Raw genomic sequence first — 57671 nt, forward strand, 5'->3', positions numbered from 1 at the left:
GGTGGCTGCACGGATATTCCTGCGTCCGGTGATTATGACGGTGACGGCACTACTGATCTTGCCTTGTTCCGTCGTGACTGCACCAACGGATCGACGTGGAGTATCTACAATCATCGTACAGATACCCACCTAAAGGCGGGGTTCAAGTACGGCGGTTGCACGGACATCCCCGCGCCCGGTGACTACAACGGCGACGATGCCACTGACCTCATCCTGTTTCGTCGTGACTGCACCAACGGCTCCACCTGGAGCATTTACAGCAGCCGCACTAACACCGAACTGCGCTCCGGCCTTCGCTATGGTGGCTGCGCCGATATCCCCGCCGCCAGTAGCCCCGCCACCACCGACACACATCTACAAGGCCCGGTATATGACCGGGAGCGTGCCGCTGACGGGACGTGGGCCGGGTGAATGCGGATACCGCGATCTCCGGGATAGCGGCGGCATCACTCCCCGACGGGGGTGTGCACCTGTTCGCGATCGTTCCGGGGGTAGTGGGCTGTAGCATCGTGAGGCGTGGCAGAGCGACGCGGGGTGATGGCAGCGGCACGCTTTCGGCGGTGGCCGCGGCCGGCTTGCCTGACGGGACGCTGCACGTCTTCACGGTGGTGCCCGGCAGCAGTGGCTGGCATCGCAGCCGAGACGCCTCGGAAACCTGGCAGAACGACTCCACCCAGGTAGACCCGAACCGCCGTATCTTTAGCACCTACACCGTCGGCCTACCCGACAACAGTATCCATCTCGGAACCAACGCCACCATTTCCTGACCAGGATCTCGGGTGGGCTCACCGTCGGTGGGCCCACCTAGTGAGCCAGTTGCCCGCGACCGGCGCAGGCGGGCAGCCGATCACGGCCTGCGGCGAAGCGACGGACACGCCGATCGTCCCGGGTCCGGGATAGCAGTCGGCGGAAGGACACTCGATACCGCGGTACGAACCTCCCGTGTACCCGACGGTGACGGCGGCCGGTAGTCCGGACGCCGTCACCGCGCCGGGTCACGCCGGGCGGACGTTATCCGCCTGCGGGCCCTTCTGGCCCTGGGTTACATCGAAGTCGACCTTCTGGCCCTCGCTCAGCTCCCGGTAACCGCTCATCGAGATCGACGAGTAGTGGACGAAGACGTCCGGCCCCCCGCCATCCTGCTCGATGAAGCCGAAGCCCTTTTCTGCGTTGAACCACTTGACGGTGCCGGTTGCCATGCATCTCTCCCTGTTCCAAGCGGGCGAACCCCGGCCGGCGGCCGATGATCGCCCGGTACCTTCCCGACAGTAGCGGGCCGCGGGCCAATCCGCTGGACGAAGTGCCGTAGGCAACGAAATGACCGGTCCGGGGCGGACCTGCCAAACACCGCACGATGCCGATCAGACTGGGGCATGCTGCCCCGGTGGGCGTAGCCGCGACCGCACTGGTCGACCTCGAACGGGAGATCGCTGCGCCCGGCCAGGGCCTGGACCGGCTGCGGCTGCTACCGGTGCCGTTCGTGCCCGAACTACGCCTGCACCTCGCCGAGGACCCGATCGTCTGGTGGGCGCGGATGGAGGCCCGAGCCGGGCACACGCTGCCCCCGCCGTACTGGGCGTCGGTGTGGCCCGGCGGTCAGGCCCTCGCCCGGCACCTGCTCGATCACCCCGACCTGGTGACCGGTCGCCGGGTACTCGATCTGGCCGCCGGCTCGGGCGTGGTCGCGGTCGCCGCCGCGCTGGCCGGCGCAGCGCACGTCGTGGCCGCCGACACCGACCCCTACTCGGTCGCCGCCGTCACCGTCAACGCGCGGGCCAACAGTGTGCGGATCGCGGCCACCGACCGGGACCTGCTGGACGACACCCCCACCGAGCTGGACCTGCTGGTAGCCGGCGATGTCCTGTACGACCGGGCGACGGCGGCACGGATGCTGCCGTTCCTCCGCCGTGCCGCGTCCACCGAGGTCGACGTGCTGGTGGGCGAGCCGGGCCGCGGGCACGTGCCGGCCCACGGGATGACGGTCGTCGCCGAGCATCTGGTGCCAACCACCGAGCCGACCGCCGACTCCCCGGTGCGGCGGGTGCAGGTGCTGCGGCCCGCCTGACCGACGCCGACGACGACCCTGAGCGGGGAATCAGGGACGGCTGGGGGGACACTCCGGATGCCCGGGGAGCGACGTCGGCCTAACGTATCGGGCATGGATTGGCTAGCTCAGTTCGGAGAGCTTCCCACCCTCCTGCTGTTGGGGGCGCTCGGGTTGGTGATGGTCTTCGATGCCGTGCCTCTACTGGGGGTGCTGGTTCCCGGGGACGTGGCGATCCTCGCGGCGGTGGGGGCGCAGGGCCCCACCGCCGGCCTCGCCGTGCTCGGCACAGTGGTCGCCGGCTGCCTAACCGGCTGGTCACTGAGCTTCCTAGTCGGCCGTCGCTTCGCCGACCGGCTGCGACGGGGGCGCGTGGGCGACTGGATCGGCGAACAGCGGTGGGCGGCGGCGGAGCGCCTGCTGCGCCGTAGCGGCGGCCAAATGGTGCTGGTGGCGCCCTTCCTGCCGGTCCTCAACGCGTTGCTGCCGCTGGTCGCGGGTGGGTTGCGGATGTCGTACCGGCGGTTTGTGGGCTGTGCGGCGCTCGGCGCGGCGGCGTGGGGCGGGCTCTATCTGGTGCTGGGCACAGCAGCCCGGTCGATCACCGGACTACTGCCCGGCGCGCCCAGCCCGATGGTGGTGACGATGGTGGTCGGTGTGCTGCTCGCCACCGGGGTGTTGGCGGTGACTCGGCGTCGGTTGCTGCCGGAACTGACCGACGACGGGCAACCGACCCCAGCCGGGACTCTCCACCAAACTCCAGCGTCGGAGCAGGGTTCCGGTCCCGACCGTGGCTGACGTGTCAGCGGCGCCGTGCGGTGGGATACCGGTCACGTCGTCAGTCGAGTAGGTTCCCCACATCGACGTCGGCAACTTTGGGGAGACCGGATGCCCGCGAAGCGTCGTTCATGGTGGGGCTGGGGCTACGTCGAGGACGCGGTTACCGGCGCTGAGGCCGCGCGGCTGGCTGACCGGGTGCGGGCCCTGCTACCCGACGTTGACCTGACCCCGCACGAACCGCCGCCGGTGGCCGAGCTGGACCTGCCGCCGGCGCGGGTCACCCCACCCGCGACGCTGGCGCACCTCTGCTCAGCTGAGCCGGCCGATCGGGCGGCGCACGCGCACGGAAAGGCGTTCCGGGACGTGGTCCGGAACCTGCACGGCGAGGTACGGCACCCGCCGGACGTGATCGCCCGCCCCACCTCCGAACAGGACGTGGTTGACCTGCTGGACTGGTGCTCGCGCTCCGGCCTGGCGGTCGTCCCGTACGGTGGCGGCTCCTCGGTGGTCGGTGGGGTGGAACCCCGGGTGGGTGACGGCTACCCCGGCACGGTCAGCCTCGACCTCGGCCGGCTCGACCGGGTGCTGGAGGTCGACCGGACCAGCCGGGCGGCGCGGGTCCAGGCCGGCGTCTTCGGGCCGGCGCTGGAGGAACACCTTCGCCCGCAGCACCTCACCCTGCGACACTTCCCGCAGTCGTTCGAGTTCTCCACGCTCGGCGGGTGGTTGGCCACGCGCGCGGGCGGGCACTACGCGACGGTCCTGACCCACATCGACGACCTGGTGGAGGCGCTGCGGGTGGTCACCCCCGCCGGTATCAGCCAGTCCCGCCGGTTGCCGGCCTCCGGCGCGGGGCCGTCACCGGACCGGCTCTTCCTCGGCTCGGAGGGCACGCTCGGCGTCATCACCGAGGCGTGGCTTCGGGTGCAGGAGCGGCCACGGTGGCGGGCCGACGCGGCGGTGCACTTCGACGACCACGACACGGCCGTCGCGGCGACCCGGGCGATCGCCCAGTCCGGGCTGCACCCGAGCAACTGCCGGCTGCTCGACCCGGCGGAGGCGCTGCTGAACGCCGGCGCGGCCACCGGCGGCGGGGTGCTCGTGCTGGGCTTCGAGTCTGCGGACCACCCGGTCGGGCCCGCGCTGGACCGCGCCGTCGAACTGTGCCGTGACCACGGCGGGACGCTGCCCGAGCCGCCCCGGGAGCGCGACGAGTCCACGTCCCGGGGCGACGGCGCCACGGACACCTGGCGGTCGTCGTTCCTGCGGATGCCGTACCAGCGGGATGCGCTTGCGGCCCGGTCGATGATTGTGGAGACCTTCGAGACCGCCTGCACCTGGGACCGCTATCCGGCGTTGCGCGCCGCCGTGCTCGACGCGGTTGGCGTGGCGCTGCGGGAGGTCGGCGCGACCGGCGTGGTCACCTGCCGGTTCACCCACGTCTACCCGGACGGGCCGGCTCCCTACTTCGGCGTCTACGCCGCCGGCCGGTGGGGCAGCAGCGTCGCCCAGTGGGATCAGATCAAGCATGCCGTCTCCGAGGCGCTGCTCGCCTCCGGCGGCACCATCACCCACCACCACGCCGTCGGCCGCGACCACCGGCCCTGGTACGACCAGCAGCGCCCCGAGCCGGCGGCGCTGGCACTGCGCGCCGCGAAAGCCGCGCTCGATCCATCGTGGGTGCTCAACCCCGGCGTCCTCTTGGACCGGGTGTATTAGGAACGTGGCCAGCGGTCCCGCAGCTGGAAATCCTGAACCCCTGTATCACCTACCGTTATGGGGTAAAGGGCGCTAACAGGATAGTGGCGGACACCGCGAAGCAGCCCTTAATCGGTCCTGAGCTCAGGGCGGATCGGGTGTGGCATGCTGACGCCGCAGGTGATGTCGGACTGGGTTGGAGCAGAGGTTTCGGTTCGCTATCGCCGCTACCAGGCGAATATGCCGGCGTGAACGAAGGTGGAACCTTGGAGAAATTCGACATGTCGCTTTTGTGGCATGCGGTTATGTGAAATTCCGCAGTGCCAGGACACCTGTTGACCCGAACCGGCTGCTACATGAGCGCCGAGGCAAGGGCTTATGCCGGCAGCCTTCCCGCCGGCTCATGTCACGATTCTTCCGTAAGGGAATGTTTTGTTGGTTCATAGTTTGCGTCGTTGGGGTGCGGCCCTGGTCGGGACTGTGCTCGCGGCTGGCCTCCTGGGTGGCGGCGCCGCTCGGGCTGTTGCCGGCTCCGATCCGGTTCCGGATGGGGCGTACGGCTTCAGCGCGAAGGTCATGTTCGGTGATGAGCAGGCGTGTACGGGCGCCCTGGTCGACCAGGACTGGGTGCTCACGGCGAAGAACTGTTTCGGTGACGGCAGCACGCCGGTGGTTCGGGGGACGCCTGGGAAACCCACTCGTGCTCTGATCGGCCGTACCGATCTGACGGGGACGGCCGGCCAGGAGCGTGCGGTCGTGGCGGTGGTACCGCATCCGGATCGGAACCTGGCGTTGGCGCGTCTGTCCGCACCGGTCACCGACATCACCCCGGTGGGGCTCGCCGACACGGCTCCCGCAGCCAGCGAGACGTTGACGGTCGCGGGATACGGCCGCACGGCAACCGAGTGGGTGCCAGACCGCCTACACGCCGCCGTCTTCACCGTCCAGGATGTCGCCACGACCACCGTCGGTCTGATGGGGGCGTCGGCTGGGGCGACCATCTGTAAGGGCGACGCCGGGGGTCCGGTGTTCCGGGATGTCGAGGGCGCACCCACGCTGGTGGCCGTCAGCAACACCTCGTGGCAGAAGGGCTGCCTGGGGGAGACAGAGACCAGGGACGGGGCGACCGCCACCAGAGTCGACGACCTCGCGGCGTGGATCGGTGAGCAGACCGCCGACGTACAGATCTTCGGTGTGCTGTCCGACGGCCGGCTGACCTACAGCGTGATCGACTCAGCTACCGGGGATCTGCGGGCGGACCGTCAGTCGGCCGCCAGCCTCGGGTTCAGCCCGAAGGCGATGGCCACACTGAACGAGGACACCATCCTGATCACCGACACCGACGGCAAGATGTACCGGGTGGACGTCACCGGAAAAGATCCGCTGACCTTCACCACCACCTGGGTCATGAACGGTTGGACTCCCTACGACCGGCTGACCTATGACGGGTACGGGTCGCTGTACGGCATCCTCGACAACGACGAGCTTCGCCGTCGGACACTGACCACCGAGAAGCCGAGCAGCGCGGAACACATCAGCCGGGGCACCGTGATCGACACCGGTTTCAGCCTGACGTCCATCACGTCGCCCGGCGCCGGACGGATCCTGGGCAACGCCGACGGCCGCCTGTTGTCGTACACCATCCACGGCAACGGTTCCGAGGCATGGTCGAGGGACGACCTCGCCAACACCGGTTGGTCGGGTCCGACGCATCTGCTCTCACCCGGCGGTGGCTACTACTACGCGCGGAGCTCGACCGGCCGGTTGGACCGCTACCGTGACGTGAATCCGTTCGACGGTAGCGGTAGTGACATCGAGTCCTTCCCGAACGATCCTGTGAGCACCAGCGGCTGGGACCAGGTGCTGCTGTCGGCGCGGCCGTGGACCGGACTGGTGTCGGTGTACGGGGTCAACGCGGAGGGTCGCCTTTCCTACACCGCGCTGGACCCGATCACCGGGGCGAAAGTGGTCAGCACCGTGTCGGCGCAGACCCTCGGGTTCACGCCGAAGGCGCTGGCAACCCTGAACTCGGACACGCTGTTGGTCACTTCCACCACCGGCAGCCTGTACCGGGTCGACATCACCGGCACCCAGCCGCTCACCTTCACCCGCACCGCCGAGCGTCTCGGTGGCGGCTGGAGCCACGACCTGCTGGTCTACGACGGGTACGGTTCCCTGTTCGGCCGGGCCGGTGGCACGTGGCTGCGGTACACGGTGACCAAGGCCAAACCAGCGGACCCGGCCACCGACCTGATCGACCGCACGGTGATCGTCAGCAGCGGCTTCGGCGTGCCCACCCTCACTGCCACCGGTGAGGGGCGCCTGCTGGCGACCTACACCGACGGCAAACTCATCGCCTACACCGCGGTCGGCGCCGACGACTGGAGCCGGGCAGACCTCGCCACCAGTGGCTGGGCCGATGCCACCTCGCTGTTCTCACCTGGCGGTGGCCTCTACTACCGACGCGACGGCAACGGCGTGGTGACCGGCTACCTGGACATGTCCCCGTTCAACGACAGCGGCACCGACATCTCTCCGTACACACCGACCGGCACCACCAGCAGCGGCTGGGACCCCATCCTCTCCGCCCAACCCCACAACTCCTGGCCCGATAACACCCGCCTCTGGTAACCCGGCACGCGGAGCACGCAACAGAAAGCTGTTTAATACACCACCCGCATTGAGACGGCCCGTCAGACACCCCAGCGTTATCGACTCAACTGAGTTGACCGACACAGGGGTTTTCGGAGCCGCCAAATACCGCTGGCCGGCATCGGAATCGATGCCGGCCAGCGTATGCCATGTTTAGTGAGGTGCGAGGAATACCGGATGCTCACACTAATTGAATGGACAGGTCGATCGAAAGCTGGGCTCTTGGTCAAGGCGATAAGTGTGTATGTATATCGATCAAGATGGAAGGATTGTCGGTTGCGGAATGGGTCAGCAGTAGCGGCGACCCGGCCGTGATCTGGATGCCATGCCTATGGCTCGCACGTATGCCATCAACGACGGTCGGCGAAAAGATTGACGAGCGCTAGTCATCATGACACTCCGCGAAATGACAGGTTGCGATGGTTGAACGAATGTTGCTCGTTACGTTCGACGAACCCGTACTACTAGTGCCAGGAGTGTAGGTGCAGGGACCGCTCGGCGGTGCCGTCGTCGCCGACTGCCTGGGTTGCACGTTGTTCTTCCAGTTCTCCTCGCTTCGGTATTGAGTATTTGCGGTCTGCGGACTGCTGTCATCCGAACTCCGCATTCTGTTCCCCTATGCCGGGGGGTGCGCTGGACCGCTAATAGCCTATTCGCCGCTTTTAACCGGTGGGCTTCAATGAACTGACTGACGCGGTCGGACGGCGCAGTGATCTTCATGAACAGCTTCGGGCTGCCCGCCCCAGTGCCTCATGTGTCCGTCGATGCACTTGGTAGGTATGAGCTCGAAGTCGGTAAAGGTTACTCCCAGGCCTTACTTCCAACTGCTGGCGGGGTAGGCCCGGTTATCGAACCGGGTCATGCCCGCAGTTGGAGGGCGAGCGTGCCCACGAGCAGCACTACGGCCATCGCGATGGGTTTCCCACCGACGATTCGCAGGCGCACGCTCATCCCTCCCCTGATTAGCCGATGTTGATCGTTTGGGCTCTGCTGTCGCTGTAGACCACGAACTCTCGGGCTAGGCCGTATTCGTGTGCCTCGGCGGCAGGCTCGAACGAGATATTGTCGGCCGGGTCCTATGCCCTCGTCTTTATCGAAGTTCCAGTCCTTGTGCAGCTCGACGTCGTATTGACCGCCGAGGTGTACTCGGTCGCCGAGATGACTCACCATTACAGTGCTGCGGATTCACACCTGGACACCCCGCACACCCGCAGACAAGAGGAATGATCGACCGGGGCTGTCCCATGATCAGCCGGAGTCGGTACCACCGTCCGACAAGTTAGAGATCAGGTCAGTAGTCTCACGTTTGGATCTCTAGCAGGACGGCGGGTCCTTCGTTGGCGCCGGGTCCAACCCCCACCCAGTCGTTAATGGGTACCTGAACAGCTTTTTCTGTCCCGGCCACGCTAACCGTAGCGCTGAGCGGGAAGTCGTTATAGTTGCGAATGCCGTATGCGTCGGCAAGCTCGAGAGAAACGTAGCCCTTTGTGCCTCGGATCTCAAAACAGAAGGGCGTGTCCTGGGTGAAGCTCCACACCTCGACAGAACGTGCCGGCTGATCGCATTCGATGAATAGGATATGGCCATCGCCCTTGATTAGCCGAATCCCGTCGATCTTATCACCTCCCGGATAAGTGAAATCTTCCACGATCGAGGGTGGTGCGTCGGGCTCGGCCGTTGCCGAAACGGGAAGCATTCCTAAGGTGCCGCCACTGGCCAAAACCATGGCGGCGGCGCCGACGAACACCCGTCTAGTGACCTTCATCGAGATATGGCTCCAGTTCTGGATAGCCGGTCCACCGGCCCTGATGACGTCGTCTGACCTGCACGTGCATGTGGAGATCACGTGTCTGCGATGATGGGGCACGCGCCACCCTGGATGCAACCCCGCTTGGCATGAGGTGAGTGTGGCCTTCTGTCGTTGCCGACCAACAGGTGTCCGAAGGGAATTCGATTGCTGTACCACAGAGACTCCGCACCTGGCGTGATGCTGCGTGAAGTGATGGCTGCGGTGCTCGTGTCCGTGGTCATGCTGGCCACGTTGACCGTTCCATCCCCGGCATACGCCGAGGGTTCCCCCGACGACTTGCGCGTCGCCCGGAGCGAGGTCCTCATGAGCATGCTTATGGATGGTCCGCTCACCGCTGCGGCTGCGCGGAAGGCATTGCTTGGCACGAACGATGATATCTTGCGGTTCCTCGACTCCGAAGAGCCCGCTCTCCGCAAGACGGACCTGCGTCTGCGCGTGCTACAGATGATGTCTGTCGGAGGTCCTGCCGTCCAAGCTGCTGCTTCCGCAGCCCTGGACGGTTCTGACGAGGACCGCGATCACTTCGTGTTCGGCACCTGGGACCGCGCCTTTGTACAGGATGAGCGGGCGCGAGCGCTGCAGGCGAAGACGGCTGGTGGACTAGCCGTGCAGGCGGCGGCGACCCGTGCCCTGGATGGCGGGGAAGCCGCCATCATCGAGTTCTTGGCTGTCGGCCTAGACAGTGCACGCGTGCACGACGAGCGTGCCCAGGCGTTGGCGATCATGATGAGTGGTGGCCCCGCGACCCGCGAGATGGCAAAGATTGCGCTTGACGGGGGACCTGAGACAATCCACGAGTTTGTGACGTCCGGCGTTGAGGTGGCTGAGGCACGCGACGAGACGCTTGCCTCAGTCACCGACCTTGCCGCGCAGGCCACGGCCGCAGGCAAGGAGGCCGCTGCAGAAACCGATGCGGCCAAGGTCGCGTCAGCCCAGGCCGTCGCGGCGGCCGAGCGGGCCAAGGCGGCGGCGCAGACTGCCGCCGCCGAAACCGCCGCTGCAAAGGATTCGGCGCAGGACGCTGCCGCCGCGGCGGGCCGTGCTGCCGATGCAGCGAAGGAGGCCGCCAAGGCTGCCCGGATTGCGGTGAACGCGGCTGGTGACGCGCACGCGGCCGCCAGAGCCGCGTCTACCTCCGCTGCCCGGGCGGCCAGCGCCGCAGTGCTGGCCGGCAATGCTGCGACCCGAGCCTATAAGGCAGCATCGGCGGCCGCGCTTGACGAGGACAAGGCGGCTGATGCCCGAAAGGCGGCGGTTGCTGCGCGGCAGAGTGCGCAAGCGGCGAAGGTGGCGGCGCAGGCGGCAGACGATGCGAGGAAGGCCGGAGCTGCCTCAGGCGACGCCGCTATCGCTGTGGCTTCCGCGAGCAATCACGCCGATGCAGCGGCGACTGCTGCAGATGAGGCTGGCGGCTACGCACATGCGGCCGGATCAGAGGCCGACCGGGCTAAGCGGAATGCCGCCGAGGCCCGGCGGGCGGCGGCGGTCGCCGGTCGAGCAGCGCAGGCGGCGACAGCGCTTGCAGCGAAGGCGGCTGCTGCCGCTGGTGAGGCCGCTGATGCCGCTCGGGACGCGGCTGCACACGCCGAGGCGGCGGCTGTAGCCGCAAACAAGGCAGCTGACGCGGCAGGTGAGGCAGCTGACAAGGCGGAGCAGGCGACTGCGCATGCGGACGCCGCCATCGTTGCTGCAGCCGCCGCCTCTACCGCGGCGACACAGGCCCAAGCGGTGGCCGAGATTGCGGAGGCTGCGGAGGCAGAGCGGCTCCAAATTGTCACACAGAATGGCATTGAGGCGGCGGAAGCAGCCTTGGAAGCGGACCAAGAGGTCGAGGCTCGCCTAGCGTGGGACGCAGAGGAGCAGACCCGTCGCGATGCAGAGACAGAGACCCTGCTGGAATCGGCGAGTGCGTCAGACGCACCAGTCGACGTCATGCTCAGCAAAGGGCGGGAGGCTGCCCTGCGACTGCTGGCGAGCGGGGGACCCTGGACCAGGACTGCGGCTGAAGAAGCTCTGACTGGTTCCGAAGTCGAGATGCGGTACTTCCTGCAGGAAGGGCTCACTAAGGCCACCGACCAGGACGATCGATCTCGGGTAGCGCACATTGCTGAGAGCGGGGAACCAGCAGCGTTGCGAGACGCTGCCGAGGCTGCTCTCGACGGCCCCATCGGAGGCGTGCGGGAGTTCCTGAGGACACGTGCCTACCCAGGGAAGGACAACGATGATCGGGCAAAGATCCTCGCGTTGATGTCGGATGGCGGACCGGCCCTCGACCAAGCGGCCTCGACGGCCCTGGACGGCACTCACGAGGATCGCAACGAGTTTCTAACTCGTGGTCAGTACTCCGCCGCCGCACACGACGAGCGTGCCGAGATCCTCGGGATCCTGTCGACTGACCCCGCGCCGGGTCCGGAGGTCACGTCAGCGGCGAAGATCGCCCTCGCCGGTCCGCAGTCCTGGATGCGCGGGTTTCTCCGCGCAGGACATGCCCAGGCCCAGGATCGGGACTACCTGGCGGCAACCCACAAGGCGCGAGTCGATGCCGCTGTCGCTCAGGCCGGTCAGGCAGCGGCGACCGCCGAACAGGCAGCGTACGAGGCGGCGCGGGCGGCCGCGCTGGCGCGGGACGCCGCCGACGAGGCGGCCAACTACGCCCAGCAGGCCGCCAACTCGGCCTTGGAGGCGGGTGCCTACGCGAACGCGGCGAAAAGTGCGGCCGACGCGGCGAAGGAGTCCGCGCAGAAGGCGACGGCCTCGGCAGCAACGGCCCGCGAGGCAGCTGCGTCTGCCAGGGCAGATGCTCGCAAAGCTGACCGGGCCGCTGCCGACGCGCGGTACTCCGCCTACCGGGCAAAGACCAAGGCGGACGACGCACGAGCGTCCGCGAACGCGGCCCGGCGTTCGGCCGAGGCGGCAGGCAAGAGTGCCGACGAGTCCCAGGCCGACTACGACGCCGCATATGACGCCGCGCTTGCCCTGATCGAGCAGGAGGAGCAGGCGCGACGCGACAACCCGCCGACCTCTGACGGCAAGAACTGCGACCGTCCACCGGGCTATGGCGCTGACCCATCCTGCTACCCGAGTCTGCCCGACATGGAGCGGGGCCCGGAACACGGCGACATCCTCTGCTGGAGTTGGGCAGAGAACCAGAAGCAATGCGGTTATACGATCGTCACTCCGCAGGAGCGGCGGCAGTTTGAGCAGGACCGCGAGGCGCAGCAGACACTGAACGGCTGCGCAATGTTGGTCCCCGGCTGCTGGAACGCATTGCTGACCCTCCAGGCCCTCGATCCAGCCGTCAGGAATGATCCGGGGGCGACGCTGGACCTCGTGACTGAGCGGTTGCTCGGCAACAAGCTGACGCGAGCCGCGCGCCAAACCTGGTTGACGGCAACGCTGGCCTGCAACAAAAACAGCTTTTCAGCCGACACCCGCGTGGTGATGGCCGATGGTAGTACCAAGGCGATCAGCACTGTGCAGCTGCACGACCGGGTCAAGGCCACCGACCCCGTCACCGGTGACACCCGGGGACGCGAGGTGGTTGCGCTGCATCTTAACCAGGACACTGCCCTGACCGACGTGCAGGTTCGGGACACGAGGGGCGCCGTCGTCACGGTGCATACCACCCAGGAGCACCCATTCTGGGACGTGACACGACGTAGATGGATCGACGCGGCCGATTTGGACACAAATCACCGCCTCTACTCGGATGCGAGAAGTGGGCCAACCGTCGCCGGAGTGAAGTCGTTCACCGGCAGCCGGGCGATGTACAACCTCAGCGTGGCCGGGGCGCACACGTACTACATCGTCGTCGGTAGAGCTCACGTCCTCGTCCACAACGCCCCACCGTCAGCTCAGAGCTGTGATCTAGCCGGTGTCGAGCAGCGGCACAATGGTCAGGCGCATACCCTTTCGAAACACGTCAATGTGACTGATGAACAAGCGAGGAAACTGGCCGCAAAGACAGGGGTGGCCAATAGTGTTTGGACCAACATCGGCGTCGCGACTCGATCGATCGATGAGTTAATCGCCAAGAAAGCGAAAGTGATCGAGAACTGGAAAAGGAAGTACAACGGGAAGGACCTTACTCTCGGTCCTGAGCGTGTCGCTCCTAATGGCACCTCGCTCGGACGTGTCGTCTACCCGGACGGGTCGATCAAGCCGGCAGGTAATAGGATTATCCTGCTTCTCAGGCGTGACAAAAGTGAGCCCGGAGGGTACTACGTGTATACCGCCTATCCTGTGGAATAATGTCCCGCATGTCTCGTCCCTCAGCCTTCGACTTCGGCCTTACCAGTCTTGCCAGCCAGTTCCACCAGGACTGGCGGTGCGCTGGCGCAGCTGAATGCCTGATCGATCAAAGTCTCTTTCCAGGTCAGGATCCGTGGGAGGTCGAAGCGCTCCGGCGGGACGCCTCGACGATGCTGGCCGGACTGACTGCCAGTGAGATCGAGACTCTCTGGGCCGCGGGCATTGATGGTGGATTCAAGTTCGGCCCGGACGGCGACGCGCCGTCCGGGCCGGAGTGGCTCGACATAATCAACGAGCGGTGTCATCAGTGGCAGGAGAGGCACGGGGAGCGGCCTCAGCCTGAGGCGGACTGGGAATCCGGCGTCGCGTTAGCCGATGTCGTCGCAAAGGAGATCACCAGCCTGGTGGCCTCCGTGCCACCGAAGTGGAACCCAGGTGGGGTGGTGACAGCGGCCCTGCTGCGCTGCCATGCCACCTGCACCCCAGACCTCGCTCTCCGTTGGGCGATGAGCATCACGAGGTGGCACTCGCGGTCGTTGGAAGCTAGCCAGTACGCGCGCCTGGTTCGGCTGGGTGAAGCGCTCGGCTATGGCGAGTTCGTCGTCGCTGGCCTTGATGGCTTGGTGGAGTGAAGCTAGAGCGGCTTACAGGATCCACTGGACTTCCGCCGCATAACCCCATGGCCAGGATCAGGGTCAACGGGACTACCAGCCTCGGGCACGCCACTGGGGTAGGGCGGGGCGTTCGGTGCCGAGGGTGCTGTCCCTGCCGTGGCCCGGGTAGAACCAGGTGTCGTCGGGTAGCCGGTCGAACAGGCGTCGCTCGACGTCGTCAATGAGCTGGCCGAAGCGCTGCGGGTCACGGTCGGTGTTGCCCACCCCGCCGGGGAAGAGGCTGTCGCCGGTGAACAGGTGCGAGGTGCCGACCGTGTCCTGGTAGAGCAGGGCGATCGAGCCCGGGGTGTGCCCGCGTAGGTGAATCACCTCCACCGTGCAGTCACCGACCGACACCCGATCACCGTCGGCGAGGGGATCCACCTTGATCGGCAGCCCTGGCGCGTCCTCGGCATGCGCCAACGGTCGGGCCCCGGTCTCGGCCACCACCTCCTCGAGCGCCAGCCAGTGATCCATGTGCTGGTGTGTGGTCACCACTGTGGCGAGACCGGCGTCGCCGATCAGCTCGAGCAGCCGGGGTGCCTCGTTGGCCGCGTCGACCAGGACCTGCTCGCCGGTGGTCCGACAGCGCAGCAGGTAGGCGTTGTTGTCCATCGGCCCCACCGACAGTTTGGCGATGGTGAGCCGGTCCAGCTCGCGGACGGCCGGCGGGCCGCCGGGCGTGACGTCTCCGGTGTAGGTCATCGGTCGGTCAGATCCATTCGGGTGGGGTCGGTAGGGGGCCGTCGGGGCTGACGGTGAGCGCGGCGCCGGGGCTACGGCCGATCAGCCAGGCGGCGAGGTCGGGCGCCGCGCCGGTCACCGTGGGGGCGGCGGCAGTGCGGTCACCGACAACCAGGTCGTGCTGCCTGCCGTCGCAGCGCAGCACCATCGGCGGCGCGTCGGAGCGCCCGGCCAGGCCGGTGGCCACCTCGCGCAGGAGCCGGTGGCCGAACGCCTCCGGCCAGTCGGCGGGCCGGTATTCGACGGCCAGGTCCACGTGGTGCACCTCGACTTCGCGCAGCCGGCCCCAGACGAGGTATGCCGCGGACCACGGCCCGCGCCGGGTGTCGACGGTGGCGCCCCACGCCTCGGCCGGCATCGCCGCCACCGCCTCGGCGAACCGGTCCGCGGTGCGGCGTAGGTCGTCCAGGTGGGCGGCCTGCGGACGGGAGGCGCCGGCCTCGATGTCCGAGGAACGGGCGGCCGGGCTCGCGTACATCGGGATGGCTTCCCCGGTGCGGGCGGCGGTCAGCAGGTTGACGAACCCGTCGGCGTTGCGGGCGAGGTGGGCCAGCACATGTCCTCGGGTCCAACCGGGCAGCAGGGACGCGGCGGCCAGGCTCGTCTCGTCAAGGTCAGCCGTGGTGCGCAGGAGACGGGCCGTGGCGTCGTCCACCTCGCCGGTCAGCCGCAGTGGATCGGAGGTCACCTCTCGACCCTAGCGGTCGGGCCGTCCCTTCGTCGCCGGGGAAATCGGTTTCGGGTCCGCGTCGGTGCGCCCTACGGTCGGCGGCAACGCGAGGCCGGGAGGTCGGAGGAGGTAGTGGAACCCGTGACCATCGACCTGACCGCTCTGGGCTGGGACGCCGACCGCGCGTCCGACGCGCGACGGCGCGCCGACTATCAGCCGGGCCGGGTGGCCTGGGTGGAGCGGGGGGTGTGCACCGTCCTCGCCGCCGCCGGTCCGCTCCGCGCCACCCTCGGTGGTGCGGTGCTGGCCACGGCTGCCCGGGACCGGCGGCACCTGCCGTGCGTGGGGGACTGGGTGCTGCTCGCGACCTGGCCCGACCAGCATGTGACGGTCGAGGTGGTGCTGCCCCGGCGTACCGCGTTGATGGGCCCGCCCGTCGGCAGGGCCGCCCACGGGCAGGTGCTGGCGGCCAACCTGACCGTCGCGGCGGTGGTCGAGCCGATGCGTCCCGAGCCCGACCTCGGACGGATCGGGCGCCTGCTCGCACTCGCGCAGGAGTCGGGGGCCCGGCCGCTGGTGGTGCTGACCAAGTCTGACCTGGCCACCGATCCGACTGAGGTGGTGCGACAGGTCGCGGCGGCGGCGCCGGGGGTGCCGGTGCTGCCGGTGAGCGCGCAGCGGGGTGAGGGGCTCGACCCGCTACGCGCGGAGGTGGCGCCGGGTCGGACCCTCGGCCTGCTCGGCCCGTCCCGGGCCGGTCGGTCGAGTCTGGTGAACGCGTTGACCGGCGCGGTGGCGCTGCCGACGTCGGCGATCCGGCGGGTGGACGGCGCGGGCCGACCCACCTCCGCTGGGCGGGCGCTGGTGGCGGTGCCGGGCGGTGGTGCGGTGGTGGAGACCCCAGGGGTACGGGCGGTGCCCGGCTGACCGATCTGAGCTGGGGGAATGCGCGGGCGAAGGGAAGTGTCACACCCCAGGGCTAGGCTTGCCAGGGCGCTCTCAGCGCTTGGTAACCAGGTAACCCAGGTGACCCTCAGCCAGGTGATCCAGCAGCCAACAGGTGATCCGGCAGCCAAGGTGATCCTTAGCCAAGGTGACCCTCAGCGAAGGTGACGCGGTGACCAGGTAACCGCCACGCCCAACGGGCTACTACGACGCCCAGCGGGCACATAACCGCACAGATGACCGCTCGGCCGCCATCCGGGGTCAGACATCCCGGGCGGGGTCGTCGGGCGACAACTGCCATCAATCCGCACCCCGGGAGTACACGCACCGTGGTTGACCGACTTATCATCCGTGGCGCGCGCGAGCACAACTTGCGTGACGTCAGTCTCGACCTGCCGCGGGACGCGCTCATCGTGTTCACCGGGCTGTCCGGTTCCGGCAAGTCGAGCCTGGCCTTCGACACTATCTTCGCCGAGGGGCAGCGGCGCTACGTCGAGTCGCTGTCGTCGTACGCGCGGCAGTTCCTCGGCCAGATGGACAAGCCGGATGTGGACTTCATCGAGGGGCTGAGCCCGGCCGTCTCCATCGACCAGAAGTCGACCTCCCGCAACCCCCGGTCGACTGTGGGCACGATCACGGAGGTCTACGACTACCTGCGTCTGCTCTTCGCCCGGATCGGTCAGCCGCACTGCCCGGTCTGCGGCGAGCGGATCTCCCGGCAGACCCCGCAGCAGATCGTTGACCGGGTCCTCGCCATGGCCGAGGGCACCCGGTTCATGGTGCTCGCACCGGTCGTCCGGGGTCGTAAGGGCGAATATGTGGACCTCTTCGCCGAGCTGCAGGCGAAGGGCTACGCCCGCGCCCGGGTGGACGGGGTGGTGCACCCGCTGACCGAGCCACCGAAGCTCAAGAAGCAGGAGAAGCACACCATCGAGGTGGTCATCGACCGGCTCACCGTGAAGCCGTCCGCCAAGCAGCGGCTGACGGACTCGGTCGAGGCGGCGCTCGGGCTCTCCAGCGGTCTGGTGCTGCTGGACTTCGTTGACCTGCCCGAGGACGACCCGGAGCGGGAGCGCCGCTACTCGGAGCATCTGGCCTGCCCCAACGACCACCAGCTCGCGATCGAGGACCTGGAGCCCCGGGTCTTCTCCTTCAACGCCCCCTACGGCGCGTGCTCGGAGTGCACCGGCCTGGGCACGAAGAAGGAGGTCGACCCGGAGCTGGTGATCCCGGACCCGGAGTGCACCCTGCGGGAGGGGGCGATCCAGCCCTGGTCCGGCGGGGAGTACTTCCTGCGTCTGCTGGGGGCGCTGGGCGAGGCGGAGCATTTCGATCTCGACACGCCGTGGCGGGCCCTGCCGGCCCGGATTCAGAAGACGATCCTGCACGGCGCCGACGACCAGGTGCACGTGCGTTACCGCAACAAGTATGGCCGGGAGCGCTCGTACTACACCGGCTTCGAGGGCGTGATGCAGTGGATCGAGCGCCGGCACTCGGATACCGAGTCGGAGTCGTCCCGGGAGAGGTACGAGGGCTATATGCGGGACGTGCCCTGTGCCGCCTGCGGCGGTGCCCGACTCAAGCCGGAGGTGCTGGCGGTCACCGTCGCCGGTCGGAGCATCGCCGAGGTGTGCGGGATGTCCGTCGGGGAGTGCGCCGAGTTGCTCGCCGGCGTCGAGTTGACCGATCGGCAGCGGCTGATCGCCGAACGGGTCCTCAAGGAGATCAACGCCCGGCTGCGGTTCCTGCTCGATGTCGGCTTGGACTACCTCTCTCTGGACCGCCCGGCCGGCACTCTCTCCGGGGGCGAGGCGCAGCGCATCAGGTTGGCCACCCAGATCGGTTCCGGCCTGGTCGGCGTCCTCTACGTGCTGGACGAGCCGTCGATCGGCCTGCACCAGCGAGACAACCACCGTCTGATCGAGACGCTGTTGCGCCTGCGTGGGCTCGGCAACACGTTGATCGTCGTCGAGCACGACGAGGACACCATCCGTACGGCGGACTGGATCGTTGATATCGGCCCGGGGGCGGGCGAACACGGCGGCCGGATCGTGCACAGCGGGTCGGTCCCGGCGTTGCTGGAGAACCCGGAGTCGCTGACCGGGGCCTATCTCGCTGGCCGGAAGGAGATCCCGACGCCGGAGCGGCGCCGTCCGCAGACGCCGGGCCGGGAGCTGACGGTGCTGGGGGCCCGCGAACACAACCTGCGGAACCTGACCGTGACGTTCCCGCTCGGTCAGTTGATCGCTGTCACCGGGGTTAGCGGATCCGGCAAGTCGACCCTGGTCAACGACATTTTGTACGCGGTGCTGGCCAACCAGGTCAACCGGGCGCGGCTGGTGCCGGGCCGGCACACCCGGGTCGCTGGGCTGGAACACGTGGACAAGGTCGTCGGGGTGGACCAGTCGCCGATCGGCCGCACCCCGCGCTCCAACCCGGCCACCTACACCGGCGTCTGGGATCACGTTCGCAAGCTGTTCGCCGAGACGGTCGAGGCCAAAGTCCGGGGGTACGGGCCGGGCCGGTTCTCGTTCAACGTCAAGGGGGGCCGATGTGAGGCCTGCTCCGGCGACGGCACGATCAAGATCGAGATGAACTTCCTACCCGACGTCTACGTGCCGTGTGAGGTCTGCAAGGGCGCTCGGTACAACCGGGAGACCTTGGAGGTGCGCTACAAGGGCAAGACCGTCTCGGACGTGCTGGAGATGCCGATCGAGGAGGCGGCGGAGTTCTTCTCCGCCATTCCGGCCATCCACCGGCACCTCCGGACGCTGGTGGACGTGGGGCTCGGCTACGTCCGGCTGGGCCAGCCCGCGCCGACCCTCTCCGGGGGTGAGGCGCAGCGGGTCAAGCTCGCCTCGGAGCTGCAGAAGCGTTCTACCGGTCGGACGGTCTACGTGCTCGACGAGCCGACCACCGGGCTGCACTTCGAGGACATCCGGAAGCTGCTGATGGTGTTGGAGGGGCTGGTCGACAAGGGCAACACTGTGATCACCATCGAGCACAACCTCGATGTGATCAAGACTGCCGACTGGATCATCGACATGGGGCCGGAGGGCGGCCATCGCGGCGGCACCGTCCTCGCGGCGGGTACCCCGGAGGAGGTCGCCGAGGTGCCCGAGAGCCACACCGGCCAGTTTGTGCGCCAGGTGCTCAAGCTCGATGGCGCGGCGCAGGGCGCGGCGCAGGCCACCTCCCGGGCGGCCAAGGCCAACGGTGCGAAGCCCCGCGCGGCCGGTACGAAGACCCGCGCCACCCGGAAGACCGCTGCCCCGGCTCAGTGACTGACCCACGTCACCGATCCCGGTCATGCCCACCGGTCCCGGCGTTGGGGTGACTCGGGCCGGTGGCGTGACCAGGGCGGCGGTGTGACCAGGGTGGTGGCATCGACTGGCCGGGTAGGGTCGCACGGGTGACCCCGGCGTTGACATCGAGCGTGGATGCCAGGAACGCGGCGCTGACCGGGTGAATCGACGGGAGCGCCGTCCGGGAAGCCGGTTGGGGCGTACATCATGGCGGCGGTTTGGTGGCCGAGGAGATTGCGGAAATGAGTGACGAGCAGATGCCGACGGGGACTGGCGTCGGAGCCGGCGCTGGCAGCGGAGCCGGGGCTGGCAACGGTGCCCGGACCCGGCGGGTGTTGCTGACCGGTGCGGGCGCTGTCGGCGCGGCGATGGCCCTGGCCGCCTGCGCCGACGACTCCACCGGCGAGACCGAGGTCAGCCCCGGCCCGGCGCTGACCGAGAGCGGCGACCCGGGTGGCGGCGATCGGGAGGGTGCCCAATCGCTGGCCCGGACCAGCGATATCCCGGTCGGGGGTGGCGCCGTCTACGCCGCCCAGGGGATTGTCATCACCCAGCCATCGCCGGGGGAGTTCAAGGGCTTCGACCCGATCTGCCCCCACCAGGGCTGCCCGGTGGCGAACGTTGACGGTGGCACGATCAACTGCACCTGTCACGGGAGCAAGTTCTCGATCGAGGATGGTGCGGTGCAGGCCGGCCCGTCGACCAAGCCTCTCGCCCCGCGGGACGTCAAGGTCACCGGCGACCGGATCTCGCTCGCCTGACCGAGCGGCCGGCGTGCCATGGGGCTGCCGGTGCTGGCGTGCCATGGGGTTGTCGGCGCTGGCGCGGCGGGGGCTGTTGGAGTGGTGTGCCAGGGGGCTGGCGGAGCAGGGGGCTGTCGGAGCCGGCGACTAGGCTCGGAACGTGGCTGATCCCTCGTCCTACCGTCCCGCCCCCGGCACGATCCCGGAATCACCGGGGGTCTACCGGTTCCGTGACGGGACCGGCCGGGTGATCTATGTTGGCAAGGCGCGCAACCTGCGTTCCCGGCTCAACTCCTACTTCGCCGACCCGGTCAATCTGCACCAGCGCACCCGGCAGATGGTCTTCACCGCCGAATCGGTGGACTGGATCTCCGTCGCCACCGAGGTCGAGGCGCTCCAGCAGGAGTTCACCGAGATCAAGCAGTACGATCCGCGGTTCAACGTCCGCTACCGGGACGACAAGTCCTACCCGTACCTGGCGGTCACCGTTGCCGAGGAGTTCCCCCGGCTCCAGGTCATGCGGGGAGCGAAGCGCAAGGGTGTGCGCTACTTCGGGCCGTACTCGCATGCCTGGGCGATTCGCGAGACGCTTGACCTGCTGCTCCGGGTCTTTCCGGCGCGTACCTGCTCGTCGGGGGTGTTCAAGCGGGCCGGTCAGGTCGGCCGCCCCTGTCTGCTGGGCTATATCGACAAGTGCTCCGCGCCCTGCGTCGGCAGCGTCTCCGCCGAGGAGCACCGGGCGATCGTGGACGGCTTCTGCGACTTCATGGGCGGCCGGGCCGACCTTATGGTCCGCCGGCTGGAGCGGGAGATGGCCGACGCCAGCGCGGAGCTGGAGTTCGAGCGGGCCGCCCGGCTCCGCGACGACCTGGCCGCACTGCGCCGGGCGATGGAGAAGCAGACCGTGGTCTTCGGCGACGGCACCGACGCCGATGTGGTCGCCTTCGCCGATGACCCGCTCGAGGCGGCTGTGCAGGTGTTTCACGTGCGGGACGGGCGCATCCGCGGCCAACGCGGTTGGGTGGTCGAGAAGACCGAGGAGCTGAGCATCGGCGATCTCGTCCACCATTTCTGCACCCAGGTGTACGGCGGGGAGCACGGTGAGGTGGATATCCCCCGGGAACTGCTCGTGCCCGAGCTGCCCGCCGATGTCGAGGCGCTCGCCGACTGGCTCTCCGACCACCGCGGCAGCCGGGTGACGCTGCGGGTGCCGCAGCGCGGCGACAAGCGGGCCCTGCTGGAGACGGTCGCGCGTAACGCCACCGACGCCCTGGCCCGGCACAAGCTCAAACGCGCCGGTGATCTGACCACCCGGAGCAAGGCCCTCGACGAGATCGCCGAGACGTTGGGCCTGCAGACGGCGCCGCTGCGCATCGAGTGTTACGACATCTCCCAGATCCAGGGCACCGACGTGGTGGCCAGCATGGTGGTTTTCGAGGACGGGCTGCCGCGCAAGAGCGAGTACCGGCGGTTCATCATCCGGGGCGCCACCGACGACCTCTCGGCGATGTCGGAGGTGCTGCGGCGGCGGTTCGCCCGCTACCTGGACGCGCGGGCCGAGACGGGGGAGGCCGGTGTCGAGTCGGCCGGTGACCCAGCCACCCCGGCCGGGCCGGCTTCGACCGGGCCGGGCGTGCCCGACGAGCCGCGGGTCGGCACCCTGGTCGACCCGACGACCGGCCGGCCGCGCAAGTTCGCCTACCCACCGCAGCTGGTGGTGGTGGACGGGGGTGCGCCGCAGGTAGCGGCGGCGGCGCAGGCCCTCGCCGAGTTGGGCGTCGATGATGTGGCGCTGTGCGGGCTGGCGAAGCGGCTGGAGGAGGTGTGGCTGCCCGACGACGACTTCCCGGCCATTCTGCCGCGCACCTCGCAGGGCCTCTACCTGCTGCAACGGGTACGGGACGAGGCGCACCGGTTCGCCATCACGTTCCACCGGCAGCGGCGTTCCCGGCGGATGACCGAGTCGGCGCTGGACCGGGTCCCCGGGCTGGGCGAGGTGCGGCGCAAGGCGCTGCTGCGCCACTTCGGCTCGCTGAAGCGGCTCTCCGCCGCCTCGGTGGAGGAGATCACCGAGGTCCCTGGGGTCGGCAAGCGGACCGCCGAGGCGATCCTCGCCGCGCTCGGCGATTCGACGCAGCCAGATGAACCCCGCACCTAGTACGTGTCTATCTGAGCGTTGCTGACAGAAGGGTTGGGCATGCTGAAGGTGACATCCGCGGACGGCACGGCGATCGCGTACGAACGCTACGGAGAGCACGGTGCGGATTCGCTGATCGTGGTCGGCGGCGCCACCTGCGACCGGGCGAAGACCCGCCAGCTGGCCGAAGGGCTCGGCGCCCACCTACCGGTCGTCAACTATGACCGCCGTGGGCGGGGCGACAGCGGCGACTCCAGCCCGTACGCCGTCGAGCGGGAGGTCGAGGATATCGCTGCCCTCGTCAACGATCTCGGTGCCGACGCCATCCTGTACGGGCACTCGTCCGGTGCCGCACTGGTGCTGCATGCCGCGGCAGCCGGGGTGCCGGCCAAGGCGATCGTGCTCCACGAACCACCGTTCGGCGCGGACATCGACGAGGACCGCCAGGAGGCCCGCGACTACGCCGAGGCCCTGACCACGCTGCTGTCGGAGGATCGACGCGACGACGCGGTGGCGCTGTTCTTCCAGACCACCGGCGTGCCGGCGGAGGTGGTGGCCGAGCTGCGCCACGAGCCGTGGTGGGCCGACGTGGTGGCACTCGCGCCGACGCTCGCCTACGACTCGGCGGTCATGGGCGACCGTAGCCGCGGTGGCATCCTGCCGGTGGAGGTCGCCGCCCGGGTTTCTGTCCCTGCGCTGGTGCTCAGCGGCGGCGAGAGCCCAGACTGGATGATCGAGGTGGCCCGTGCCGCCGCTGCGGCGCTGCCGCAGGGCACGCATCGGGTGCTGCCCGGCGAGGGGCACATACCGTCGTCGCAGACCCTCGCCCCGGTGCTGACGGAGTTCATCGCCCGAGGCTGCACCGTCGATGACACCGGCACGGACCTGCACACACCCGGCTAACGTGGGTCACGTGGACGAGGTTGGGCTACGGGAGCTGCGGCAGAACGCCAGCGACCTGTGATTAAGCCGGGTGTGGGCCGTCGGCGAGTACGGCCAGCACCTGCTCGCCGTACTTCGCCAGCTTTGCCTCGCCGACGCCACTGACCTGAGAAAGGTCGGCCAGGGCGGCCGGCGCGTCGGTGGCGATCTGCCGCAGCGTGGCATCGTGGAAGATCACATAGGCGGGCACGCCCTGCTCCTTGGCGGTGGCGGCCCGCCAGGCACGCAGCCGCTCGAAGGCCTCGGCGGCGGCTGGCGCCAGCTCGGCGACCACGGTGGCCGCGCCGCGCGGCTTCGCCGGTCGGGCCTTCCGGGCCGGCTCGCGGCGGAGCATGACGGTGCGACGCCGGCCCAGCACCTCCGCGCTGGTGTCGGTGAGGGCCAGAGTGCCGTAGTCTCCCTCGACCGCCAGCAGCCCCTCGGCGAGCAGCTGCCGGACCACCCCCCGCCACTCCGCCTCGCTCAGCTCGGTGCCGATGCCGAAGACCGTCAGGGAGTCGTGCCGGTGCTGCTTGATTTTGTCGGTGACGCGGCCGAGCAGGATGTCGACGCAGTGCCCGGCGCCGAAGCGTTGGTTACGTTCCCGGTCGAGCCGGTAGACCGTGGAGAGCAGCTTCTGCGCGGCGACCGTGCCGTCCCACGACTCGGGCGGCTGCAGGCAGGTGTCGCAGTTGCCGCAGGCGGCGGCGGTCTCGCCGAAGTAGTCCAAGAGCTGCACCCGCCGGCAGCGGACCGTCTCGCAGAGCGCGAGCATCGCCTCCAGATGGGCGGCGAGGTTTCGCCGGTGCGCCAGGTCCCCCTCCGAGGTGTCGATCAGCCGGCGCTGTTGCACCACATCCGTCAGACCGTAGGCGAGCCAGGCCGTCGCCGGCAGGCCGTCCCGTCCGGCGCGGCCGGTCTCCTGGTAGTAGCCCTCCACCGACTTCGGTAGATCAAGGTGGGCGACGAACCGTACGTCTGGCTTGTCGATGCCCATCCCGAACGCGATCGTCGCGACCATGACCAGGCCGTCCTCGCGCAGGAAACGCTGCTGGTGTCGAGCACGGGTGACCGCGTCCAGGCCGGCGTGGTAGGGCAGCGCGGCGATGCCGTTGTCGACCAGGAACTCCGCCGTCTTCTCCACGCTGGCCCGGGAGAGGCAGTAGATGATGCCGGCGTCCCCCGGGTGCTCGTCCCGGAGCAGGGCCAGCAGCTGCCGCTTCGGCTCCCGCTTCGCCGCGATGCGGTACTGGATGTTGGGTCGGTCGAAGCTGGCGACGAAGTGTCGGGCCGAGGTGAGCTGGAGCCGGGTGGCGATCTCGTCCCGGGTGGCGCTGGTCGCGGTGGCGGTCAACGCCACCCGGGGCACCCCCGGCCAACGTTCGTGCAGCATCGACAGGGCGAGGTAGTCCGGGCGGAAGTCGTGCCCCCACTGCGACACGCAGTGCGCCTCGTCGATCGCGAAGAGGCTGATCCGCCCCTGGTCGAGCAGGTGCTGCACGCCCCGGGTGCCCAGGGCCTCCGGGGCGAGGTAGAGCAGATCCAGCTCCCCGGCGACGAAGGCCCGCTCGACGGCGCGGCGGGCGTCGAGGTCCAGCGTCGAGTTGAGGAAGCCTGCCCGGACCCCGACCGCGGTCAGCGCGTCGACCTGGTCCTGCATCAGCGCGATCAACGGTGACACCACCACCGCGACTCCGTCCCGCAGCAGCGCCGGGATCTGGTAGCAGAGCGACTTGCCGCCGCCGGTGGGCATCAGCACCAGGGCGTCCCCGCCGGCCGCCAGGTGCTCGATGACCTCCTGCTGGAAGCCCCGGAAGGCGTCGTAGCCGAAGATACGCCGCAGTGTTTCCAGCGCGGCGGGCTGCTGGTCGGTGGGGGAGGGCATGGGGCGCAGTCTACGAGTGGCCCCTGACGCGACGGTTCAGCCATGCCAGGTAGCCCGGTGGCTCGGCGCTGCGCGGCGAGTAGCCGGCCGAGGTACTGCACGAGTTCCCTCGGGGCGTCGACCGTGGCACGCTAGGTAGTCACGTGGAGCCGTCTCGAAGACGTGGATCTGTCGCAAGGACATGCCTATCGATGGCTCCACGCCTGTTTCCATCGCCGCTCGACTCAGCACCTTTGCCCGTGTCGCACCAGACAACCCTTATGTATCGCTGAGATCAGCGCACTGCCGAAGGCTCGTATATCCATGCCCGAAATCGCTAGGCGATGCCCGCGAGTAGTTCGTGGCCGAGGTGCTGGCCTGGCTGCACTCCGGGAGGCACCGCATAAAGGGCGCTGGCCACTGTCAGCATGAACGTCGCCAAGTCGTCGGATGCCGCGATGTGCCGTTGCGCCGGTACGAATTGTCGACCTGGGTCGGCGTTGAAGGTAACGAACAGCAGTCCGGCGTCATACGCGTTGTGGGCGGCGCCTCGTCCGGCTGGTCCATGGTCGTGATCAATGGCCGGGTCCGCGGGAGGGTGCGCCTGCTGGGAGTTGTCGGACGCATTGAAGCCATCGTCGTAGTTGTAGCCACGCCGGTACATGGGAAAGCGATGCATACCCCTCACGTGTGCCCTGGCGTGGATTGGTGGCGATCCGGCGGAATCGCGGGCGGTAAGGTCGACCGGCGTGTGGAGCGGTGCGTCCGCCGGCGCCGACAAGGGACTTCCCTCCACCAGCCGGCGGCCGACCACACGATCCTGTTCAGCGGCCGGCGTGCTGTGCCACGGCCCTAACCGCAGTCGTATCTTCCGAAAGACCCCATACGTTCCCCCGCGCATCCACGCCTGCTCGGACGTGGAGGTCGACAGCACCAGCTGCTGGGCAAGGTCGCTGTTCGGCGATGGATTCGCGGTGCCATCATGATGCCCGATCAGGCTGCGTTGCGGCGCGCCATCAGAGCTAGGTGAGGAAAAGCCATGCTGACTCCACCGAAGTGTGGCACGGCCGACCGCTACCGCCCGTAGCTCGAGAAACGCGTGCGTGAGTATCTGACGATCGTCAGCGCACAGCTGGACCACCACGTCGCCGTCACTGCTGCTTGCGGACAGTTGGTCGCCGGGGAAGGCGGGTAGGGGGGTGAGACCGATCGGGCGCCGATCGGCGAGCCCGAAGCGACTGTCAAACAGCGAGGGTCCGAACCCCCAGGTGATCGTCAGCTGGGCGGGCTCCAGGCCGAGCGCCAACCCGCTATCGGGACGTAACTCCGTTCGCCGGCCCTGTCGACCATGTACCTCCCGGCCAGCAGTAAGGGCCTCACACGCCAGCGTCCACTCCTTCAGCAGCGCGGTCAGATCCTTGATGTCGGGGGACACTATATTGAAGGAGGAGAAGATCACGTGCCGCTGTGGCGGCGTCCAGATACCTGCCTGAACGGGGCCGTGGAAAGCGACTGTTGCCGCGTCGTCGGCCTCCGGAGCCGCGGGATCAGAATGCTCCTCGTCAGCACCAGGCACGCCATTAGCGAGGACCGCGCCACCGGCCGCCGACACCACCCCTGTGGCGGCCAACCCTCCAAGTAACCTGCGCCGACTCAACGAATTCGTATCGCCCACTTGCCTCGTCACCCTGTCATCACCACATCGCTTCTCGAACGACGGGTAGTCGCCGCGGGGTCTGGTGGAGTTCCCGAATTCCCGCGGGGTGACTTTCGTCATGATCCGGAACTCCCGGCGCTGCGGCGAACAGGGTTGTGGTGCCGTGGCGCATGTAGTCGTGGGTCATCGTGCCGGCCCGCCCGGGCCTGAGCGGCAGGCTCGCCTGGGTGTGGTCCAGAGCCTGGATCTGGGACTTCTCGTCCATGCACAAGACCACCGCCTTGTCCGGCGGGTTCAGGTACAGGCCCACGACGTCGGCCACGGCCCGGCGCGACCTTGCCCAGCTCGGCCAGCCCACGCTCGGCGAACTCGGACCGCCATGCCCGCAACCGTCACCCGGGTCACCCCGGCCGGGCTGGGCCACCCGAGCGCCGTGGGACCGGTCGACGTGGGGCGGACCATTGACCTGCTCGTTAGCGGGACGCCCAGGCGTGCCGCACTGCGGGGCACCCTCCGAAAGGGCGGCAGCCTGCGATTGTCGCGGGCGGAGAAGATGTGGTGGCCGATGGTGAGCGGACTGTCCCGTTGTCGGGAATGTGACGCGGGAGATCTGTGCCGATCGGCGGGTTAGAGTCGCTGTTCGAACCCGTGGCCCGATTCCCGGTCGCGGTGCCACAGGTTGGGGGTACTAGGTGATCGAGGGGCAGACGAGCGTGTCGGGTGGGCCCGACCCGTCGGATACTGACACCACGCTCGTGGTGGTGACCGGGGTTTCCGGCGGTGGGCGCAGCACCGTCGCCCGCGCCCTGGAGAATGTCGGCTACTACGTGGTCGACAACCTGCCCCAGGCGCTGATGCTGGACATGGCCGAGCTGGCGATGAAGGCCGGTGGCGCCGCCCGGCGTACGGCGATGGTGCTCGACGTGCGCTCCCGGGCGTTCTCCACCGACCTGGCCGGAGCGATCCGAGAACTCAAGGAGCGGGGTTTCGCCCCGCGGGTGGTCTTCGTTGACGCCGACGACGAGGTGTTGATCCGGCGCTTTGAGAGCGTCCGGCGTTCGCACCCGTTGCAGGGGGAGGGGCGGCTCGCGGACGGCATCGCGGTGGAGCGCGGGCTGCTGGAGGGGGCCCGTGACCAGGCCGATGTGTTCGTCGACACCAGCCACCTCAACGTCAATCAGCTGCGTCGGCGGATCGAGGAGCTCTTCGGCGCCGAGGATGCCCGCCGGCTGCGGGTGACTGTGGTGTCGTTCGGTTTCAAGTACGGCGTGCCGCCGGATGCCGACTTCGTCTGCGACGCCCGGTTCCTGCCGAACCCGTACTGGGTTCCGGAACTGCGCGAGCACACCGGGCAGGTGGAGGCGGTCAGTTCGTACGTGTTGGGCCAGGCGGGCGCCGAGGACTTCGTGGCGACCTACGCCGACCTGCTCAACGCCACCACCGCCGGATTCGAGCGGGAGGGTAAGCGCTATCTGACCGCCGCCGTCGGTTGCACCGGCGGCAAGCACCGCAGTGTCGCCATCGCCGAGGAGTTGGCCGCGCGGCTGCGCAAGACCGGCCTCGCCGCCAACGCGCAGCACCGGGACCTGGGGCGCGAGTGACGGCCATCCGGGTGGTCGCCTTCGGTGGTGGGCACGGACTCTCCGCTTCGCTGCGGGCACTGCGGCGCTGCGCTCCCGAACTCGACCTTGATCTGACCGCTGTGGTGACGGTCGGCGACGATGGCGGGTCCAGTGGCCGGCTGCGCGCGGAGCGGGGCGGGCTCCCGCCGGGGGACCTGCGGCAGGCGCTCGTCGCGCTGGCCGGTGATCACCCCGCCACCCAGCGCAGCGCCGGGCTCTTCCAGCACCGCTTCGCCGCGGTCCCGACGACCGGCGACCGGGCGGCCACCGCGAGCGGACTGACCGGGCACGCCGTCGGCAATCTCGTGCTCTGCGGGCTGATGGAGCTGCTCGGCGACCCGGTGGCGGCGCTGGAGCACGCCGGCGCGATGCTGGGCACGGTCGGGCGGGTGCTGCCGATGTCCTGCGAGCCGATCGGGATCGAGGCGCGGGTCCGGGGAGCTGACCGCGGCCGGCCGACCGAGGTGAGCATCGTCAGCGGCCAGCATCAGGTGGCCGTCACCACTGGGCGGGTCGAGTCGCTGCGGCTGAACCCGGAGGCGCCGGCGGCTTGCCCCGAGACGCTGGCCGCCATCGGCGCGGCCGACTGGCTCCTCTTCGGCCCGGGTAGCTGGTACACCAGCGTACTGCCGCACCTGTTGGTGCCGGAGCTGGCCGCGGCGATCGTCGCGAGCCCCGCCCGCCGGCTGGTCACCCTGAACCTGGCCGCCGAGAAGGAGACGTTCGGGCTCTCCGTCGCTGATCACCTGGCCGAGCTGCGGTGGTACCTGCCGAAGCTGCAGGTCGACTGCGTACTCGGAGACCTCAAGGCGGTGGGTGATCCCGATCCGGTCGAGCGTGCGGCAGAATCGCTGGGTGCTCGGCTGATCCTCGCCCCGGTCGCGGTCAACGATGGCACACCCTGTCATGATTCGGTTGCTCTCGCCGCTGCTTTGGTGCCGGTCCTGGGTGCCGCTCGTTAGACACGTACGTAATCTCCGGCGACACGCCGGAACCGGTCCGTGAGAGGACGCACAATGGCGATGACGGCGGCGGTTAAGGACGAGCTGAGCCGGGTTGACGTGCCCAAGCCCTGCTGCCGGCGGGCGGAGATGGCGGCGCTGCTGCGCTTCGCCGGCGGGTTGCACATCGTCTCCGGTCGGGTGGTCGTGGAGGCCGAGTTGGACACCGGGGCGGTGGCCCGGCGGCTGCGGCGGGAGATCGCCGAGGTCTACGGCTACCCCAGCGAGATCCACGTCCTCGCCTCCGGTGGTCTGCGCAAAGGCAGCCACTTCATCGTGCGGGTGGTCAAGGACGGCGAGTTCCTGGCCCGGCAGACCGGGTTGCTCGATGTCCGTGGTCGTCCGGTGCGGGGCCTGCCACCGCACGTGGTGGCCGCCAACGTCTGCTGCGCGGTCTCGGCGTGGCGCGGCGCCTTCATGGCGCACGGTTCGTTGACCGAGCCGGGTCGCTCCAGTGCGATGGAGATCACCTGCCCCGGCCCGGAGTCGGCACTTGCTCTGGTCGGCGCGGCCCGCCGGATCGGCATCGCCGCGAAGAACCGCGAGGTGCGCGGCGTGGACCGGGTGGTCGTCAAGGACGGTGACGCCATCGCCGCCCTGCTCACCCGGATCGGTGCCCACGCCAGCGTGCTGGCCTGGGAGGAACGTCGGGTCCGGCGGGAGGTGCGGGCCACCGCGAACCGGTTGGCGAACTTCGATGACGCGAACCTGCGACGGTCGGCGCGCGCCGCGGTCGCCGCCGCCGCCCGGGTCACCCGTGCCCTGGAGATCCTTGCCGACGACGCGCCGCATCACCTGACCTCGGCTGGGCGGCTGCGGCTGGAGCACCGCCAGGCATCGCTGGAGGAACTGGGCGCGCTCGCCGACCCGCCGTTGACCAAGGACGCGATCGCCGGGCGGATCCGGCGGCTGCTCGCGCTCGCCGACAAGCGCGCCCGCGATCTCGGCATCCCGGATACCGAAGCGGCAGTCACGCCGGACATGCTCGTGGTCTGATAGGACGGTGGTGGCTTACGGGGCGGCAGGATCGCCACCCGCCGCAGCGTGAACCCCCGTGCTCGGATAGGGTCGCTGCGTACGGCAAGGGAGCCGGCACTCGGCATTCCTCGCCGTGCGCACCGCCTCGGGCGGTCGGTCCCTCGGACCGCGGCGGGGCGGCCGAGATGAACCGTCAAACGGCCGGTTCCACCGGCTGGCGCAGACTAGTCGCCGGCCCGTGGGTCATCACGCCGGCGGACTAGAACGCGAGGAGATGGGACCTGTGACCATCCGGGTTGGCATCAACGGCTTCGGCCGGATCGGCCGTAACTTCTTCCGGGCAGTGCTGGCGTCCGGCGCTGACGTCGAGGTCGTTGCGGTCAACGACCTGACCGACAACGCGACGCTTGCCCACCTTGTCAAGTACGACAGCATCCTCGGCCGGCTGCCGCACGAGGTGAAGGCCAGCGCGGACGAGATCACCGTGGGCGGCAAGACCATCAAGACGTACGCCGAGAAGGACCCGGCGAAGCTGCCCTGGGGCGAGCTGGGCGTGGACGTGGTCATCGAGTCCACCGGCTTCTTCACCGACGCCACCAAGGCGAAGGCGCACATTGACGGCGGCGCCAAGAAGGTGATTATCTCCGCGCCGGCGAAGAACGAAGACGTCACCGTCGTGATGGGCGTCAACCACGCGGAGTATGACCCGGCCAAGCACGCCATCATCTCCAACGCCTCCTGCACCACCAACTGTCTGGCGCCGATGGCGAAGGTCCTGCAGGACACGTTCGGCATCGAGCAGGGTCTGATGACCACCATCCACGCCTACACCCAGGACCAGAACCTCCAGGACGCCCCGCACAAGGACATGCGCCGCGCCCGCGCCGCCGCGCTGAACATCGTGCCGACCTCCACCGGTGCGGCGAAGGCGATCGGCCTGGTGCTGCCGGAGCTCAAGGGCCGGCTGGACGGCTACGCGCTGCGGGTGCCGATCCCGACCGGATCCGCCACCGACCTGACCGTCACCGTCGGCCGGGAGACCACGGTGGACGAGGTCAACGCCGCGATGAAGGCGGCCGCCAACGGCCCGCTCAACGGCGTTCTGTCCTACAACGAGGACCCGATCGTCTCGGCCGACATCGTCACCGACCCGGCGTCCTGCATCTTCGACGCCCCGCTGACCAAGGTGATCGGCAACCAGGTGAAGATCGTCGGCTGGTACGACAACGAGTGGGGCTACTCGAACCGCCTGGTGGATCTCGTGAAGCTGGTTGGTCAGTCGCTGTGAGTGCGCGTAGGCAGCTCGCGGGGGGCCTGGTGACGAAGGGAAGGTCGGTCCGGTGACTATCCGCACCCTCGACGACCTGCTCGCCGAGGAGGTAACGGGTCGGCGGGTGTTGGTCCGCGCGGACCTGAACGTCCCGCTCGACAAGCAGACTGGTCAGATCACCGACGACGGCCGGATCCGGGCCGTGCTGCCGACCCTGGGCGCCCTGGTCCAGGCCGGCGCGAAGGTGGTCGTCTGCTCCCACCTGGGGCGGCCGAAGGGCAGCCCCGACCCGGCGTTCAGCCTGCGCCCGGTCGCCGGGCGGCTCGGTGAGCTGCTCGGCGCGCCGGTGCACTTCGCCGAGGACACGGTCGGCGACTCGGCCCGGTCCACCGTGGCCGGCCTCGCCGACGGTCAGGTCGCCCTGCTGGAAAACCTCCGGTTCAACCCGGGTGAGACCAGCAAGGACGAGGCGGAGCGGGGCGCCTTCGCCGACCAGCTCGCCGCGCTCGCCGACGCGTACGTGGACGACGCGTTCGGCGCGGTGCACCGTCGACACGCCAGCGTGTACGACGTACCGGCCCGGCTGCCGCACGTGGCGGGCCGGCTGGTGCTGCGCGAGGTGGAGGTGCTCGGCACCCTCGCCGGGGAGCCGGACCGCCCGTACGTGGTGGTGCTCGGTGGGTCGAAGGTCTCCGACAAGCTGGCGGTGATCGAGGCGTTGCTGCCGAAGGTCGACCGGCTGCTGGTCGGCGGCGGCATGTGTTTCACCTTCCTCAAGGCGCAGGGTCACGAGGTGGGCTCCTCGCTGTTGGAGGAGGAGATGGTCGAGACCTGTCGGAGCCTGCTGGAGCGGGCCGATGGCAAGATCATGCTTCCGGTTGACGTGGTGGCGGCGGACGCGTTTGCCCCCGACGCCGCGCACGACACGGTGCGGGCCGACGGGATCCCCAGCAAGCGGGTCGGGCTCGACATCGGCCCGGAGACGGTGGCTGGTTTCGCCGCCGCGTTGCGGGACGCTCGGACGATCTTCTGGAACGGCCCGATGGGCGTGTTCGAGATGGCGGCCTTCGCGCACGGCACCCGCGGCGTCGCCGAGGCGATCGCGAAGTCGGACGCGTTCACCGTGGTCGGCGGCGGCGACTCCGCCGCCGCGGTGCGGGCCCTCGGCCTCGACGAGCAGGCGTTCAGCCACATCTCAACCGGCGGTGGCGCCAGTCTTGAGTACCTGGAGGGCAAGACCCTCCCCGGCATCGCGGCCTTGGAGAACTGAATGGCCAACCCCACCCGCCGGCCCCTGATGGCCGGCAACTGGAAGATGAACCTTAACCATCTCGAGGCGAATCTGCTGGTGCAGAAGCTCGCCGCGAGTCTCACCGCGCAGCAACTCACCGATGTCGAGACGGTGGTGCTGCCGCCGTTCACCGACCTACGGACGGTGCAGACCGCCGTGGACGGGGACAAGCTGCTGGTTGGCTATGGCGCGCAGGACCTCTCGCCGCACGCGTCGGGTGCGCACACCGGTGACATCGCCGGGCCGATGCTGACGAAGCTGGGCTGCACCTACGTGACGGTCGGCCACTCCGAGCGGCGGGCGAACCACTACGAGGATGACGCGGTCGTCAACGCGAAGGTGCAGGCGGCCCTCACCCATGGCCTCAGCCCGATCCTCTGCGTGGGGGAGGGGCTGGACGTCCGGGAGCAGGGCAGCCAGGTGGTGCACTGCAACGACCAGCTCGACGCCGCCCTCAAGGGGATCTCCGCCGAGCAGGTGACCCAGGTTGTCGTCGCGTACGAGCCGGTCTGGGCGATCGGCACCGGCAAGACGGCCACCCCGGAGGACGCCCAGGAGGTGTGTGGGGCGCTCCGTCAGCGCCTTGCCGGGCACTTCGGTTCGGAGACGGCCGATCAGGTTCGGATCCTGTACGGCGGGTCGGTCAAGTCGTCGAACGTAGCTGCCATCATGGCTCAGCCGGACGTGGACGGCGCCCTTGTCGGCGGCGCCAGCCTGGACGCTGAGGAGTTCGCGAAGATCTGCCGGTTCCCGGAGCACACCACCGGCTGATCACTTCGCTATCCTTGACTCCGCCCGTCCGCCGGTCGGTGCCGCCGTGCCCGTTCTGCTCGGGCGAGGATCGCAACGAGAGGACTGTCCCCCGCCATGCCGATCTGGTTCGCGTACACGTTGATCGTGTTGTTGGTCATTACGAGCGTCATGCTCACCCTGCTGATCCTGCTACACCGGGGTAAGGGCGGTGGGATGTCCAGCATGTTCGGCGGCGGGGTCAGCTCCAGCCTGGCTGGGTCGTCGGTCGCGGAGAAGAACCTGGACCGTTACACCGTTCTGGTGGGCATCGTCTGGTTCGCCTGCATCGTCGGTCTTGGGCTCTGGCTGCGTCTTCAGCAGTCCAGCCTCGGCTGAGCCCAGCACGTCGAGTCACCACCGCGCGCGGTTCGTCTTCGGACGACCGCGCGCGGTTCCGCTTCACCCATCCAGCTGTCGGTGTTGCCGCCCAGCGGTGCCGCAGCGTACGCTGCGGCACCGCTGGGCGGGCAGGTCAGCGGAGGCTGCGGAAACGGGCGGGTAGGTCGGCGGCGGCGCTCCGATCCAGCAGCCAGAGCGTGCGGTTGATGCCGCGCACACCCGCGGCCGGTAGCTGCACCGGCCCCGCACCAGCCAGCGCCAGGCCGACCGCGCGGGCTTTGTCCGCGCCGCTGGCGACCAGCCAGACCTCCTCCGCAGTGTTGATTGTCGGCAGGGTGAGGGTGGTCCGGATCGGCGGCGGCTTCGGGCTACCCCGGACGGCACTGACCGGCCGGCTCTCGTAGTGCACCGGATGCTCCGGGAAGACCGATGCCACGTGCCCGTCCTCACCCACGCCCAGCAGGAGCACGTCAAAGTGGGGGAGAGCGGCGGTGCCGGGGCGGGCTGCCTGGGCCAGCTCCGCCGCGTACCGGGCGGCGGCCTCCTCCGGGTCGCTGCCGGCCGGGTCGTCCGAAGCCGGCATCGGGTGCACCCGGGCCGGGTCTAGCGGCACCGCGTCCAGGAGCGCCGCCCGGGCCTGCGTCGCGTTGCGCTGCGGGTCACCCTCGGGCAGGAACCGTTCGTCGCCCCACCAGACGTCCACCCGGGACCAGTCGACCGCCTCGCGGGCGGGCAGGGCCGCCAAGGCCCGGTAGACGGCGGCGGCGATCCGCCCGCCGGTCAACACCACTGACGCCTGACCGCGCCCGGTCTGCGCATCGAGGATTCGGACCAGTAACCGGGCGGCCACCGCCTGCGCCAACAGATCGGCGTCGGCGTGGACCGCGATACTCGCCTCGCTCATGCCCGCGCGATCCCAGCGTGCGCGGTGATCCCCGCCTCGGCCCGCCGGGCCTGAGCCGGGTCCTTCCAGACATGCACCCGCTGGGCGGGACGGCGTTGCAGCCCGGAGAGCCCCGTGGCGGCGCCGAGCGCCTCCGCGTACACCTGGTCCGCGTCGAGCCGGCGTAACTCCTCGGCCAGCTCGTCGCCGAGGGGCCGGCGCACCAGCGGCAGGAGGCGGTCATCCTGGCCGGTGCGGCGGAACACCGCCATGCTGTCGTTGCGGGTCAGCGTCAGCTCGTCGCCGTTGGCGCAGCGCAATTGCACCTCATGCATCCGGGAGTACTGGTCGGTGTGCCGCCACTCGGGGTCGATCCCCAGCCGGGAGGCGAGCCAGCCGCGCATCAGCGCGGCCGTCGGATCGGTCGGTGGCGCCACCACGGTCGCCGCGGTGACTCGCGCCTCGGTGGTGTCGAAGGCGCCCGCCACCAGGGTGCGCCACAACGTGACCCGGGTCCAGGCCAGGTCGGTGTCGCCGGGCGCGTAGTCGTGCGCCCGCTGTCGCAGCGCCTCGATCGGGTTATCGGCCTGCGCGGTGTCGGTGATGCGCCGGTCGGCCACCACACCCAGGAAGTCGGTGGCGATCTCGGCGGGCGGATCCCCGTGCCACCAGGTCACCACCGGTACGTCCGGCACCAGCAGCGGCATCACCACCGACTCGGCGTGCAGGGCCAGCCGCCCGTGCATTCGGGCCACCACCGCCTCGCCAGGGCCGAGCCGGCCTCCCACCACGATCTCCGCGTCCAGCCGGTTCCGGTTCCGATCCACGTCAGAACGGACCACGATCAGCAGCCGGCACGGGTGGGCGGCGGAAGCGATCGTCGCCGCTGCCTCCGCCTCGCGGACCCGCTTCTCGTCCACCACCACGACCAGGGTGAGTGCCATGCCACTGGCCACCCCGCCGGCACTGCGCCGTTCGGCAGCGAGCGCCTTGACCACCTCGTTGCCGGTGGTGTCCCACAGGCCGATCATCGCTGCCTCCCGGTCTGCTCGCGTCGTTCGGTCGTCACGCCCGCCGCCAGGTGCGGCCCGTCCGGGCCAGCATCTCGTCGGCGCGGCGGGGACCCCATTCACCGGATCGGTAGGGCTCCGGTTTCGTGTCCGCCCACGCCTGCTCCAACGGGTCCACCACCCGCCAGCTCTGTTCGACCTCGGCGGCGTCCGGGAAGAGGGTCCGGTCGCCGATCAGGACATCCAGCACCAGCCGCTCGTACGCCTTCGGACTGGCCTCGGTGAACGCCTCGCCGTACTGGAAGTCCATCGCGATGTCGCGGACCTCCATCGCGGTCCCGGGCACCTTGGAGCCGAACTTGAGGACCACCCCCTCGTCCGGCTGGACCCGGATGACGAGTTGGTTGTTGCCCAGCGACTCCACATCGGCGTCGTTGAACGGCAGGTGCGGGGCCTTCTTGAACATAATCGCGACTTCGGTTACCTGCCGGGGCATTCGCTTGCCGGCGCGGATGTAGAAGGGCACCCCCGCCCACCGGCGGTTCTGGATGCCAAGCTGCACCGCGACGTAGGTCTCGGTGGTCGATTCCGCCGGGACCCCCTTCTCGTCCAGGTAGCCGAGCGCGCGTTCGCCGCCAACCCAGCCGGGCAGGTACTGGCCGCGTACGGTCCCCTGGTCCACATCGGGTGGCAGGGTGATGGCCTTGAGTACCTTGAGCTTCTCGGCGCGGATCTCGTCGGCGGCGAAGCTGGTGGGCTCCTCCATCGCGACCAGCGCGAGCAGCTGAAGGAGATGGTTTTGGAGTACGTCCCGGGCGGCACCAGCGGTGTCGTAGAACCCGGCCCGGGTGCCGATGCCCACGTCCTCGGCCATGGTGATCTGCACCGAGTCGACGTATCTCGAGTTCCACAACGGCTCGAACAGGTTGTTGGCGAACCGCAGGGCGAGGATGTTCTGAACCGTCTCCTTGCCCAAGTAGTGGTCGATGCGGAAGACGTCCCGGCGGGTGAAGACCTCGTCCACCAGGTCGTTGAGCTCCTTCGCCGAGGGCAGGTCATGCCCGAACGGCTTCTCGACCACAACCCGGCGCCACCCGCCGGAGCTGGCATTATCCGCCATTCCGGTGCGGGCGAGCTGCTTGAGCACCACCGGGAACGCCGCCGGGGGGATGGCGAAGTAGAAGGCGGCGTTGCCGGGGATTCCGTGCGTCTGGCGTAGCTTCCCCAACACCCCTGCGAGTTGGTCGAAGGCGTCATCGTCGTCGAACGCCCCGCCGACAAACTTGATGTTGCCGGCCAGCCGCGCCCACACCTCTTCCCGCCACGGCGTGCGGGCGTGTGCCTTCGCCGCCGCTTGGGCGAGGGACTCGAAGTCGCCGTCACCCCAGTCCCGGCGGGCGAAGCCGAGCACGACGAAGCTCGGGGGCAACAGCCCCCGGTTCGCGAGGTCGTACACCGCCGGTAGCAGCTTCTTGCGGGCCAGGTCCCCGGTAACGCCGAAGATGACCAGAGCACAGGGTTCCGGGATGCGGGGCAGCCGTCGATCCTGCGGGTTGCGTAACGGGTTTGTCACGCCGTCTCCTCGCTCCGCCTTGTTATATCCGTCATCGTCGCTTGGGTAGCGCGCCAGCCGCCTCCAACAGCTGCGCCACACCCGCCGACCGGTCGGTCAGGTGTAGCCGCAGCACCGGACGCTTCCGGTCAGCCAGGGCCTGCCGGTCGCCGGCGGCCTGCGCCGCCTGCAACTCCCCGAAGCTGTACGGCTTCCCGGGCACCGGCAGATCAACGTCGACCGTACCGGTTAGCTGGAGGAAACTGCCCACCTGCGGGCCGCCCTTGTGATATTGCCCGGTGGAGTGCAGGAACCGGGGGCCCCAGCCGAAGGTCACCGGCGGGTTGATGGCCTCGGCCAACGCGGGGCGGAGCCGGGCTGCTTCCGCGTCGGCCCCGCGGTCGAGGTACGCCATGACCGCGAGATACCCGTCGTCATCCACGCCGTCGATCAGCCAGCGCAAGGCGCCGGCCAGGTCGTTCGGCACGTCCGCCGGGGCGTACACCTCGATCGCGCCTTCAGTGAACGACGGCTGTTCCGTCGGCGCGCCCGAGGCCAGGATCTTGTTGGTGTTCTCCTTGCTCTCGGTGACGTTCGGTTGGTTGAACGTGTCGATGCCGAGTACCACGCCGGCGACCGCGACCGCGTACTCCCAGGCGAGGAACTGCGCCCCCAACGGCCCGTTGACCGCCACGTCCGGCGTGCCACCGGCACGTTCCCCGCCGCTGAGTTCCCCGGCGGTCAGCGCCCCGCCGTAGCTGATGGTGAGGATGTCTGCGCCGGTGGCGCCCGGGCTGGTCGGCGACTCGACGACGACCGGCAGGATGCCGATTCCGGACTTGCCGGTCGACTCGGCGATCAACTGTTCGGCCCAGTCACCGAGCCCGTCGATTCCGCTGCCGTCCGAGACCAGCGCCACCTTGTCCCGGCCGGCGGTGGCCGCCGCACCCAGCGCGGCACCCAGCGCCAGCGCCGGATTGTCCCGCTCGGCGGCCAACGACCCGGCGAAGGCCTCGGCCTGGTCCAGCAGTTCGGCCACCTCGACCCCGGCCAGCGCCGTCGGAACGAGTCCGAACGCGGTCAGCGCGGCGAAGCGCCCGCCGACGTTCGGGTCGGCCAGCACGGTGAACGCGCCCATTTCGGCAGCGGTCGCCGCCAGCGGCGAGCCCGGGTCGGTAACGATCACGAAGTGCCGTCCGGCCTCCGCCTCGGACATCCCCGCGTCGAGGAACGCCTGCCAGTACGCGCGCCGCTGGCTGTCGGTCTCCACGGTTGAACCGGACTTGCTGGCCACCACGACGACGGTCCGCTCCAGGCGGTCGGCGAGCGCCGCCCGGATCTGGCCCGGATCGGTGGTGTCCAGGATGGTCAGCGGCCGGCCGAGCGTCCGGGCGATCACCTCGGGAGCCAGCGACGAACCACCCATCCCACAGAGCACCACGTGGTCCAGGTCGGCCAGTTCCGAGGTCAGCTCGGCGAGTTGCGGAAGCAGCTCCCGGCTACGGGTGTGGGTGTCGACCCAACCCAGCCGAATCCGCGCCTCGTCCTGGGCCTCCGGCCCCCAGAGCGTGGGGTCCTTCGCCGCCAGTTTGCCGGGAATGCCGGCCGTGGTCACCGCGGTCCGGGTGGAGGCGGCCGCGGCCTGGTCGACCGCGTCCGCCCCGCGCACGGAGAGGCCCGCAGCGGCCTCGACGGGCTGTCCGTGAAGCTCGCTCACGCGTTGCCTCCCGCCCGCTCGGCGGCCTGCGCGTTGTCGGTGGCGGCGTCGCCGGGGTGGTCGATGCCCCGGTTGGCGGCGGCAAGGGAGCGGCGGACACCTTCGAGGAGCTCTTTCCAGCTCGCCTCGAACTTCTCCACCCCCTCGCGCTCCAGGGTGTCGATCACGTCGGTCAGGTCAACCCCCGCCGCGGCCAGGCCCGCGAAGACCTCCCGCGCCTCGTCGTAGCCACCGGTGACGGTGTCACCGCTGGTCTCGCCGTGCTCGGCGTAGGCGTTGATCACCGGCTCCGGCATCGTGTTGACGGTGCCGGGGGCGATCAGCTCCTCGACGTAGATCACGTCCCGGTAGTCCGGGTTCTTCGTTGAGGTAGAGGCCCAGAGCGGTCGCTGCGGATGCGCCCCGGCGTCGGCGAGGGCCTGCCACCGGTCGGAGGCGAAGACCTGGCTGTAGCGCTCGTAGGCCAGTCGGGCGTTGGCGATCGCCGCCCGACCGCGCAGCGCGCCGGCCTGCTCCGAGCCGACCTTCTCCAGCCGCTTGTCGACCTCGGTGTCGACCCGGGAGACGAAGAACGACGCCACTGAGCCGATCTTGGACAGGTCGTGGCCGTTCGCCTTCGCCTGCTCCAGGCCGGTCAGGAACGCCTCCATGACCGCCGAGTAGCGGTCCAGGCCGAAGATCAGCGTGACGTTCACGCTGATCCCCTCGGCCAGGGCGGCGGTGATCGCCGGCAGCCCGGCCTCGGTGGCCGGGATCTTGATGAACAGGTTCGGCCGGTCCACCAGCCACCAGAGTGCCCGTGCCTCGGCGACGGTCTGGTCGGTCTCGTACGCCAGCCGCGGGTCCACCTCCAGCGAGACCCGTCCGTCCACTCCCGCGGTCGCCTCGTACGCCGGTCGCATCACGTCACAGGCCCAGCGCACGTCGTACGCGGTGAGGAGCCGGACCGCCTCCTCGACGTTCACCCCGCGCATCGCGAGGTCATGCAGCTGCCAGTCGTACTCCTTGGCGTCGCCCAGGGCCTTGGCGAAGATCGTTGGGTTGCTGGTCACCCCAACCAGGTGCTTTTCCCGGCGTAGCCGGTCCAGCCCGCCGGAGCTGAGTCGCGTCCGCGAAAGATCATCGAGCCAGACCGCCACGCCCGCGGCGGTGAGCTCACCCAGCCTGTCCGTCATGCCGTCGCGCTCCCCTCAGTTGCCGGTCGGATTACCGGTGATGTCGCCGACCCGGGTAAGCGTGGCGTGCGCCGCACCCACGATCCGGTCCGGGGTGAAACCAAACTGCTCGAAGAGCACCGTGTGTGGGGCGCTCGCCCCGAAGTGCTCCAGGCTGATGCTCTCACCGCAGTCACCGACGAAGGCCCGCCAGGACATCGCGACACCCGCCTCCACGCTCACCCGTGCCCTTACCCCACGGGGCAGGACCGACTCCTGGTACGCCTCGTCCTGGGCCCGGAACCACTCCTGGCAGGGCATGGAGACGACTCGGGTGGGGGTGCCGTCGGCCTCCAGCCGCTCCCGGGCGGTGAGGCAGAGCTGCACCTCCGAGCCGGTGCCGATGAGAATCACCTGCGGCTTGCCCCCGGAGGCCTCAGCCAGCACATACCCGCCGCGGGCCACCCCTTCCGCGCCGTTGAGCACGGATCGGTCCAGGGTCGGCAACGGCTGGCGGCTCAGTGCCAACGCGGCCGGTCGGTCGGTGTGCGTCAGGACCTGCCGCCACGCCCAGGCGGTCTCGTTCGCGTCGGCGGGGCGTACCACGTCCAGTCCGGGGATCGCCCGCAACGAGGTGAGATGCTCCACCGGCTGGTGGGTCGGACCGTCCTCACCGAGGCCGATCGAGTCGTGCGTCCAGACGTAGGTCACCGGCAGCTTCATCATCGCCGCGAGGCGCACCGACGGGCGCATGTAGTCGCTGAAGACGAGGAAGGTGCCGCCGTACGGGCGGGTGCCCCCGTGCAGGGCGATGCCGTTGAGGATGGCGGCCATCGCGTGCTCACGGATGCCGAAGTGCAGCGTTCGGCCGTACTCGTTGCCCGGGAAGTCCTTGGTGGCGTGCTCGGCCGGGATGAAGGATGGCTCACCCTTCATGGTGGTGTTGTTGCTGTCCGCCAGGTCGGCCGAGCCGCCCCACAGCTCCGGCAGCACCGGTGCGAGCGCGCCGAGGACCTTGCCGGAGGCCGCGCGGGTGGCCAGGCCCTTGGCATCGGCGGGGAACGTGGGTAGGGCGTCCGTCCAGTCCGAGGGCAGGGTCCGGGTGGCCAGCCGGTCCCAGAGCGCCCGGCGTTCCGGGTTTGCCTGCCCCCAGGCCACGAAGGTTTCGGTCCATTCGCGCTGGGCGGCGATGCCGCGTTCCAGGACCTGGCGGGCGTGTTTGAGGACGTCCTCGTCGACCTCGAAGGTGCGCTGTGGGTCGAAGCCGAGGAGTTCCTTGGTCGCCGCGACCTCGTCGGCGCCGAGCGCCGAACCGTGAATCTTGCCGGTGTTCCGCTTGTTCGGCGCCGGCCAGCCGATGATGGTGCGTAGCGCGATGAACGACGGCCGCCCGGTCTCCGCCTTGGCTGCCTGAAGCGCGCGGTACAGCGTGGCCACGTCCTCGTGGTAGTCGCCCTCGTCGGCGTCGCCGCGCCGCCAGTCGACGGTCTGCACGTGCCACCCGTAGGCCTGGTAGCGGGCCGCGACGTCCTCGCTCTTGGCGATCCGGGTGTCGTCCTCGATCGAGATCTCGTTGTCGTCGTAGATCACACAGAGGTTGCCCAGCTGCTGGTGAGCGGCGAGGGCGCTGGCCTCGTGACTGATCCCCTCCTCGATGTCGCCGTCGGAGGCGATGCACCAGATGTCGTGGTCGAAGATCGAGGCGCCGGGCTCCGGCTCGGGGTCGAACAATCCGCGTTCCCGGCGGGCGGCCATCGCCATCCCGACCGCGTTGCCCAGGCCCTGCCCGAGTGGGCCGGTGGTGGTCTCCACTCCCGGGGTGTGCCCGTACTCGGGGTGACCGGGGGTGAGGGAGCCCCACTGTCGCAGCCCTTCGAGGTCGGCGAGGCTCATCGGGTAGCCGGAGTAGTAGAGCTGGATGTAGAGGCTGAGGCTGGAGTGCCCAGCGGAGAGGACGAAGCGGTCTCGGCCGGGCCAGGTCGGGTCGGCGGGGTTGTGGCGCATTACCCGGTTGAAGAGTAGGTAGGCCGCGGGCGCCAGGCTCATCGCGGTGCCGGGATGGCCGTTGCCGGATTTCTCGACAGCGTCCATGGCCAGCACGCGGACCGTGTCGACCGCCCGACGGTCGAGGTCGGACCAGTTGAGTGCAGGAAGCTCGGGTCGGTTGTCAGCCACGTTGGTTGTGCTCCTCGGCAGATGGGCGGAACCCTCACCGGTGACCCTATCGAGCGGTCCTAAACGTCCGCCCACGGATCCGTGCATGCTGTTCTCCCGGTTCCGGCCACTTCGTCGCGTACGGGTGTGACGGCTCGCACCGTTGCCGGGTCACCAGGGCAGCCATAACGGCGGCGCGTAGGGTGGGGCGGTGATGGTCCCGGAATGGGGCCCGATCATTTCGACCTCCCCCCGCCCATGCCGGAAGGTGGCAATCCGTGAGCATGATCACCGAGCGCCCCGTCAGCGACACCGCCGGGCAGTCGGTCAGCGCGACGGGGGATGGGGCGGTCGGCTCGCGGCGGGACCTGCGGGCGGTGGTCGCGGCGTATGTGGCGTTGACCAAGCCACGGATCGTGGAGCTGCTGCTGGTCACCACCGTGCCGGCGATGATGCTCGCGCATGGCGGTCTGCCGTCGCTCTGGCTGATGGCGGTGGTGCTGGTCGGTGGGTCGCTGGCGGCCGGCGCGGCCAGCGTCCTGAACTGCTATATCGATCGCGATATCGATCAACTGATGCGGCGCACCAAGCGTCGCCCGCTGCCGGCGCACACCGTCACGCCGCGGAACGCATTGATCTTCGGCTTGGTGTTGGCGGTGGTCTCGGTCACCCTGCTGGCCGTTTTCACCAACGCCCTGGCCGCCGGGCTGACGCTGGCCGCGATTCTCTATTACGACCTGGTCTACACCGCCTGGCTCAAGCGCACGACCACGGCGAACACCTTCTGGGGCGGGGCCTGTGGGGCGGCGCCGGTGTTGATCGGCTGGGCCGCGGTGACCGGCTCCCTCGCGCCGGCCGCTTGGGCGCTCTTCGGGGTCGTCTTCTTCTGGCAGATGCCGCACTTCTACCCGTTGGCGATGAAGTACAAGCAGGACTACGCCCGGGCGGGCATCCCGATGCTGCCGGTGGTGGCGTCAACCCGGCGGGTCAACGCCGAGATTCTCATCTTCGCCTGGCTGACGGTGCTGGTTTCGCTGGTGGCCTGGCCGCTCGGGGCCGGGATGGGGCCGATCTACGGGCTGCCGACTCTCGTCGTGGGGGTCATCTTCCTGGTCGAGGCGCACCGGCTCTGTCGGCGGGCGGCGCGGGGGGACGCGGTCAAGCCGATGCGGCTGTTCCACTGGTCCACCACCTACCTGACCGTCGTCTTCGCGGCGGTTGCGCTGGACGCGTTGATCTGACCGCCCCGCTCCGCCCGTCTCGCCCTGGCTGAGGCAGCGGTATCGGGTTTGACGGTCTCGCCATTGACGTAGGGGAATTTCCGAATGATCGGATACCCGTCACCGTGGTTTATCTTTTGGAAATCCCGTGGCAGGTAATGCGAAAACTATGCAGGTAAATCCGGTCAAAAGGTGCATCTTCGGTCACGCTTTCGGGGTAACTGGCATCACAAAAGGTTCACCGAACTCGCCCGCAAGGGGGGAACTCTGCTTAGGCTTCGCGTCATGGCAGATGGTTCCGATACGACGCTGACGGCCGAGCAGGCCGCCAACGCTCCGGCCCCCAGCGGCCTGGTGGCCGGCATCAAGTCGTTCGCCGCCGGGCACGGTGGGGCGAAGGCGGTCATCGAGTACGTCGGCAAGCGCGGTGCGCGCATCGTCCTTGTCGGCTCCGACGGGGTCTGGGGCGACCAGTTCGCGGACGACACCGTCGCCGCGCGGCAGGCGTGCGCCAAGGCGGGCGTCACTGTCGAGAACGCGTGGGAGCGGGAACTGATGGACCAGATGCGTCCGAGTAACGATCTCTGGCGCTCGATGGCCCGGCGTACGATGGCTCGCTAGGCTCCCGGCTATGGTGATCAATTCGCCCGAGCCGACCCGTGGGGAGCCCCGGGTCGCCCTCGTGACCTGCGCGGCCCTTCCCGACCTGGAGAGTGACGACCGCCTCGTCCGTGCACCGCTTGCGGCCCGTGGTGTCACCGCCGAGGCGGTGATCTGGGATGATCCCGGCGTCGACTGGGCCGGCTATGACCTCGTGGTACTCCGCTCGCCGTGGGACTACCCCGCCCGCCGGGATGCTTTCGTCGAGTGGGCGGCGTCGGTGCCGGCCCTGGCCAACCCGGCGGACGTCGTCCGCTGGAACACCGACAAGCGCTACCTCGAGCAGCTCGCCACCGCTGGGGCGGCCACCGTCCCCACCGCCTGGATCCTGCCGGGGCAGCAGTGGTCGCTTCCCGCAGAGCGCGGGGAGTACGTCATCAAGCCCTCGGTCAGCGCGGACAGCCGGGACACCGGCCGGTACGACCTGGCCGATCCCGAGCACCGGGAACTGGCGCAGGCGCACGTTCGGCGCCTGGGCGCGGCCGGGCGGGTGACCATGGTTCAGCCGTACCTCTCGGCCGTTGACACCGACGGCGAGACCGCGTTGCTCTTCCTTGCCGGCCCCGACGGCCTGCGTTTCAGTCATGCGATCCGCAAGGGCGCGATGCTGACCGGCCCGGACCTGGGGCCGGAGGGGCCGCGTAAAGCCGAGCGGATCACCACCCGCACCGCTACCCCGGAGCAGGTGGCGGTGGCAGAGAAGATCCTCGCCGAGGTTCCAGGCGGACCGGATCGGCTGCTCTACGCCCGGGTCGACCTGATCCTGGGCGAGGGCGAGGTGCCGCTCTTGGTCGAACTGGAGCTGACCGAGCCGTCACTCTTCCTCGGGTACGCCGACGGCGCCCCGGATCGCCTCGCGGAGGCTATCCTGACCCACCTGCACCGCCAACCCTGAAGCACCCTCGCTCGACGTCGTCGGATCGCTGCTGTCGCGCTCCGACGACGTCGGCGCTTGGGCTCCGGAACTCGTCAGTCGGCCGGGGACCGACGACTGGGAGCAGCCTGGCCGGGGCCGACGATTCGGAGCCTGGCCGGGGCCGACGATTCGGGACCGGCCGGGACCGACGACTCAGGCGGGAACGGCGGCCGAGGGCTCGGTCGTGGTGTCGCGGGAGGTAGTGGCGCTTGGGGTGGGGGTGACGGCCGGCTGGCGTTCCCGGGTCGACCGGAGCACCGCGAGGGTGGCCAGCAGCACCAGACAGGAGCCGAGCATGTGGGCGCCGACGAGCAGCGCCGGCAGGTTGGTGAAGTACTGCACGTAGCCGATCACGCCCTGCCCGGCCTCTACCCCGACCAACACCAGCGCGGCCCGCGCGGGTCCGGCGGCGCCGACTGCCCGGAACGCGAAGACCAGAGCCACCGAGAGGCCGATCAGCAGGAACACACCGTCGGCGTGGATCTGGGAGATCTGCTCGGGGTCGAGGCCGTTGCGGGCCGCCCCACCGTCACCGGCGTGTGGGCCGCTGCCGGTGACCCAGGTGCCGACCACGAGTACCGCCACGCAGACCACGGTGGTGATCACCGCGAGTGTGCGCAACGGCCCGGGAACCACCGGCACCGTCGGGCCGTCCGGTTCCGCGATCCGCCGCCAGAGGACGTACGCGAGGGCGATCACGATCATCGAGGCGAGGAAGTGCAGCCCGACCACCCATGGGTTGAGCTTGGTGAGGACGGTGATCCCGCCGATCACCGCCTGCGCCGGGATGCCGAGCAGGACGGCGACCGCGAGTGGCAGCAGGCCGCGTCGCGGTCGGTGGAGCAGGACGGCCACCACCACGGCGAGAGCGACGATGCCGACCGCGAAGGTCAGTAGTCGGTTGCCGAATTCGATCGCCCCGTGCAGGCCCATCTCCGGCGTGGCGGTGTACGACGCGTCGGTGCAGCGGGGCCAGGTGGGGCAGCCCAGGCCGGAGGCGGTCAGCCGGACGGCCCCGCCGGTAACGACGATCAGCACGTTCGCGAGAATGTTGGCGAACGCCAGCCGGCGAAGCATGGTGGTGGAGACCGGGAACCGGGCGGCGACAGTCACGGCGCAAATCCTACGCATCGTAGTGGTGCCATCTTGGGCGGCTCCGTCGCAACGGTGTTTTGGATCACCGGACCCCGAGTTTGCAGGCCTCCGGCGAATTACGTAACGTTGGCGTTGTGAAAAACGCGGCGGGGGTCTCGGGGCGCCAGCCGGCGCCCGTCGGGGTCGCCGGTGGGTCGGCCGTCGCCGATCCGTCAACCCGCGACCGGGTTACCCAGCTGCTGCTGGAGCGGGGCGCCACCACCGCCGCGCAGCTGGGGCACGAGCTCGGGCTCAGCCCCGCCGCGATCCGACGGCACCTGGACGCGATGCTCGCCGAGGGGGATGTCCTCGCCCGTGATCCGGCGATTCGAGGTCACCGCGGGCGCGGCCGTCCAGCCAAGGTCTTTCTGCTGACCGAGGCGGCCCGAGGTCGCTGCGGCACCCACCACTACGACAACATGGCCACCGCCGCGCTGCGCTGGATCGCCCGGGGTGGGGGATCGGCGGCGGTGGCGGCCTTCGCCGCCGAGCAGGTCTCCGCCCTGGAGGCCCGCTGCCTGGCAGCCATGGAAGACGCCGGCGACGACCCGCTCGCCCGGGCGGAGGCACTCGCCGCCGCCCTGACCGCGGAGGGCTACGCTGCCAACGCCTCCACGATCGCCTCGGGGGGCCAGCTGTGCCAACATCACTGCCCGGTGGCACATGTGGCCGCCGAGTTCCCCCAGCTGTGCGAGGCCGAGACCGCGGTGATCTCCCGTCTGGTCGGCACCCACGTGCAGCGCCTGGCGACCATCGCGCACGGCGACGGGGTGTGCACGACGCACATTCCGGCCCAGCCGGGGCGTGTTCAGTCCAGTAAGACCGTCACCACTGTGAGGACAGATAGATGACCGAGCAGATCGTCCAGCCCCTGACCCAGGAGGAGCAGCTCGCCGCCCTCGGTCGCTACGAGTACGGCTGGGCCGACCCCGACGCGGCCGGGGCCGTCGCACAGCGTGGCCTCAACGAGGCGGTCGTGCGGGACATCTCGGCCAAGAAGGCTGAGCCGGCCTGGATGCTCGACCTGCGGCGTAAGGGTCTGCGGTTGTTCGATCGCAAGCCCATGCCGGCGTGGGGTGCCGATCTCACCGGGATCGACTTCGACAACATCAAGTACTTCGTGCGCTCCACCGAGAAGCAGGCGACCAGCTGGGAGGAGCTTCCGGAGGACATCAAGAACACCTACGACAAGCTGGGCATCCCCGAGGCGGAGAAGCAGCGGCTGGTCGCAGGGGTGGCGGCGCAGTACGAGTCCGAGGTCGTCTACCACAAGATCCGTGATGACCTGGAGGAGCAGGGCGTCGTCTTCCTCGACACGGACACCGCGCTCAAGGAGCACGAGGACCTCTTCAAGGAGTACTTCGGCACCGTGATCCCGGTCGGCGACAACAAGTTCGCCGCCCTGAACACCGCGGTCTGGTCCGGTGGCTCCTTCATCTACGTGCCGAAGGGCGTGCACGTGGAGATCCCGCTCCAGGCCTACTTCCGGATCAACACGGAGAACATGGGTCAGTTCGAGCGGACCTTGATCATTGTTGACGAGGGTGCGTACGTGCACTACGTCGAGGGCTGCACCGCCCCCATCTACTCCTCGGACTCGCTGCACAGCGCCGTCGTGGAGATCATCGTCAAGAAGAACGCCCGCTGCCGCTACACCACCATCCAGAACTGGTCGAACAACGTCTACAACCTGGTCACCAAGCGCGCGGTGTGCCACGAGGGCGCGACCATGGAGTGGATCGACGGCAACATCGGCTCCAAGGTCACGATGAAGTACCCGGCGGTCTTCATGACCGGCGAGCACGCCAAGGGCGAGGTGCTTTCGGTGGCCATGGCCGGTGAAGGCCAGCACCAGGACGCCGGTGCCAAGATGGTGCACGCCGCACCGCGCACCAGCAGCACCATCGTCTCGAAGTCGATCGCCCGCGGTGGCGGTCGCACCTCGTACCGCGGTCTGGTGCAGGTGTTGGAGGGTTCACACAGCAGCAAGAGCACCGTGAAGTGCGATGCGCTGCTGGTCGACACCGTCTCCCGCTCGGACACCTACCCGTACGTCGACATCCGCGAGGACGACGTGTCGATGGGGCACGAGGCGACCGTCTCGAAGGTCAGCGAGGACCAGCTCTTCTACCTGATGAGCCGGGGACTGAGCGAGGACGAGGCGATGGCGATGATCGTCCGTGGCTTCATCGAGCCGATCGCCAAGGAACTCCCGATGGAGTACGCGCTGGAGCTCAACCGCCTGATCGAGCTGCAGATGGAGGGCGCGGTCGGCTGAGGCCGCCGAGGCCGGTCGAGCCGACCCGTCCCCGTTACTGACACCGTCGTCGCAGAACAGAACCAAGGAAGAGATGACTACCCAGGCTTCCGCGCCGCCCAGCACCAAGTCGCAGGCGCTGCGCTCATACGATGTCACCGACTTCTCGGCCCTCACCGGTCTGGAGGAGGAGTGGCGCTTCACCCCACTCAACCGCCTGCGGGGCCTGACCGGCGAGGTGCCGGCCAGCGCGGGCGCGGTCCGGCACGAGTACGGCGACCTGCCCGCGGGCGTCACCGTCGAGTCGGTCGCGAAGGACGATCCGCGGATCGGCAGCGTGCTCGTACCGGTGGACCGGATCAGCGCGTTGGCGTACCGCGGTGCGGCGCAGGCGCAGCTGGTGCGGGTCGCCGATGAGGCCGTGCTGGCTGAGCCGGTGACCCTGCGGGTGGTCGGCGAGGGCGCCGACGAGCTCGCCTTCGGGCACACCTTCGTCGAGGTGGGCCGGTTCGCTGAGGCCACGCTGGTGCTCGAGCACGTCGGTTCGGCGACGCTCGCCGACAACGTCGAGGTCACGGTCGCCGACGGCGCGAAGCTGACCTTGGTCACCGTCGCCGACTGGGCCGACGACGCGGTGCAGGCGCAGCACCTGAAGGTGCGGCTGGGGCGTGCCGCCCGGGTACTGCACGTCCAGGTCAGCCTCGGCGGCGACCTGGTCCGGCAGTACACCACCGTGGAGTACACCGAGCGGGGCGGCGAGGCCGAGCTGTACGGTGTCTACTTCGCCGACGAGGGGCAGCACCTGGAGCATCGGCAGCTGGTGGACCACTCGGTCCCGGACTGCCGCAGCTACGTGGGTTACCGCGGTGCCCTACAGGGCGGGAGCGCCCGTACCGTCTGGGTCGGCGACGTGCTGATCCGGGCCGAGGCGACCGGCACCGACACCTACGAGATCAACCGGAACCTGCTGCTCACCGAGGGTGCGCGGGCGGACTCCGTACCCAATCTGGAGATCGAGACCGGGGAGATCGCCGGCGCCGGTCACGCGAGCGCGACCGGCCGCTTCGACGATGAGCAGCTGTTCTACCTGATGGCCCGGGGCATCCCGGAGGCCGAGGCGCGGCGTCTCGTGGTTCGCGGTTTCTTCGCCGAGCTGCTCAACAAGATCCCGGTCGAGTCTCTGCGGGAACGCCTCGGCGCGGCGATCGAGGCCCGGCTGGCCAGTGGGGGGAGCGAGTTCGCCGACCCCACCCACGCGAGCGGGGACATCGCCGCGAAGGCCGGTGCGTGATGATCCGCATCTGCTCCGCCGAGGACGTGCCGAAGGGCAGCGTGGTCAGTGCGGACGTTGACGGTGTGAAGATCGCGATCGTGCACGGCGAGGACGGCACCTTCTACGCCGTCTACGACGAGTGCTCACACGCCGCGGTGGCCCTCTCCGAGGGGGAGGTCGAGGGCTGCACCCTGGAGTGCTGGCTGCACGGTTCGCGGTTCGACCTGCGTACCGGCGAGCCGACCGGGCTACCCGCTACCGAACCCGTCCCCGTCTATCCCGTCGAGATCCGCGACGGCGACATCTACATCCCAGTGGGCGCCGACGGCCGCCCGATGCCAAGCAATGGAGTGACCCGATAATGAGCACCCTTGAGATCCGTGACCTGCAGGTGTCGGTCAAGCTGCCCGAGGGTGAGCTCAAGCCGATCCTGCACGGTGTCGACCTGACCGTCCGGTCGGGGGAGACGCACGCCATCATGGGCCCGAACGGCTCCGGCAAGTCCACCCTGGCCTACTCGGTCGCCGGGCACCCGAAGTACGAGATCACCGGTGGTTCGGTGACCCTCGACGGCGCGGACGTCCTGGAGATGTCCGTGGACGAGCGGGCCCGCGCCGGCCTCTTCCTGGCCATGCAGTACCCGGTCGAGGTGCCCGGGGTGTCGGTGGCGAACTTCCTGCGCACCGCGAAGACCGCGATCGACGGTACGGCGCCGAAGCTGCGCACCTGGGCGGGTGAGCTGCGGGGCTCCATGGAGCGCCTGCAGATGGACCCGGCGTTCGCCCAGCGTAACGTCAACGAGGGCTTCTCCGGCGGCGAGAAGAAGCGGCACGAGATCGTGCAGCTGGAGCTGCTCAAGCCGAAGGTGGCGATCCTCGACGAGACCGACTCCGGCCTCGACGTGGACGCGCTCCGCGTGGTCAGCCAGGGCGTCAACCGGGTCCGGGAGACCGGTGACACCGGCCTGCTGCTGATCACCCACTACACCCGGATCCTGCGGTACATCAAGCCGGACCACGTGCACGTCTTCGTCGCCGGCCGGATCGTCGAGGAGGGCGGCCCGGAGCTGGCCGACAAGCTCGAGGACGAGGGTTACGAGCGGTACGTCGCCGGGGCCGGCTCGGCGCGGGTCTGACGACTTCAAGGAGAGGCCGGTCACGATGACCACCATCGCGATTCCACCGGGGATGCCGCAGTACGGCGACGTGCCAAGCTACGACGTGGCGGCGGTGCGCGCCGACTTCCCGATCCTGGACCGGACGGTCAACGGGCACCCGCTGGTCTACCTGGACAGCGCGAACACGTCACACAAGCCACGGCAGGTGCTCGACGTGCTGCGGGAGCACTACGAGTGGCGTAACGCGAACGTGTCGCGCTCGGTGCACACGCTGGGCACCGAGGCGACCGAGGCGTATGAGGGCGCGCGAGCCAAGGTCGCCGCCTTCATCAACGCCCCGAGCCCGGACGAGGTGGTGTTCACCAAGAACTCCACCGAGGCGATCAACATCGTGGCGTACGCCTTTTCGAACGCGTCGCTGCGTCCCGACGCCGACCCGCGGTTCCGGCTGGGCCCGGGAGACGAGGTGGTGATCTCCGAGATGGAGCACCACTCGAACATCGTTCCCTGGCAGTTGCTCTGTGAGCGCACCGGCGCCACCCTGCGCTGGTTCCCGGTCACCGACCACGGTCGGCTGGACGAGTCGGGCTTGACGGACCTGGTCAACGAGCGGACGAAGATCGTCTCGCTGGTGCACATGTCCAACATTCTCGGCACCGTCAACGCCACGTCCCGGATCACTCAGCGGGTCCGGGAGGTCGGTGCGCTGCTGCTGCTCGACTGCTCGCAGTCGGTGCCGCACATGCCGATGGACGTGGTCGACTACGACGCGGACTTCATCGTCTTCACCGGGCACAAGATGTGTGCTCCGAGCGGCATCGGAGTGCTCTGGGGGCGCACCGAGCTACTGGCGGCGATGCCGCCGGTGCTCGGTGGTGGGTCGATGATCGAAACGGTGGCGATGTCGGGGTCGACCTTCGCCCCGCCGCCGACCCGGTTCGAGGCGGGCACCCCGCCGATCGCCGAGGCGGTCGCGCTGGGCGCGGCGGTGGACTACCTCTCCGGTGTCGGCATGCGGGCCATCCAGTGGCACGAGAAGCAACTCACCGCGTACGCCCTGGATGCCTTGGCGACGGTACCCGAGCTGCGGATCTTCGGGCCGAACGTTCCGGTGGGCCGGGGCGGAACGATCTCGTTCGCGCTGGGTGACATCCATCCGCACGACGTCGGGCAGGTGCTCGACTCGCTGGGCGTGCAGGTGCGAGTCGGTCACCACTGTGCCCGCCCGGTCTGCACCCGGTTCGGGGTGCCGGCCACGACCCGGGCCTCGTTCTACCTCTACACCACCACGGAGGAGATCGACGCCCTCGTGGCAGGGCTGGAGCAGGTGCGGAAGGTGTTCGCCTGATGCAGGTTGACCAGCTTTACCAGGAGATCATCCTGGACCACTACAAGCACCCGCACGGCCGGGGGCTGCGCGACGCGGACGACCCGGCGGCATCCGTCGCCGAGGCGCACCACGTCAACCCGACCTGCGGGGACGAGGTCACCGTCCGGGTCGCCACCGACGGTGCGGTGCTGCACGACGTCTCGTACGACGGGTTTGGCTGTTCTATCAGCCAGGCCTCGGCGAGTGTGCTGCACGAGCTACTCGCCGGTCGTCCGGCCGCCGAGGCGTTCGCGGTGCACGCGGCGTTCGTGGAGTTGATGTCCGGCCGGGGCGAGGTCACGCCGGACGAGGAGGTACTTGGTGACGGGGTGGCGTTCGCGGGTGTCGCCCGCTACCCCGCCCGGGTGAAGTGCGCGCTGTTGCCGTGGATGGCGTTCAAGGACGCCGCGGCACGCGCCGGTGTGGACACGAGTCCGACGGAGGTTCAGGGATGAGCGAGGACACTGCCACCGAGGCCACGCCGGCCCCTGGTGACGGCGCGACCGGTGCGGCGGCTCCGGCGGGCATGCCGGCCGCGAAGGCCGGCAAGGCCGCCGTCGCCGACGTCGAGGAGGCGATGAAGGATGTCGTCGACCCCGAGCTGGGCATCAACGTGGTCGACCTGGGTCTGCTGTACGGCGTCCACGTTGACGACGACAACGTCGCCACGCTGGACATGACGCTCACCTCGGCGGCCTGCCCGCTGACCGACGTCATCGAGGACCAGGCGCGGTCGGCCCTGACCACCGGTCCGGGGGGCGGGTTGGTCAACGAGATGCGGATCAACTGGGTGTGGCTTCCGCCGTGGGGCCCAGACAAGATCACTGACGAGGGGCGCGAGCAGCTTCGGGCGCTGGGCTTCAACGTCTGACCACGGTGCCCGTCGGGAAGAACCGGTAGCCGGGCCCGTCGGGGAAAACCGGTAGCCGCGGGCGTTGGGTCGGCGCAGGATGACGGCATGACCGAGGCGTACCTGTTGCCGTTTCCGGTCCGCGTGTCCGGGGCCGGGCGCCGACAGCGAACTCGACTGGCCGGGGCGGGCTCGGCCCATTGCTCACAACCATGACCAGGGTGTTCCTGGCTGGGCTGGCCGCCGGATTCGGGGTGGCCATCCCAGTCGGCGCCATCGCGGTACTTGTCATGGGGTTGGCCGCGCGGACCTCGTTCCGGGTGGGGGCCGCCGCGGCCCTCGGTGTCGCCACGGCCGATGGCCTGTACGCGGCCGTCGCTGCCCTCGGCGGTGCGGCGTTGGTCACGGTGCTCACCCCGGTCGCAGGTCCGCTCCGGGTGGTCGCCGCGGTGGTACTGCTCGCCTTGGCGGGCCACACTGCGGTGCGGGCCCTGCGCTCCGCCCGGCCGGGTGCGCTTGCCGGCACCGATTCCACCTCCGGCGGTCCGGACTCCGGCAGCCGACCGTTCGCTGGCGGCCGGGGCCTGGAGACGCCGCCACGGGCGTTCGCCGGGGTACTGGCGTTGACCCTGTTGAACCCCGCCACCGTCGTCTACTTCGCGGCGCTCGTGCTCGGCCGTCAGGACTCCGCAGCCCCGGCTCTGCCGGCCGCCGGGGCGTTCGTGCTCGGTGCGTTCCTCGCCTCGGCGAGCTGGCAACTAATGGTCGCCGGGGGTGGCACGATGGTCGGTCGGGTCCTCGCCGGTCCCCGTGGCCGGCTCGGCACGGCCCTGGTGTCCAGCGCCATCATCGCTGCTCTCGCCGTCGTCATGGTCGTGGCGGCCTGACCCGACGAAGGGTGGCCGGGAGGCAGGGGTAGGTTCGGGGTGTGCGTAGTAGGCCCGCAGCGGGAGGCGGCCGGTGGGTCGACGTGGACCCGGGCCGGGTAGCGCGCTGGGTCGCCGGCTTCGCCGACCGGCACGGTCCGTCGATCTCCACCCCGCAGGAGTACGGGCTGCTGTTGACCGCCCCGGACGGTACGACCGCCGAGTTGCATACCCCGCCCGGCGCATCGGGCGCGGTTGACCTGGACGGGTTCCTGGCGGCCGTGTCCCAGCCCCGGCGGATCGGCCTGCTGCTCGCTCGCAAGGGCGCGGTGGCCCTCGGCGTCGCCGAGGGAGCGGAGCTGGTCGTGTCGAAGGTCGATACGCATTACGTGCAGGGCCGGACGGCGGCCGGCGGCTGGTCGCAGCAGCGGTTCGCCCGGCGGCGGGAGAACCAGGCGAAGGCGGCGGTGGCGGACGCGGTCGAGCTGGCTGTGCGCCTGCTGCTGCCGGCGGCTCCGACGCTGGCAGCCCTGGTCTGTGGTGGTGACCGCCGGACGGTTGACGCGGTGCTCGCGGAGCGTCGGCTGGCTCCGCTGGTCGGGTTGCGTGCCGAGCGCCTCCTGACCGTGCCGGAGCCCCGCCGTGCCGTGCTGCTTGACGCCATTCCCGCCGCCCGAGCCGTCCACATCCTCGTCCGCGATTCCGAGGTCGGGGGCTCCGCGTAACGCCGGATCCACCACCGGGCCGGTGGTGGATCCGGCCCACGGTCGGTAGCCCAAGCTGGTCAGTGATCTTGGCGGGATATTCCGCGGGACCGGGTGGGGAGTGTCCCGGTACACTTGCCGGGTGCTGCTCTGCGAAGGCTGAACCGCCCCGCACCGACGGTCCTTCGGCCCGCCGGTGCTTTCGCGTGCCCTGAGTCAGCCCTCCACCCCGAGAGCGAGTCTTCCGACATGATCACTGCCACCGGCCTGGAGCTCCGCGCCGGCTCCCGAATCCTGCTCTCCGACACCACGCTGCGGGTGCAGCCGGGGGACCGGATCGGCCTGGTCGGCCGCAACGGCGCCGGCAAGACCACGACGCTGAAGGTGCTGGCCGGGGAGGGGCAGCCGTACGCCGGTCAGCTCGACCGCCGCAGCAACATCGGTTACCTGCCGCAGGACCCACGCACCGGCGACCTCGACGTGACCGGGCGGGACCGGGTCCTCTCCGCCCGCGGCCTCGACCAGCTGATGGCCCGGATGACGGAGCTGGAGGCGAAGCTCGCCGAGGAGCCGGACGACAAGCTGGTCCGCCGCTACGGCGCCCTGGAGGACCAGTTCGCCTCGCTCGGCGGCTACGCGGCCGAGGCGGAGGCGGCCCGCATCTGCGCCAACCTCGGGCTTCCCGACCGGGCGCTGGCCCAGACCATTGGCACCCTCTCCGGCGGCCAGCGCCGCCGGATCGAACTGGCGCGGATCCTGTTCCGCGACGCGGGTGAGAACGGCGGCGGCATTCTGCTGCTCGACGAGCCGACCAACCACCTGGACGCCGACTCGATCACCTGGCTGCGCGGGTTCCTCGCCAACCACAAGGGCGGCCTGATCGTGATCTCCCACGACGCCGCTCTGCTGGAGGCGGTGGTCAACAAGGTCTGGTTCCTCGATGCCACCCGTTCGGTGGTTGACGTCTACAACCTGGGGTGGAAGGCGTACCTGGAGGCGCGGGAGACCGACGAGCGGCGCCGCCGCCGGGAGCGGGCCAACGCGGAGAAGAAGGCCGGCGCGCTGATGGCGCAGGCGGACAAGATGCGGGCCAAGGCCACCAAGACCGTCGCCGCCCAGAACATGGCCCGCCGGGCCCAGCGGCTGCTCTCCGGTTTGGAGGAGGTGCGGGTCTCCGACAAGGTGGCGAAGGTGCGCTTCCCCACGCCCGCGGCGTGCGGTCGTACCCCGCTGACCGCGAGTGGACTGTCGAAGTCGTACGGATCGTTGGAGATCTTCACCGATGTGGATGTCGCGGTCGACCGCGGCTCCCGGGTGGCGATCCTCGGCCTCAACGGCGCCGGTAAGACCACCCTGCTGCGGATCCTCGGTGGCCTGCTGGAATCGGATACCGGTGAGGTGCGGGCCGGACATGGGCTCCGGCTGGGTTACTACGCCCAAGAGCACGAGACCCTGGACGTCGAGCGGACGATTCTGGAACACATGCGCAGCGCCGCGCCGGAGCAGAGTGACACCGATCTGCGCCGGATCCTCGGTGCGTTCCTCTTCTCCGGGGAGGACGTGGAGAAACCCGCCGGAGTGCTCTCCGGCGGGGAGAAGACCCGGCTGGCCCTGGCTACCCTGGTCTGCTCCGGTGCGAACGTACTGCTGCTGGACGAGCCGACGAACAACCTCGATCCGGTCAGCCGGGAGCAGGTGCTGGATGCCATCGCCCGCTACCCCGGGGCGATCGTGCTGGTCACGCACGATCCGGGTGCGGTGACCGCGCTCAAGCCGGATCGGGCCATCCTGTTGCCCGACGGGGACGAGGACGCCTGGAGCGACGACCTCCTGGAGTTGGTCGAGCTGGCCTGACCGGTCCGTGGGCCCGGGCTTCGCCCCCTATCGGGAAGCCGACAATGCATAGCGTGTCGGTTGGCGAATAGTTGATATCTGGCGCATGATCGTTCGAGGCGGTCTAATAGGTGGGACCGTATCCGAACCGCACAGTCTGGGACGTGAGGACACAGCATGGCAGCCACTGGCACAGCCACCAGCACTGAGAAGGGTCGCCGGATCGTCGGGGCCGAGCGTCAGACGCTCGCCAAGGACCTGGTCAAGCGGTACACCTCGGGGGAGAGCATCCGTGCGCTCGCGGCCTCAACCGGCCGCTCCTACGGATTCATCCACCGGGTGCTCACCGAGTCCGGGGTGCAGCTGCGGCAGCGCGGCGGCGCCCGGCGTCGCAAGAAGGCGTGAGCCACCGAACGGCGTCACCCATCAGCACCGTTCCCCGGGCCGCCCGGTGACTGCCGAGGCGACCGGGGTCCGGCTCGAGTGCGACGGGGCGGTGGCCACGGTCACGCTGGCTCGGCCCGACGTGCTCAACGCGCAGACTCCGGCGATGTGGCAGGCGTTGCGGGACTTCTCCCGGAAGCTCCCCGGCGACGTGCGCGTCGTGGTCGTCCGCGGTGACGGACGGGCCTTCTCCGCTGGCCTTGACCTGTCAGTGGCGGGTGCTTCCGGGCCAGGTTCCTTCGCCGAGCTGTCCACCCTGCCCGAGCAGGAGTGCGCGGACCGAATCGCCGAGTTCCAGGACGCCTTTACCTGGCTGCACCGCCCCGACCTGGTGTCGATCGCGGCCGTGCAGGGGCACGCGATCGGCGCCGGCTTTCAGCTGGCGCTCGCC

Annotated in this window: 48 protein-coding genes and 2 pseudogenes (1 of these 50 running past the window's edge); 36 read left to right on the top strand and 14 right to left on the bottom strand. The window is 69.3% G+C overall.

Annotated features, from left to right (window positions below):
* Window positions 1–411: pseudogene (locus tag B116_RS28240) on the top strand (peptidase S1); the annotation flags it as partial.
* A gap of 149 nt (window positions 412–560) precedes the next feature.
* Window positions 561–767, top strand: a complete 207-nt coding sequence (locus B116_RS28245; protein ID WP_027660015.1) for a hypothetical protein — start codon at window positions 561–563, stop codon at window positions 765–767.
* A 228-nt stretch (window positions 768–995) separates the two neighbouring features.
* On the opposite strand, the gene B116_RS0110110 is transcribed toward B116_RS28245, so the two are convergent.
* Entirely contained in the window at window positions 996–1199 is a 204-nt protein-coding gene (locus B116_RS0110110; RefSeq protein WP_018216284.1) for a cold-shock protein, read from the bottom strand.
* Window positions 1200–1384: 185 nt separating this feature from the next.
* Here B116_RS0110110 and B116_RS0110115 point away from each other — a divergent pair, with 185 nt between their 5' ends.
* From B116_RS0110115 to B116_RS0110130, 4 genes are all read left to right on the top strand, one after another.
* Window positions 1385–2065: a class I SAM-dependent methyltransferase gene (locus tag B116_RS0110115; protein WP_027660016.1), complete on the top strand. Its 681-nt coding sequence runs from the start codon at window positions 1385–1387 to the stop codon at window positions 2063–2065.
* A 93-nt stretch (window positions 2066–2158) separates the two neighbouring features.
* Complete coding sequence (locus B116_RS0110120) at window positions 2159–2842, top strand: DedA family protein (RefSeq protein WP_027660017.1); 684 nt, start codon at window positions 2159–2161, stop codon at window positions 2840–2842.
* A 90-nt stretch (window positions 2843–2932) separates the two neighbouring features.
* On the top strand, window positions 2933–4543 hold the full coding sequence (locus tag B116_RS0110125; RefSeq protein WP_027660018.1) for an FAD-binding oxidoreductase: 1611 nt from the start codon (window positions 2933–2935) through the stop codon (window positions 4541–4543).
* 411 nt (window positions 4544–4954) lie between these two features.
* Window positions 4955–7153 (top strand): trypsin-like serine protease, encoded by a 2199-nt coding sequence (locus B116_RS0110130; protein ID WP_027660019.1) that lies wholly within the window; start codon window positions 4955–4957, stop codon window positions 7151–7153.
* A gap of 1321 nt (window positions 7154–8474) precedes the next feature.
* Here the strand turns inward: B116_RS0110130 and B116_RS0110145 are convergent.
* Entirely contained in the window at window positions 8475–8921 is a 447-nt protein-coding gene (locus B116_RS0110145) for a hypothetical protein (protein ID WP_050591856.1), read from the bottom strand.
* A gap of 207 nt (window positions 8922–9128) precedes the next feature.
* Here B116_RS0110145 and B116_RS24985 point away from each other — a divergent pair, with 207 nt between their 5' ends.
* Both B116_RS24985 and B116_RS0110160 read left to right on the top strand, forming a co-directional pair.
* Window positions 9129–13235, top strand: a complete 4107-nt coding sequence (locus tag B116_RS24985; RefSeq protein ID WP_155255742.1) for a polymorphic toxin-type HINT domain-containing protein — start codon at window positions 9129–9131, stop codon at window positions 13233–13235.
* Between the two features lie 8 nt (window positions 13236–13243).
* Window positions 13244–13867, top strand: a complete 624-nt coding sequence (locus B116_RS0110160) for a hypothetical protein (protein WP_223874559.1) — start codon at window positions 13244–13246, stop codon at window positions 13865–13867.
* 72 nt (window positions 13868–13939) lie between these two features.
* On the opposite strand, the gene B116_RS0110165 is transcribed toward B116_RS0110160, so the two are convergent.
* Entirely contained in the window at window positions 13940–14593 is a 654-nt protein-coding gene (locus B116_RS0110165; RefSeq protein WP_027660022.1) for an MBL fold metallo-hydrolase, read from the bottom strand.
* A 7-nt stretch (window positions 14594–14600) separates the two neighbouring features.
* Window positions 14601–15320 carry a maleylpyruvate isomerase family mycothiol-dependent enzyme gene (locus B116_RS0110170; RefSeq protein ID WP_027660023.1) on the bottom strand — a complete coding sequence of 240 codons (720 nt, stop codon included), beginning with the start codon at window positions 15318–15320 and terminating at the stop codon, window positions 14601–14603.
* Window positions 15321–15434: 114 nt separating this feature from the next.
* Between B116_RS0110170 and rsgA the strand changes: the two genes are divergently transcribed.
* From rsgA to B116_RS0110200, 5 genes are all read left to right on the top strand, one after another.
* The gene (rsgA, locus tag B116_RS0110175; RefSeq protein WP_027660024.1) at window positions 15435–16229 is read left to right on the top strand and encodes a GTPase RsgA; all 795 of its coding nucleotides are present in this window, start codon (window positions 15435–15437) and stop codon (window positions 16227–16229) included.
* 347 nt (window positions 16230–16576) lie between these two features.
* Window positions 16577–19531 (top strand): excinuclease ABC subunit UvrA, encoded by a 2955-nt coding sequence (uvrA, locus tag B116_RS0110180; protein ID WP_027660025.1) that lies wholly within the window; start codon window positions 16577–16579, stop codon window positions 19529–19531.
* Window positions 19532–19794: 263 nt separating this feature from the next.
* Window positions 19795–20313: a Rieske (2Fe-2S) protein gene (locus B116_RS0110185; protein ID WP_027660026.1), complete on the top strand. Its 519-nt coding sequence runs from the start codon at window positions 19795–19797 to the stop codon at window positions 20311–20313.
* A 142-nt stretch (window positions 20314–20455) separates the two neighbouring features.
* The gene (uvrC, locus tag B116_RS0110195) at window positions 20456–22453 is read left to right on the top strand and encodes an excinuclease ABC subunit UvrC (protein ID WP_027660027.1); all 1998 of its coding nucleotides are present in this window, start codon (window positions 20456–20458) and stop codon (window positions 22451–22453) included.
* Window positions 22454–22492: 39 nt separating this feature from the next.
* The gene (locus B116_RS0110200; RefSeq protein WP_027660028.1) at window positions 22493–23335 is read left to right on the top strand and encodes an alpha/beta fold hydrolase; all 843 of its coding nucleotides are present in this window, start codon (window positions 22493–22495) and stop codon (window positions 23333–23335) included.
* Between the two features lie 61 nt (window positions 23336–23396).
* Here the strand turns inward: B116_RS0110200 and recQ are convergent, their stop codons facing one another.
* The 3 genes and pseudogenes from recQ to B116_RS26545 all read right to left on the bottom strand — a co-directional run.
* Window positions 23397–25238 (bottom strand): DNA helicase RecQ, encoded by a 1842-nt coding sequence (gene recQ, locus B116_RS0110205; RefSeq protein WP_027660029.1) that lies wholly within the window; start codon window positions 25236–25238, stop codon window positions 23397–23399.
* A 316-nt stretch (window positions 25239–25554) separates the two neighbouring features.
* The gene (locus B116_RS24990; RefSeq protein WP_188116017.1) at window positions 25555–26892 is read right to left on the bottom strand and encodes a Dyp-type peroxidase; all 1338 of its coding nucleotides are present in this window, start codon (window positions 26890–26892) and stop codon (window positions 25555–25557) included.
* A 121-nt stretch (window positions 26893–27013) separates the two neighbouring features.
* A pseudogene (locus tag B116_RS26545) lies at window positions 27014–27196 on the bottom strand (IS630 family transposase); the annotation flags it as partial.
* A 370-nt stretch (window positions 27197–27566) separates the two neighbouring features.
* Here B116_RS26545 and rapZ point away from each other — a divergent pair.
* The 7 genes from rapZ to secG all read left to right on the top strand — a co-directional run bounded on the left by rapZ (window position 27567) and on the right by secG (window position 34164).
* Window positions 27567–28475, top strand: coding sequence for an RNase adapter RapZ (gene rapZ, locus B116_RS0110220; protein WP_018722872.1), 909 nt, complete (start codon window positions 27567–27569; stop codon window positions 28473–28475).
* The gene (locus B116_RS0110225; protein WP_018722873.1) at window positions 28472–29458 is read left to right on the top strand and encodes a gluconeogenesis factor YvcK family protein; all 987 of its coding nucleotides are present in this window, start codon (window positions 28472–28474) and stop codon (window positions 29456–29458) included. Before rapZ ends, B116_RS0110225 begins: the two co-directional genes overlap by 4 nt.
* 54 nt (window positions 29459–29512) lie before the next feature.
* Window positions 29513–30493 carry a DNA-binding protein WhiA gene (gene whiA, locus B116_RS0110230; protein WP_012014313.1) on the top strand — a complete coding sequence of 327 codons (981 nt, stop codon included), beginning with the start codon at window positions 29513–29515 and terminating at the stop codon, window positions 30491–30493.
* Between the two features lie 265 nt (window positions 30494–30758).
* A complete protein-coding gene (gap, locus tag B116_RS0110235; protein WP_018722874.1) occupies window positions 30759–31763 on the top strand; it encodes a type I glyceraldehyde-3-phosphate dehydrogenase in 1005 nt (334 codons plus the stop codon).
* A 52-nt stretch (window positions 31764–31815) separates the two neighbouring features.
* On the top strand, window positions 31816–33015 hold the full coding sequence (locus B116_RS0110240) for a phosphoglycerate kinase (protein ID WP_018722875.1): 1200 nt from the start codon (window positions 31816–31818) through the stop codon (window positions 33013–33015).
* On the top strand, window positions 33016–33807 hold the full coding sequence (gene tpiA / locus B116_RS0110245) for a triose-phosphate isomerase (RefSeq protein ID WP_027660031.1): 792 nt from the start codon (window positions 33016–33018) through the stop codon (window positions 33805–33807).
* Window positions 33808–33903: 96 nt separating this feature from the next.
* Window positions 33904–34164, top strand: a complete 261-nt coding sequence (gene secG / locus B116_RS0110250; protein ID WP_018251559.1) for a preprotein translocase subunit SecG — start codon at window positions 33904–33906, stop codon at window positions 34162–34164.
* 136 nt (window positions 34165–34300) lie between these two features.
* Here secG and pgl read toward each other — a convergent pair whose 3' ends face one another.
* Genes pgl through tkt form a run of 6 tightly spaced genes read right to left on the bottom strand, consistent with a single transcriptional unit; the run spans window position 34301 to window position 42658 of the window.
* On the bottom strand, window positions 34301–35071 hold the full coding sequence (gene pgl, locus B116_RS0110255; RefSeq protein ID WP_027660032.1) for a 6-phosphogluconolactonase: 771 nt from the start codon (window positions 35069–35071) through the stop codon (window positions 34301–34303).
* Entirely contained in the window at window positions 35068–36081 is a 1014-nt protein-coding gene (locus B116_RS0110260) for a glucose-6-phosphate dehydrogenase assembly protein OpcA (RefSeq protein ID WP_027660033.1), read from the bottom strand. The genes pgl and B116_RS0110260 overlap by 4 nt, the downstream gene beginning before the upstream one ends.
* Before the next feature lie 34 nt (window positions 36082–36115).
* A complete protein-coding gene (gene zwf / locus B116_RS0110265; RefSeq protein WP_018722879.1) occupies window positions 36116–37633 on the bottom strand; it encodes a glucose-6-phosphate dehydrogenase in 1518 nt (505 codons plus the stop codon).
* Between the two features lie 31 nt (window positions 37634–37664).
* Window positions 37665–39329, bottom strand: a complete 1665-nt coding sequence (locus tag B116_RS0110270) for a glucose-6-phosphate isomerase (RefSeq protein ID WP_027660034.1) — start codon at window positions 39327–39329, stop codon at window positions 37665–37667.
* Complete coding sequence (gene tal, locus B116_RS0110275; protein WP_018722881.1) at window positions 39326–40504, bottom strand: transaldolase; 1179 nt, start codon at window positions 40502–40504, stop codon at window positions 39326–39328. Before tal ends, B116_RS0110270 begins: the two co-directional genes overlap by 4 nt.
* 15 nt (window positions 40505–40519) lie before the next feature.
* Window positions 40520–42658 (bottom strand): transketolase, encoded by a 2139-nt coding sequence (tkt, locus tag B116_RS0110280; protein WP_027660035.1) that lies wholly within the window; start codon window positions 42656–42658, stop codon window positions 40520–40522.
* A 257-nt stretch (window positions 42659–42915) separates the two neighbouring features.
* Between tkt and B116_RS0110285 the strand changes: the two genes are divergently transcribed.
* The 3 genes from B116_RS0110285 (at window position 42916) to B116_RS0110295 (ending at window position 45412) form a co-directional block, all read left to right on the top strand.
* Window positions 42916–43878, top strand: coding sequence for a heme o synthase (locus B116_RS0110285; RefSeq protein ID WP_026321830.1), 963 nt, complete (start codon window positions 42916–42918; stop codon window positions 43876–43878).
* 264 nt (window positions 43879–44142) lie between these two features.
* Window positions 44143–44478 carry a hypothetical protein gene (locus B116_RS0110290; RefSeq protein WP_018722884.1) on the top strand — a complete coding sequence of 112 codons (336 nt, stop codon included), beginning with the start codon at window positions 44143–44145 and terminating at the stop codon, window positions 44476–44478.
* A 10-nt stretch (window positions 44479–44488) separates the two neighbouring features.
* Entirely contained in the window at window positions 44489–45412 is a 924-nt protein-coding gene (locus B116_RS0110295; RefSeq protein ID WP_027660036.1) for an ATP-grasp domain-containing protein, read from the top strand.
* 174 nt (window positions 45413–45586) lie between these two features.
* Here the strand turns inward: B116_RS0110295 and B116_RS0110300 are convergent, their stop codons facing one another.
* Window positions 45587–46564 (bottom strand): COX15/CtaA family protein, encoded by a 978-nt coding sequence (locus B116_RS0110300; RefSeq protein WP_026321831.1) that lies wholly within the window; start codon window positions 46562–46564, stop codon window positions 45587–45589.
* Window positions 46565–46662: 98 nt separating this feature from the next.
* Between B116_RS0110300 and B116_RS0110305 the strand changes: the two genes are divergently transcribed.
* The 13 genes from B116_RS0110305 to B116_RS0110365 form a co-directional block, all read left to right on the top strand.
* A complete protein-coding gene (locus B116_RS0110305; protein WP_018722887.1) occupies window positions 46663–47418 on the top strand; it encodes a helix-turn-helix transcriptional regulator in 756 nt (251 codons plus the stop codon).
* Window positions 47415–48845: a Fe-S cluster assembly protein SufB gene (gene sufB, locus B116_RS0110310; protein ID WP_018722888.1), complete on the top strand. Its 1431-nt coding sequence runs from the start codon at window positions 47415–47417 to the stop codon at window positions 48843–48845. Before B116_RS0110305 ends, sufB begins: the two co-directional genes overlap by 4 nt.
* Window positions 48846–48918: 73 nt before the next feature.
* Window positions 48919–50115 carry a Fe-S cluster assembly protein SufD gene (sufD, locus tag B116_RS0110315; RefSeq protein ID WP_027660037.1) on the top strand — a complete coding sequence of 399 codons (1197 nt, stop codon included), beginning with the start codon at window positions 48919–48921 and terminating at the stop codon, window positions 50113–50115.
* Entirely contained in the window at window positions 50115–50459 is a 345-nt protein-coding gene (locus B116_RS0110320; protein ID WP_018722890.1) for a non-heme iron oxygenase ferredoxin subunit, read from the top strand. The genes sufD and B116_RS0110320 overlap by 1 nt, the downstream gene beginning before the upstream one ends.
* A complete protein-coding gene (gene sufC / locus B116_RS0110325) occupies window positions 50459–51232 on the top strand; it encodes a Fe-S cluster assembly ATPase SufC (RefSeq protein WP_027660038.1) in 774 nt (257 codons plus the stop codon). The genes B116_RS0110320 and sufC overlap by 1 nt, the downstream gene beginning before the upstream one ends.
* Before the next feature lie 25 nt (window positions 51233–51257).
* Entirely contained in the window at window positions 51258–52562 is a 1305-nt protein-coding gene (locus tag B116_RS0110330; protein WP_018722891.1) for a cysteine desulfurase, read from the top strand.
* Window positions 52562–53038: a Fe-S cluster assembly sulfur transfer protein SufU gene (sufU, locus tag B116_RS0110335; protein ID WP_018722892.1), complete on the top strand. Its 477-nt coding sequence runs from the start codon at window positions 52562–52564 to the stop codon at window positions 53036–53038. The genes B116_RS0110330 and sufU overlap by 1 nt, the downstream gene beginning before the upstream one ends.
* Window positions 53035–53454: a metal-sulfur cluster assembly factor gene (locus tag B116_RS0110340; RefSeq protein ID WP_027660039.1), complete on the top strand. Its 420-nt coding sequence runs from the start codon at window positions 53035–53037 to the stop codon at window positions 53452–53454. Before sufU ends, B116_RS0110340 begins: the two co-directional genes overlap by 4 nt.
* Window positions 53455–53633: 179 nt before the next feature.
* Window positions 53634–54320, top strand: coding sequence for a LysE family transporter (locus B116_RS0110345; RefSeq protein WP_027660040.1), 687 nt, complete (start codon window positions 53634–53636; stop codon window positions 54318–54320).
* Window positions 54321–54361: 41 nt separating this feature from the next.
* Window positions 54362–55024, top strand: coding sequence for an acVLRF1 family peptidyl-tRNA hydrolase (locus tag B116_RS0110350; protein WP_263404869.1), 663 nt, complete (start codon window positions 54362–54364; stop codon window positions 55022–55024).
* 228 nt (window positions 55025–55252) lie between these two features.
* Window positions 55253–56857, top strand: coding sequence for an ABC-F family ATP-binding cassette domain-containing protein (locus B116_RS0110355; RefSeq protein WP_027660042.1), 1605 nt, complete (start codon window positions 55253–55255; stop codon window positions 56855–56857).
* Window positions 56858–57013: 156 nt separating this feature from the next.
* A complete protein-coding gene (locus tag B116_RS0110360) occupies window positions 57014–57241 on the top strand; it encodes a helix-turn-helix domain-containing protein (RefSeq protein WP_007462679.1) in 228 nt (75 codons plus the stop codon).
* A 46-nt stretch (window positions 57242–57287) separates the two neighbouring features.
* A protein-coding gene (locus tag B116_RS0110365) for an enoyl-CoA hydratase/isomerase family protein (RefSeq protein WP_018722897.1) crosses the window boundary here: on the top strand, window positions 57288–57671 show its beginning. The gene runs 384 nt beyond the window's last position; the window shows 384 of its 768 coding nt (coding positions 1–384); the start codon lies at window positions 57288–57290; its stop codon lies off the right edge, out of view.

The sequence above is a fragment of the Salinispora fenicalii genome, assembly GCF_000514815.1.
GTDB classification, from domain to species: Bacteria; Actinomycetota; Actinomycetes; order Mycobacteriales; family Micromonosporaceae; genus Micromonospora; species Micromonospora fenicalii.

Excerpts from the sequence above, each read along its gene's own strand:
- B116_RS0110110 (WP_018216284.1), bottom strand. The coding sequence starts at position 1,199 with ATGGCAACCGGCACCGTCAAGTGGTTCAACGCAGAAAAGGGCTTCGGC.
- B116_RS0110120 (WP_027660017.1), top strand. The coding sequence starts at position 2,159 with ATGGATTGGCTAGCTCAGTTCGGAGAGCTTCCCACCCTCCTGCTGTTG.
- B116_RS0110125 (WP_027660018.1), top strand. The coding sequence starts at position 2,933 with ATGCCCGCGAAGCGTCGTTCATGGTGGGGCTGGGGCTACGTCGAGGAC.
- B116_RS0110160 (WP_223874559.1), top strand. The coding sequence starts at position 13,244 with ATGTCTCGTCCCTCAGCCTTCGACTTCGGCCTTACCAGTCTTGCCAGC.
- B116_RS0110165 (WP_027660022.1), bottom strand. The coding sequence starts at position 14,593 with ATGACCTACACCGGAGACGTCACGCCCGGCGGCCCGCCGGCCGTCCGC.
- B116_RS0110185 (WP_027660026.1), top strand. The coding sequence starts at position 19,795 with ATGAGTGACGAGCAGATGCCGACGGGGACTGGCGTCGGAGCCGGCGCT.
- B116_RS0110200 (WP_027660028.1), top strand. The coding sequence starts at position 22,493 with ATGCTGAAGGTGACATCCGCGGACGGCACGGCGATCGCGTACGAACGC.
- recQ (WP_027660029.1), bottom strand. The coding sequence starts at position 25,238 with ATGCCCTCCCCCACCGACCAGCAGCCCGCCGCGCTGGAAACACTGCGG.
- whiA (WP_012014313.1), top strand. The coding sequence starts at position 29,513 with ATGGCGATGACGGCGGCGGTTAAGGACGAGCTGAGCCGGGTTGACGTG.
- tpiA (WP_027660031.1), top strand. The coding sequence starts at position 33,016 with ATGGCCAACCCCACCCGCCGGCCCCTGATGGCCGGCAACTGGAAGATG.
- secG (WP_018251559.1), top strand. The coding sequence starts at position 33,904 with ATGCCGATCTGGTTCGCGTACACGTTGATCGTGTTGTTGGTCATTACG.
- pgl (WP_027660032.1), bottom strand. The coding sequence starts at position 35,071 with ATGAGCGAGGCGAGTATCGCGGTCCACGCCGACGCCGATCTGTTGGCG.
- B116_RS0110260 (WP_027660033.1), bottom strand. The coding sequence starts at position 36,081 with ATGATCGGCCTGTGGGACACCACCGGCAACGAGGTGGTCAAGGCGCTC.
- tal (WP_018722881.1), bottom strand. The coding sequence starts at position 40,504 with ATGACGGACAGGCTGGGTGAGCTCACCGCCGCGGGCGTGGCGGTCTGG.
- B116_RS0110290 (WP_018722884.1), top strand. The coding sequence starts at position 44,143 with ATGGCAGATGGTTCCGATACGACGCTGACGGCCGAGCAGGCCGCCAAC.
- B116_RS0110295 (WP_027660036.1), top strand. The coding sequence starts at position 44,489 with ATGGTGATCAATTCGCCCGAGCCGACCCGTGGGGAGCCCCGGGTCGCC.
- B116_RS0110300 (WP_026321831.1), bottom strand. The coding sequence starts at position 46,564 with ATGCGTAGGATTTGCGCCGTGACTGTCGCCGCCCGGTTCCCGGTCTCC.
- sufB (WP_018722888.1), top strand. The coding sequence starts at position 47,415 with ATGACCGAGCAGATCGTCCAGCCCCTGACCCAGGAGGAGCAGCTCGCC.
- sufD (WP_027660037.1), top strand. The coding sequence starts at position 48,919 with ATGACTACCCAGGCTTCCGCGCCGCCCAGCACCAAGTCGCAGGCGCTG.
- B116_RS0110320 (WP_018722890.1), top strand. The coding sequence starts at position 50,115 with ATGATCCGCATCTGCTCCGCCGAGGACGTGCCGAAGGGCAGCGTGGTC.
- sufC (WP_027660038.1), top strand. The coding sequence starts at position 50,459 with ATGAGCACCCTTGAGATCCGTGACCTGCAGGTGTCGGTCAAGCTGCCC.
- B116_RS0110330 (WP_018722891.1), top strand. The coding sequence starts at position 51,258 with ATGACCACCATCGCGATTCCACCGGGGATGCCGCAGTACGGCGACGTG.
- sufU (WP_018722892.1), top strand. The coding sequence starts at position 52,562 with ATGCAGGTTGACCAGCTTTACCAGGAGATCATCCTGGACCACTACAAG.
- B116_RS0110340 (WP_027660039.1), top strand. The coding sequence starts at position 53,035 with ATGAGCGAGGACACTGCCACCGAGGCCACGCCGGCCCCTGGTGACGGC.
- B116_RS0110355 (WP_027660042.1), top strand. The coding sequence starts at position 55,253 with ATGATCACTGCCACCGGCCTGGAGCTCCGCGCCGGCTCCCGAATCCTG.
- B116_RS0110360 (WP_007462679.1), top strand. The coding sequence starts at position 57,014 with ATGGCAGCCACTGGCACAGCCACCAGCACTGAGAAGGGTCGCCGGATC.